The following is a 57,671-nucleotide window of genomic DNA, read 5'->3' on the forward strand; positions in this document are numbered from 1 at the left end:
AGTAGCGGCATCCTTTTATGGAATGCAATGGAATAAAAGATATAGCGAATAGCCCGACCTCACTGTAACGAGAGTGGAAGTGCGGTTACGCCCAGAGTAAATTAACTTAAGTGGTTACTAGCAACAATTAAAAATTAAGCACAAAAAAAGCCTTACAAAATTGCAAGGCTTTAAATTTAAAATAATAATAATTATGGTAATAAAACAGTATCAATAACGTGAACGATACCATTGCTACATTGAATATCTGGAATAACCATTTTTGCAGGAGTTGGGATTCCGTTACTTTTTACAGTGAAAGTTCCGTTTAAGAAAGCACTGTATGTCAATGTTCCTCCACCAGCTGTTACAGCAGTAGTACTTGTTTGCTCAGATGTGAATTTACCTCCTACAATAGCGTGGTTTAATAAAACAGCTTGTAAAGTAGCTTGTGGTGCATTTTTAACATCATCAAGAGTTGCAAATCCTGCTGCTTTAAAGGCAGCATCTGTAGGTGCATAAATAGTGAAATTATTATCTGGATCAGCTAAAACTGATGCCAAACCTGAAGATATAACTGCTTGAACTAAAAAAGTAAGTTCTGGCGCTTTAAAAACTTTAGCGTCTTTTAATAATATTGCTGACTCTACAATGTTAACCCCTGTAGCGATCATTACTTTGTCTATTGCATGAACGGTTCCATTGCTTGCGTTAACGTCAGTCAAGATAATTTTGGAGCCATTGATGTATAAATCATTTCCTCTGCTAATGAAGCGTCTGTCAACACCTAAAGCTGATGTAGATGTACCTCCATTCATGATTTTACTTGCAAGTAAATCACCGTTAGAAACGTGGTATAATAAAGTGTTAGTCAAAAAGTCATTTTGCAAACCTCCTAAAGTTCCCGCGTCTACTAATCCCAATCTTGCAAATGCATCATTTGTAGGTGCAAAAACAGTATAATGTCCTGATGGATCGTTAGGGTTACTATTGCTTAAAACGCCTACAACACCACCTTGAACCGCAGCTCCTTCAAGTGTACTAAAATTTGGATTAGCAACTGCAATACCTGCAATACTTGGCGTTTCTTCTTTATAATCAGAATCACAAGAAACAATTGTTCCTATTAGTGTTAGTGCTAGTAGCGCACTTTTTATATTTATATTTTTCATCTTGTTTGTTTTTTTGTAATTAAAATTTGTAAACTAATCCACCGTAAAAACCAGTCGATTTACCTATGTTTCTACCAGCTACTAATGTGCTTGCTCCTGCAGAAACTCCAATTTCTTTGTAAATAGGAGTGTATAAATCGATACCTATTTTAGTGTAATTAACTTTTGTGATTGGAAAATATCCTGCGAATCCTTCACCAAAGATGTCAACACCACCTGTAGATTTTTGGTTAGCAATGTAAACGTCACCGTAAAATAATCTTGCAGCATAACCTACTTTAAGTTCGGTTGCATACGAGTTTGGTACGTCATTAGAGGCATAGTTTCCTGCTAATTGTGCTGAAGCAAAAATTCCAGAATCCATTCTGAACATTGCCATTCCTGTTGTACTAACAGTTGTACTTCTATTTCCAATAGCAATAATAGATTGAAAACCTTCTTCAACTTTATAATTGCTAAGAGGTGTTTTTAATCCTAATGCACCAATAAGTCGTAATGATGAAGTGCCAAAATCAAAATTAAACGGACTGTATTTTACAAAAACCGATACATCTTGAAAGCCTTTTCTTTCGTTTTCTAAACCTAAGTTTGTCAATACTTCTTCGGTAGCACTACCTTTAGCAGTTACGTATGGCAATACTAATACTACATCAACTTGGTCGGTAATACCGTAAGTTGCATAAATAGATGTGCTTGAAATTTTTGTTTCGTTAAAAACAGGAACCCCGTCTACTTTTTCTGGAATGAAATATACTTCATCGTATTTTTCTGAACTATAAGAAATAGAAATATTTCCTTTACCTTTTCCTTGCATAAATCCACTAATAGGACTTTGAGAATGAGCTGTGTTAATATATCCAAATGTTGTTACAGCCAAAATGAATAGTAATTGCTTTTTAATCATAATATTATATTGTTAGTTTACTGTTGCGGTTATTTACGTAAGAAGGTTGGTTGTGGTTTTATAAAAACATAAAATAATTATAAAAAAAGTTTAAAAACAATTGAAACTAATTGATTTTCAATTGTTTGTTAGTAAAAAAAAAGAGATAAAAATTAATTTCAATTGTTTTTTTAAGATCATTAAACAGTCAAATACATTTAAAGTCAATTATTTAATTCCGTTAATACTTTTTTTTTGATTTCAATTGATTACAAACAAATAACTATAATTGAATTGTAATGCTGTTTTAAGATTTAGGATTCCTAGTTGTAATTTTTTTTGTGTTTCTAAAAAAGCATATCTTTAACCAAACCAAACCAAACCAAACCAAACCAAACCAAACCACATTTTATGGAAGACAATAACGAAGACGATTTTAAAAGAGAACTAGGATTACTAGACGGAACGATGCTTGTTGTGGGATCGATGATAGGTTCTGGAATATTTATAGTAAGTTCAGATATGGTACGACAGTTAGGGTCTGCTGGATGGCTCATTGCTATGTGGGTACTTACAGGTACTATTACTGTGATCGCCGCTGTGAGTTATGGCGAGCTAAGTGCGTTGTTTCCTAAAGCAGGCGGTCAGTATGTTTATATTAAAGAAGCTTACGGTAAATTAATAGGTTTCCTATACGGTTGGAGTTTTTTTGCAGTAATACAAACCGGAACGATTGCTGCTGTAGGTGTTGCTTTTTCGAAGTTTACGGCTTATATTTTTCCTTCTTTTAGTGATAAGAATATCTTGTATGAAATAAGCGGTTTTCAACTTAACGCTGCCCAAATTGTATCCATTGTTACTATTGTTTTGCTGAGTTACTTGAATAGTCGCGGTGTTAAAAATTCTAAGATTTTACAAACAGTATTAACGGTAATTAAAATTTTGTCTTTAGCTGGATTGATCCTTTTTGGATTTTTTGCTGCTAAAGCTGAGGTCTGGGATGCTAACTGGGCTAATGCTTGGACATCGCAATCACTGGATGTCGCAACCGGCTCGTGGTTGCCTATTAGTGGGACAGCTTTGATCTCAGGAATTTCAGCAGCATTAGTTGGGGCTATGTTCTCGAGTGTGGCTTGGGAAGGCGTCACTTTTATTGCTGCCGAGATTAAAAATCCAAAAAGAAATGTAGGACTGAGTTTGTTTCTAGGGACTTTGATTGTAAGTGTGATTTACATTCTAGCTAATTTAATGTATCTAGCAGTTGTACCTTTACAAGAAATTGCTACGGCAGAGTCTGATAGGGTAGCTGTAGTAGCATCACAATATATTTTTGGACCTATTGGAACCTTAATTATTGCAGTAATGATTATGATCTCAACTTTTGCTTGCAATAACGGACTCATTATGGCTGGTGCGCGTGTGTATTACACTATGGCTCAAGATGGTGTTTTCTTTAAAAAAGCAGCCCAATTAAACGAGGCAAAAGTTCCTGCTTGGTCAATATGGGCACAGTGTTCATGGGCTTCGGCTTTGTGCTTGACTGGTAAATACGGAGATTTACTAGACTTTGTAGTAATTATTGTATTGATATTTTATATCCTAACAATTTACGGGATATTTATATTACGTAAAAAAATGCCAGATGCTGAGCGTACTTATAAAGCCTTTGGGTACCCTTTTCTTCCTGCTTTATATATTATTATAGCTTCTGCAATTTGTGTTGCTTTGCTGTATACTAAAACAAGTACTTGTGGTTGGGGAGTATTGATTATGCTAATTGGGATTCCGGTATATTATTTGACAAAAGCTAAAAAGTAATTCAGTTCTTGAAAGAGTAAAGAGAATTGAATAAAAGGAATGATATGAGAGGATAGCGTAAAGCTTGATGATCTGATTTCGTTTTCATTAAAATAAAAAATCCGTTTCGTGTATTACGAAACGGATTTTTTATGAGATACAGGCTGGAGGTTATAAACTTTAATCTAAAACTTGAACTAAAAACTAAAAACTAAAAATAATTGTAACCAATTCCAACCTGTAAGCGGTAGGCTAGTAGTAAGTAAAACGTCTTACTTTAGCGATATATTTTGCCAAGCGTATTACTTGGTGACTGTAACCATATTCATTATCGTACCAGATGTACAATACTATGTTTTTTCCGTCATTAGAAACAATTGTAGCGTTGCTATCGTAGATAGATGGTGCTGATGTTCCTACAATGTCAGATGAAACTAATTCATTATTGGTAGAATATTTAATTTGCTCTACAAGCTCTCCTTCAAGAGCATATTTCTTCATGATAGCGTTGATTTCTTCCACTGAAGTTTCTTTAGATACCTCAAGATTTAAAACCACTAATGAACCGTTAGGTACAGGAACACGAATTGCGTTTGAAGTTAGTTTTCCTGATAATGAAGGTAAGGCTTTTGCAACAGCAGTACCCGCTCCAGTTTCTGTAATAACCATATTCAAAGCTGCAGCTCTACCACGACGGTATTTTTTGTGCATGTTATCAACCAAGTTTTGGTCGTTAGTATATGAATGAATCGTTTCAAGATGGCCTTTTACTACTCCTAAAGTGTCTTCAACAGCTTTAAGGATAGGAGTAATTGCATTTGTAGTACATGAAGCTGCCGAGAAAATATTGATTTCGTCAGGATTGTACTCATTTTGGTTAACACCATGTACAATATTAGGAACTCCTTTTCCTGGTGCAGTCAACAATACTTTATGCGCACCTTTTGAAACTAAGTGTCTGCTTAACGCTTCTTCTGTAGTAAAAGCACCTGTATTATCAATAATTAAGGCATGATCAATATCAAAAGCGGTATAATCAATTTCTTCAGGAGCATTAGCTGTGATGATATGTACAGTTGTTCCGTTGATAATCAAAGCATTGTTTTCTGGGTCAGCTACAACCGAACCTTGAAAATCACCGTGAATTGAATCATAGCGCAATAATGAAGCTCTTTTTTCAAGACTTGCTGCATCATTTTTGTCTCTGGTTACAATAGCTCTCAATCGCAGTTGATTTCCTTTTCCAGTTTTAGACATTAATTCTCTAGCTAATAAACGACCAATTCTTCCAAAACCATAAAGAACAACATCTTTAGGTTGGATTTCCTCTGATGTTTTAGCGTCTTTTAATTTGTCTAAAACAAAATGTCTTGCGTCTGGATATTTTTCATCTTCTAAAAGATACTCGTAAGTTAGTTTACCAATATCTAATTTTGATGGTGGTAAGTCTAATTCTAAAACGACTCTAGCAATTTCTACCGAATCAAAAATAGTAATGGGCTTGCCTACAAATTCACCAGCATATTGATGTAAGTTGATAATGTCACTTACGTTTTTGTCTAATAATTGGTTCTTGAACAAAACCATCTCGATGGATTTGTCATACCATAAATCACTTATGATTTTGATTAATTCGACTCCAGCGCGACGTCTGTCGACTTGAAAGGAAACTTCTTTTTGGTACAGAGCTGTGTTTTTCATGAATGAAAATTTGTAAAAATTGAGTAGTTATTTTTTTAAATTTGGTGCAAAAATACCTATTTCAATCGATTTCGTAACTTATTTTTTGATTTTTTTCAAATAAAAAAAGTCAGCTCGATTTTTCAAACTGACTTTTATTTTAAAATTAGAAAGTCTTAGATGATAATTCGAATAACTTCTCCGTTTTTATTTATCATTTCAAGACGCATACTTTGATTCTCTTCTTTATCATTTAAAAGTTTAGAAACCGTTTCAATGTCTTTTGCTTTTACATTATCAATACTCAAAATGATATTACCACGCAATTCCTTATCGTATTGCATTAGGTTTTCATTAGTAATCGATCTTATTTTTACGCCATAATCAATTCTGAATTTCTTTTTATCTGCAGCATCAATGTTTTCTAACTCGATTCCTTTAAACTCTGTGGTAAAGAATTCGTTTTTACTTAAAACTACAGGTACGGTTTTGGTTTCTCCGTTTCTAGTAATCATTACCTGAACTTTGTCACTAGGTCTTTTAGTATTGATATACCCTGATAGATCAGCAAAAGTTGATACATTTTGGTTGTCAAGTTTGATGATGATATCTCCTTTTTTAAGTCCTGATTTCTCGGCGCCTGAGTTTTTAGTGACTTTGTTAATATAAAAACCTTCTGTTTGCGTCACGCCTAATTCCTTTGATGCCATCGCATTCAATTCACCACCTTCAACACCTAGTATTCCGCGTTGCACATTACCATACTCCATAATATCCTCAATTATTTTTCGAGCAATATTTGAGGGTACTGCAAACGAATAGCCTACATAAGAACCAGTCGTTGATGAAATCATCGTATTGATTCCTATTAAATCACCTCTGGTGTTGACCAAGGCACCTCCACTATTTCCTGGATTAACGGCTGCATCTGTTTGAATAAAGGATTGAATTCCGTTAGTTCCTAAATTTCTGGCTTTCGCCGAAACAATACCAGCAGTAACCGTTGAGGTCAAGTTGTACGGGTTACCTACAGCAAGAACCCATTCGCCTACTTTAACTGAATCCGAGTTCCCAAAAGTAGTGTAAGGTAATTTTTCATCAGCATCAATTTTTAATAAAGCAATGTCCATTTTAGAGTCGGTTCCTATTAATTTTGCCTTGTATGATTTTTTATTATTCAAGGTGATTTCAATTTCCGAAGCATCTTTTATTACATGATTATTCGTAACAATATAACCATCTGCTGATATAATCACACCAGATCCTGTTCCTACTTGCTCTTGTGATTGTCCACCTTTGTACCCGTAAAAATATTCTAACATGGGGTTAGAAACAGTTTTATAGGACACGTTTTTTACGTGAACCACTGTATGTACAGTGTTTTCTGCTGCTACAGTAAAATCTAAAATATCTGAGGATAATCCTACTTTTCGTTCATATGATTCATTTGCCACAGTGGTAATTGGACTGTTGTGAGTCGAAAAATAACCATTATTATCGAATAATAATTTATAAGCCCCTAGCGTGGTGGCTCCACTTAATAGCGATACCAAAAATAGCTTTGAAAATTGTTTCATAATAAAGTTCGTTTTTACGTTATTTGTAGGGTAAATTTAACGCTAAATTCAATTGTTAAAATACAGTTTAACGCTCTTTAACAGTGATTAACATTTCATTAATATTCGTACTTTTGTACCATACAACACATAAATAATGCAAATAAAATTTTATAAATACCAAGGCACCGGAAACGATTTTGTAATGATTGATAATCGTTTAGAAACTTTTCCTAAAAAAAACATTCAACTTATCGCGCATTTATGCGACAGGCGTTTTGGAATAGGTGGCGACGGACTTATTTTATTAGAAAACGATCCTGAGACTAATTTTAAGATGGTTTATTACAACTCAGATGGTAATCAAAGTACCATGTGTGGTAACGGAGGAAGGTGTTTAGTGGCTTTCGCCAAAAAGCTTCAGGTGATCGATAACAATGCTACTTTTAATGCTATTGATGGGTTGCATCACGCTTCGGTGGCTGAAAACGGAATAGTTTCTTTACAAATGATAGATGTAGATACTATTATAGACAAAAGCGAGTATTCATTTTTGAATACGGGTTCACCACATCACGTACAATTAGTTGACGACTTGGTTCATTATAATGTAAAAGATAATGGAGCTGCCATACGTTATGGTGATTTATATGGGAAAGAAGGTAGCAATATCAATTTTGTAAAAAAAATTAATGCCAATACATTTGCCTTACGTACTTATGAAAGAGGTGTAGAAGACGAAACTTTAGCATGCGGAACGGGAGCAACAGCTGTAGCAATAGCAATGCATGCAAATGGACAAACAAATGCAACAGCAATAAATATAAATGTTGAAGGCGGAAAACTAGCTGTTTCTTTTGATAAAAAAGGGAATCAATTTATAAATGTATTCTTGATAGGACCAGCTGAATTTGTTTTTGAAGGTACTATTGAAGTATAGTTTAAAATTGCATCTCTAATTTCTTAAATCTATTTTTAATTATGATAACCCTTAAAGGAGATACTATATATATTCGAGCACTTGAACCTAATGATTTAGAGTTTATCTATGCTATAGAAAATGATCAAACTATTTGGGATATAAGCAATACGCAAACTCCTTACAGCCGTTTTTTAGTAAAGCAATATTTAGAAAATGCACATCAAGATATTTATGAAGCCAAACAATTGCGTTTAGCAATTTGTCAAGATAAAGACTTTCCAGCCTTAGGATTAATTGATTTATTTGATTTTGATCCAAAAAATAACAGAGCAGGTGTGGGGATTGTCATCCAGAAAAATGATAAAAGAAATCAACGCATAGGTTCTGAGGCACTTGGCTTATTAATTGAGTATTCTTTTTACCATTTGAACCTAAACCAACTTTATGCAAATATTGATACCGAAAATGAAGCAAGTATTGCTCTTTTTACTAAATTTGGTTTTCAATGCATCGGAATAAAAAAACAATGGAACCTAGTTCACGGAGTCTACAAAGATGAAGGAATGTACCAGTTAATTAATCAACAATTTTAAATTTTAAACTTTGAACTTAAAGAAAATTATATCAATAGCAGCCGTTGTTCTTGTTACAGGACTAATTGTTTATGGCTTTGTATTAGTAAGACAAATTTTTTCAGTAAACACTAAATTTGCTGATAAAGAAGTTTTTGTACACATTCCTACAAATGCTACGTATGAGCAAGCTAAGGAAATTATTGCGCCTTATGTAGATAACATGGAACGATTTGAAATGGTTGCTACCAAAAGAAATTATCCAGAGTCAGTTAAACCAGGTCGCTTTTTATTCACAAAAGGAATGAATAGTTATGAATTGGTTAAAAGTTTAAGAACAAATGTTCCGGTTAAATTAGCGTTCAATAATCAAGAACGTTTAGAAAATCTTGCAGGTAGAGTAGGTTCACAAATTGAAGCAGATAGTGTTTCTTTATTGGCGAGTTTTAAAGATTCTATTTTCCTTCAAGAAAATGGTTTCAATGAAGACAACGTTTTTGTAATGTTTATTCCTAATACTTATGAGTTTTATTGGAATACACCTGCTGAAAAGTTTAGAGATAAGATGATCAAAGAATACCGAAATTTCTGGAATAAAGAGCGTGTTGCTAAAGCAGAAAAACAAGGATTAAGTCCTGTTGAAGCAACAATTTTAGCCTCTATAGTTCATAAGGAGTCGGTTAAAAAAGATGAAAGACCTAGAATTGCAGGAGTCTACTTAAATCGTTTGCGATTAGGAATGCCACTTCAAGCAGATCCTACAGTTATATTTGCCATTAAAAAGAGAGATAACGATTTTGACCAAATCATTAAGAGAGTTTTTTATAACGATTTAACTATGTCGTCTCCATATAATACCTATGTAAACATTGGGCTTCCTCCGGGACCTATTGCTATGCCTGATATTACTGCACTTGAGGCAGTTTTAAATCCAGAGAAAAACGATTACATTTTTTTCTGTGCAAGTGTAGAGCGTTTTGGTTACCATGAGTTTGCTGCAACTTTGGCAGAACATAATGTTAACGCAAAGAAATACTCGGAGTGGATTAATAGTCAAGGAGTAAAAAGATAGTTTTGAATTTAAAAGACAACCTGCTTTTTACATTTTTAATTTTATTTGTTTTCCAATTTTCCTCTGGACAAAACGGATTGAATAGCTTTTTAACACCTGCTGACACCCTCAACCTGAAAAGGCAGAATAGAGTAGTGGTAGCCGAAGAGTTATTGGCTTCAGCCGCTTTAGTAGGATTGAACCAACTTTGGTATGCCGATTATGCTAGTTCTAAATTTCATTTTTTTAATGACAATGAGGAGTGGTTACAAATGGACAAAGCAGGTCATGCTTATTCCTCTTATCAAATGGGACGTTTTAGCGCCGAAGCTTTAAAATGGAGTGGAGCTAGTCATAAAAAGCAATTGTACGGCGCTGGAGCAGGATTTGTTTTTTTAACAGCTGTTGAGGTAATGGACGGATTTTCCTCTGAATGGGGTTTCTCTGTTGGTGATGTTATTGCTAATGCTTCAGGAACTGCTTTATATGTTTCACAAGAATTATTGTGGAAAGAACAACGTATCCAACCTAAATTCTCATTTCATAGAACACAATTTGCAAAATACCGACCTAATGTTTTAGGAAGTTCTTTTTCAGAAGAAATTTTGAAAGATTATAATGGACAAACTTATTGGCTTTCGGTTAATTTACATTCTTTTGCTAAAGATTCAAGAATACCCAAATGGTTGAATCTTGCAGTAGGATATGGAGCTGATGGAATGATAACCGGAAACGGTGAAAATTCTGACTTATTATTGCTCCCGAAAAGCGAAAAATACAGACAGTTTTACCTCAGTTTTGACCTAGACTTGACGAAAATCCCTACCAAATCCCATTTTTTGAAGACTTTTTTCTCTGTTTTTAATAGTTTAAAAATTCCAGCGCCTACCCTAGAATACTCGGGTAATGAGGGATTTAGAGCGCACATTTTCTATTTTTAGACAAGTTTAACAAGTTGATTTTCAGTATTATAAAAATTGTTGTATCTTTGCCCGCAGAAATTTCATAACGGGACAGCGTTTTGAAGAAAAACAATTTATGGTAAAGAAGTGGTATTTTTATGCAAGTTTAACTATTATTATAGCCTTTTTAAGTTCCGGTTTTAAGCCGCTTAAGTTAGACACAAATAAATGGTTTCTAGTAAAAAACACAGATGGAAAACAATACTTATATCCATCTTTAAAACAAGAAGATTATACCAATTTGAATTTCCCTTTTACTGGAAATTTATTTATTGGTTTTAAAGAAGCTTTAGGTTTCAAAGAGTCACAAGGGAGATATAGAATGATTAATTCTCTTGGTTATTTAGGTAAATACCAGTTTGGAGTAGAAACTCTTAAAGCGGTTGGAATACGAGATAGCCTTATGTTCTTAAGAAGTCCTAAAATTCAAGAAAGGGCATTTGTAGCACTTTTGTCGAAAAACAAAGCAATACTACAAGATGTTATAGAAAGATACAATGGTACTGTTGTTAATGGAATTTTAGTTACAGAGTCTGGAATTTTAGCAGCAGCTCACTTAGGTGGCGCTGGATCTGTCAAAAAATATTTCAAGAATAACGGTAAAAAGTACATTAAGGATGCTTACGGAACTTCTATTAGGAGTTATATGAAAGCTTTTGGAGGGTATGATACTTCTTTTATCACTGCAAACATAAATGCAATGGTTAGTTTGAAGTAATTAATAAACAATAACAATAAAAAAGCGGTTCAAATTAAATTTGGACCGCTTTTTTTATGCTTAAAAAGTATAGAAACTATTTTCTAGTCAATTAAGATTTCTAAAATTTTGATAGCTGCTTCGCTAATTTTAGTTCCTGGACCAAATACGGCTACTGCTCCAGCATCAAATAGATATTGGTAATCTTGTGCAGGTATAACACCACCTACAACCACCATAATGTCTTCACGACCGTATTTTTTTAATTCTTCAATAACTTGAGGAACTAACGTTTTATGTCCCGCAGCAAGTGAGGATACACCTAGAATGTGTACGTCGTTTTCTACTGCTTGTTTAGCAGCTTCGGCAGGAGTTTGAAACAATGGGCCTATATCTACATCAAATCCTACATCAGCATAACCAGTTGCTACTACTTTTGCACCACGATCGTGACCGTCTTGACCCATTTTTGCAATCATGATTCTAGGACGGCGCCCTTCCTGCTTTGCAAATTTATCTGCTAATTTTTTTGCTTCTTCAAAACTTTTATCGTCTTTTATTTCTTTACTATACACACCGCTAAAAGATTTAATTTGTGCTTTATACCTACCAAAAACAGTTTCTAAAGCGTCACTGATCTCTCCAAGAGTTGTTCTATAACGAGCAGCTTCTACGGCAAGCTCCAGTAAATTACCTTCTCCTGTTTTAGCACAAAGAATTAATTTTTGTAACGACTCTTGTACTTTTGCGTTGTCTCGAGTTGCTTTTATATGGTCTAATTGCTCCAATTGTTGTTTACGAACCATTTGGTTGTCCACATCTAATATTTGCAAAGGATCTTCTTTTTCTAAACGATATTGATTTACACCTACAATAATATCTTGTCCGCTATCAATACGTGCTTGTTTTCTAGCCGCGGCTTCTTCAATTCTTAATTTTGGAATTCCAGCCTCAATAGCTTTGGTCATTCCGCCTAGTTCTTCTACTTCTTCAATTAATTTGAAAGCACTTTCAGCAATTTCATTAGTCAAGGTTTCAACATAATAACTTCCAGCCCAAGGATCTACAGTTTTAGTGATTTTAGTTTCTTCTTGAAGAAATATTTGTGTGTTTCTAGCAATTCGAGCCGAAAAATCAGTTGGAAGGGCAATTGCTTCATCTAATGCATTGGTATGCAAAGATTGTGTTCCACCAAAAGCTGCCGCAGTAGCTTCAATACAAGTACGTGCTACGTTGTTAAAAGGGTCTTGTTCGGTTAAACTCCAACCACTTGTTTGACAATGTGTTCTTAAGGCTAATGATTTTTCGTCTTTAGGATTAAATTGTTTAACTAATTTTGCCCAGATCATTCTTCCCGCACGCATTTTAGCAATTTCCATAAAATGATTCATTCCGATGGCCCAGAAAAAAGAAAGGCGTGGAGCAAAATCATCAATTCCCATTCCAGTTGCTAAACCAGTTTTTATGTATTCTAGTCCGTCAGCTAATGTGTAGGCTAATTCAATATCTGCTGTAGCACCTGCTTCTTGCATGTGGTAGCCAGAAATAGAAATGGAATTGAACTTTGGCATTTTTTTACTGGTATATTCAAAAATATCAGCAATTATTTTCATCGAAGGCGTAGGAGGATAGATATAGGTGTTGCGCACCATAAACTCTTTCAAAATGTCATTTTGAATTGTTCCTGAAAGTAATTCGGCTTTTACGCCTTGTTCCTCTGCAGCTACAATATAGAAAGCCATGATAGGTAATACTGCACCATTCATAGTCATAGAAACCGACATTTGATCTAACGGAATCTGGTCAAAAAGCACTTTCATATCTTCAACAGAGTCGATTGCTACTCCTGCTTTTCCAACATCGCCTACTACACGTTCGTGATCAGAATCATATCCGCGGTGGGTAGGTAAATCAAACGCAATTGACAATCCTTTTTGTCCAGCAGCTAAGTTTCGTCTGTAAAAAGCATTGCTTTCTTCGGCAGTTGAGAAACCAGCATATTGACGTATTGTCCATGGTCTGCGAACATACATTGTCGTGTAAGGACCACGTAAATTAGGTGCAAAACCAGCGCCAAAATCAAGATGCGTTAAGTTTTCGATATCCTTTTCAGAATAAGTTTCTTTAAGTTCAATGTTTTCAGCAGTAAAGAATTCTTCGGTCTTTTCTATTCCGCTTTCAGAAGCCGTTTTGCTACTTTCTAATTGAATATGTTTGAGGTCATTTCGTATCATTTGAGATCTTAATTTGCACTGTTTGTAATCGCTATTTGCTTTTTAGGACTGCTAATTTATTCTGCTGCTAATCGTTCCTGCTCTAATTTTTGGGCTAATCTTTTTTCGATTATCGGAGTAATTAAAGTTTTTCTAGGATTTATTTTGACAAAAGGGAAAAGCTCTAGATCTTGTTTCATTCGGTCGTCTTTATTAGGATATTTGTTGGTTCCTAGTAAAACTTCTTTTCCAGAATCAAAGAGTTCTTGTTCCTTGTCTGCGCTTTCTTGAATTTTTCTTTTGATAATTCCTTCGTTCAGTTGCTTTAAGAAACCACCATTTGCTTCGATATCCTTAAATAAAGCCAAGGCTTTTTCTGCTAATTGATTGGTAAGCGTTTCTATGTAGTAGCTTCCATCAGCAGGATTGTTTACTTTGTCAAAATAACTTTCTTTTTTTAGAATCAATAATTGATTTCGTGCTATACGATCACCAAATTCATTGTCTTTATGATACAAAGAATCATAAGGTAGATTAGCAATGGTATCAGCGCCACCAAGTATTGCCGACATACATTCGGTAGTGGTGCGTAACATGTTTACATTATAATCATACAATGTTTTGTTGCGTTTTGTAGGGATTACGAGTAAATGACAATCTAAATCATGATTGTACTCTTTTGCAATAAGCTTAAACAAAACTCTAATTGCGCGCAATTTTGCGATTTCAAAAAAGTAATTTGTTCCCACAGCTACTTTAAGTACAATTTTTTGATTTATAATAGGGATTCTATTAAAATATTCATTGGTATGTGCGAGTGCGTAGGCAATTTGCTGTACCATGTTTGCACCAGCATTTTGATACAAACTTGCATTGACGCTAATAATAGCATTTTTAGTAACGGTGTTTGCTAATAGGTTTAGGGAATCAAAATTAGTTTTTTCGTTTGTAGTAAACCAGTTTCCATCTTTGGCTAACTGACCTATAGGATCTATATTATAATAAAAGTTTCCTTTTTTTTGTAATGCAACAGCATCAATTCTTTTAACGAAATCGATTGAGAAAAAGCTCATGTTGAAATAAACGGGAACGTTTTCAAGAGGTAGTTTTTCTAGCAATTTTTCTACTGCTAGAGTTGCATCCTCAATAGTAAATCGCAAACTTTCGGCACCACGGTTTAAGGCATCTAAGGCTCTTTCAACTGATTTTTCTATATCGTAAACAAAAATATTTTGACATATTTTAAACGCAGTCGCTCTAGTACCTACTGCTAGTCTTTTTGAAAATTCATCTTTATGATAAAATGGTTTTACCTTGATGTCTTCGGGTGAATTCCATATTAAGGTTTCGTTGTAATCAGCTCCTTTTAATTCAAACTGGATTTTTTGTTTCCATTGTTTGGATGAAACGGCGTCAAAATCTTCGAATTGATTAGTTGTCATTGTCGTTGTTATTTAAGAAATTCTAGATTTACTGGCTATTTTTTTCGATGCTGTCGCTTTCAAACTCTATGATGTAGATGTCTTCGTTTTCTTTTTTCATAAAGTATTTTTCACGCGCATACTTTTCTATTTGTTCAGGGTTTCTAAGCTCTTTTATTTGCTCTTCATCCTTGTAGATTTCTTCTTCGTAATAGGTTTTATTGTCTTCAAGTTCGCTTATTTGATTGTCTAAAAAGCGGTGATCAAAATAGGAGTAGTTGTCTAGAAAAACCATCCAACCTGAAAAAAAAAGCAATACCCAAATGTACTTGTTGCTTATGAATTTAAACCAAGGTTTGTTTTTATACGATTTTTTCATTTGGTTTGTTGTTTTAGCCCTGATGGGAACGGCATCCTTACATACCAGTGTTTGGTATGTAAGATACAGTGTACAGCAGGAAATAGCTCTAAATCAGTATTGTTGTTAATTTTATATCAATAAATTATGCTGTGATAAATTTACAATAAAATTATAGAATTCTTTGATTAATTACTGCACGAACTACGTCAATTGCTACGGTGTTGTACTTGTCATTAGGGATAATGATGTCAGCAAAGGCTTTTGTAGGCTCAATAAATTGCTGGTGCATTGGTTTTAAGGTGTTTTGGTAGCGGTTTAAGACTTCGTCCATATCGCGACCGCGCTCTGCAATGTCTCTTTTTAAACGTCGGATTAATCTTTCGTCTGAGTCAGCGTGAACATAAATTTTCACGTCAAATAAATCTCTTAATTCAGGATTAGCCAAAATTAAAATACCCTCAACAATCATTACTTTTCGTGGGTGTGTAGTGATAGTGTCTTCGGTTCTATTGTGTGTTACAAACGAGTAAACGGGTTGATGAATTGTTTTTTCGGCTTTTAATTCTTTCAAATGCGAAACTAAAAGTTCGAAATCTATGGCGCGAGGATGATCAAAGTTGATTAACGCACGTTCGTCAAAGCTCAAATTATGGTTTTCCTTATAATAAGAATCTTGCGAAATAATACCTACTTCAGCTACTGGTAGTTCATTCATAATTTGATGAACTACAGTTGTTTTTCCACTTCCTGTTCCTCCGGCAATTCCTATAATTAGCATAAAATAATTGAGTTATATTTGTTTTGCTGCAAAAATAACAATTTATCAGTTCAAAATAGGGAATTGCTAAATTAGAATTGCTAATTAATCTATATTTTATAGATCAAGATGTTTTTGTTGAAAATCATTGCTAATTTGTAGTAAAAATAGGCTGTAGTCAATTAAGAAATAGTATTAGAGAAATCTTTTTTTTTGTTTTATATTATTGGAGAATATAGCGTATAAAAAAAGCGTGCTAAAAGTGTAGCACGCTATTTTGTAAAAAGAACTCCAATGGTCTCTATTTATTTTTTTTTGCTTTTATCATCATTTCTAGTTGATCCCAAATTTCTTCAGGAATTGCTTCAAGCATATTAAATTGTCCAGCACCTTTAAGCCATTCGCCACCATCTATTACTACAACTTCTCCATTTACATAAGCAGAAAAATCAGAAACGAGATAGGCTGCTAAATTTGCTAATTCTTGGTGGTCACCTACACGTTGCAAGGGCACTTTTTTGGCCATGTCAAATTTTTCGGCAAGGTCTCCAGGTAGTAATCTATCCCATGCGCCTTTAGTTGGGAAAGGGCCTGGTGCAATTGCGTTTGTACGGATACCGTATTTAGCCCATTCTACTGCTAAACTGCGTGTCATAGCAAGTACTCCCGCTTTTGCAGTAGCGCTGGGAACAACATAAGCTGATCCTGTCCAAGCATACGTTGTTACAATATTTAAAACCGTAGCGGAAGTTTGTTTAGTGTCTATCCAGTGTTTACCAAAAGCCAAAGTACAGTTTTTAGTTCCTTTTAAAACAATATCAATAACGGTATCAAAGGCATTTGCTGATAATCTTTCGGTAGGTGAAATGAAATTTCCAGCAGCATTATTCAATAATACATCTACTTTTCCAAAAGTTTTTAATACCTCTTGCAACATGTTTTCTACTTGATCATAATGACGCACATCACATTGTAATGGTAAGCATTTTCCGCCCGTATCAGTTTCAAGTTCTGCAGCTGTGTTTTTTAATTTCTCTAAATCTCTAGAAGTAATGGCTACGTTTGCACCAAGTTCTAAGAAGTATTGGGTCATTGCTTTGCCTAATCCACTTCCACCGCCTGTAACTACAATTACTTTTCCTTTAAGGGCGTCGTCGCGTAACATTTTATCAGTATAATTCATAGTCTATAGTTTTTTATAGTAAATATAGTGAAATGTTTTAATATGCACGCATAGTAAATATATCCTATTTTGCGTCTATTTTATAGCTTTGTAGGAAGGTTATTGGGATCAGTATTGATGATTTAGGTATAAAAAATCCAATTTATAATAAAGCGATTGCTTTAAAATAAATTGGATAGCTATGTGAAGTAAAAGATACTGTATTTGTTTTAGGTCTATTGTAACTGTTATTCAGAATATGAAATTTTAATCCCTTTTTTGGTTAAACCAAATATAAAAAAAATTACATTTTATGAATTATAAAAATAGTAGGTCGCTTGTGTAAATCAATTGTTTCTTTTTTCCAAGCTGCAATCTTCTTGGTCTTAATGTATTCTGTTGGTAAGGTGATGTCTGTAGCAATGCACAAATGCGTTTCAGGATTTAAGGTTTGCACCAAATCTTCTAGTAATTTATTGTTACGATACGGAGTTTCGATAAATATTTGAGATTGATTTTTCTCGAAAGAGACTCTTTCTAAAGTTTTAAAACTGGCTCTTTTTTCGTCTTTTTCGATGGGTAAATAGCCATGAAAAGTAAAACTTTGTCCGTTCATTCCTGAAGCCATCATGGCAAGTAATATAGATGAAGGTCCAACTAATGGTACGACTTGAATGCCTTTGTCATGCGCTAACTTTACAATTACAGCACCTGGATCAGCAACTCCAGGACATCCCGCTTCACTCATTAGACCTACATTTTTCCCTTCTAACAAGGGTTTAATAAAGTCAAGGTGTTCTTTAACTTCAGTACGTTTATTTAATGTAAAAAGAATTAAATCAGATTGTTTTTTTTCAGGACTAACTTCTTTAATTGATTTACGAGCTGTTTTTTCGTTTTCAACAATATAATGGTCAATGAAATCAATGGTTCTTTTTACGGTTTGTGGTAAAACATCCATTGGGTCACATTCACCCATTGTAGTTGGAATTAAATATAATTTTCCTAGCGTATTGTTGGAATTCATTCTGCTTTTATTTTATCTGTAATTTAAATACAAAGAACGGAATTAATGTGGAAATAAGAAGTAGGAATCTTTTAAAATTGATTATTTGTGTTTTTCAATTAATCTAGAAGCGATAATAGTGCAAGCTTCATCAAGCATGTCGTAAACAATTTCAAAACCATTAGACAAACCAAAATAAGGATCTGGAACATCAACATTTTCATTTGGGAACAACTCATTTAGGATGATTTGTACTTTTTGTTTTTGTTCGGGATTGTCAGCTAATGCAATTACATTGTCATAATTAGATTTGTCCATTACGTAGATATAGTCAAAAGCATCAAAGTCAGTTTTATTAAATTGCCTTCCTTTTTGTTTTGAAATATCTAAATGGTGTGCTTTTGCTGTAGCGATAGAACGCTTATCTGGAGAGCTACCTATGTGCCAAGAACCAGTTCCTGCAGAATCTACAGAAAAATTATTTTTAGGAAGTTTTGCAGCTAATATTCCTTCGGCCAGTGGCGACCTACAAATATTACCTAAACAAACCATAAGAATTTTTACGGCCATGGAATTTTTAAAGCGTTAGTTTTTTATGAATATCGTCTACAAACTTTTTAAATTGTTTGTCAGTTGCAACTAAGTTATCGACAGTTTTGCAAGCGTGTAATACGGTTGCGTGATCGCGATCACCTATTTGTGAACCAATGTTTGCTAAAGAAGCTTTTGTGAATTTCTTTGCAAAAAACATGGCTAACTGTCTTGCTTGAACAACGTGTCTTTTTCTTGTTTTTGATTGTAAAATCTCTAAATCTAATTGGAAATAATCCGAAACAATTTTCTGGATGTAATCAATAGAGATTTCGCGTTTTACATTTTTAACAAATTTTTCAACAACACTTTTAGCAAGATCAATTGTTACTTCTTTTTTATTGAAAGAAGATTGTGCAATTAATGATATGATTGCGCCTTCAAGTTCACGAACATTTGACTTGATGTTGCTGGCTACGTATTCAATAATATCTTCAGGTATTTCAACACCATCACGATATAAAATATTTTTTACGATAGAAATTCTAGTTTCGTAATCTGGTTGGTGTAACTCAGCAGATAATCCCCATTTAAAACGGGATAATAAACGTTGTTCGATATCTTGCATATCTACTGGCGCTTTGTCAGAAGTAAGGATTACTTGTTTTCCGTTTTGATGCAAGTAATTAAATATGTGAAAAAATACATCTTGCGTTCCTGATTTACCTGATAGGAATTGTACGTCGTCAATAATTAAAACATCAATAAGTTGGTAGAAGTGAATAAAGTCATTTCTATTGTTTTTCTTAACGGAGTCAATATATTGTTGCGTGAAAATTTCGGCAGATATATATAAAACCGTTTTTTCAGGATATTTGTCTTTTATTTCAACACCAATAGCGTGTGCTAAATGGGTTTTTCCTAAACCTACACCACCAAAAATAAGTAGCGGGTTAAATGAAGTTCCACCTGGTTTATTGGCAACAGCCATACCTGCAGAACGCGCTAATCTATTGGAATCTCCTTCAAGGAAATTATCAAAGCTATAGTTAGGATTTAATTGAGATTCAATTTTTAAATTTCTGATTCCTGGAATTACAAAAGGATTTTTTAATTCTGGATCTAAATTTTTAAAAGGAGCGTCTACATTTTGTGGTTTCATTGGAGCCCGATTTGCACTTGGTAACTGCTCCGTAAACGGTTGTTTATTACCATAAGTGTTCTCCATCTTGATTTTATAAAGTAACTTTGCGTTTTTACCAAGTTCTTTTGTCAAGGCCACTTTTAACAATTTTACATAGTGCTCTTCTAGCCACTCGTAAAAAAATTTACTAGGAACTTGAATATATAATGCGTTATCGGTAAGTTCAACTGATTTGATTGGTTCAAACCAAGTCTTATAAGCTTGGTCTTGAATGTTGTCTTTGATAAAAGACAAACAGTTTTCCCATACTGATTGAGCAGTTTTGTTCATAAATTCTATTAAATTATTTTATTTAGTAATCGTTGTAATGTTAAAAAAAACGGTTGAAATGTTCTTTTTTTTCGGGGTAACAAATATGTGAACAAAATTCTATAAAAAAAAATTATTAGTGGTTGAATTTGAACTAATAATGTTGTAAGTACAGTAAAAGTATCAAAAAATAATAGTCAAAAATAGTATAAAAATTATGAAAGAACACGAATTAAAAGTGCGAGTGAGGTACTCAGAAACAGACCAAATGGGCGTGGTTTACCATGGTAATTATGCACAGTATTTTGAGATGGGACGCGTGGAATGGCTTAGAAACCTTGGGATTTCTTATAAATGGATGGAGGAAAATGGAATCATGCTTCCTGTAGTTTCTTTAAATATGAATTACAAAAAACCAGCGCGCTATGATGATTTGTTAACGATTAAAACAATATTGAAAAGTCAGACTTCTGTGAAGATAGAATTTGACTACGAGATCTACAATGAACAAATGGAGTTATTAACAATCGCAAGTTCGATTTTGGTTTTTGTAGACATGAAAACGGGTCGGCCAACTGCGCCTCCAGAGTATGTTAAGGAAAAACTATTGCGATTACAATAAGGTATTGCTTAGCGAGCTGATTATTCCTTAATTTGGATATCAATTTCGTACAAAGAATGAAAAATGTCGGCAATTTGTTCGGCATTTTTTTTTCTTATTTTGATCTCAATTATGCCTATTGGGAGTCCGGTTTCTTCTTTTATTTCCATTTCTTGAGTCACAATATCAAGGTTTTTTTCCTTGATTACACGCATCACTTTATTCATGTTTTTGTAATCAAAAGAGATTAAATAATGAATGTCAATCGTTTTTTCGATGATATCGCAACTTTCTAAGGTAATTTGTGCTGATGTTTTATAAGCAGAGATTAATCCTCCTACGCCTAGTTTTGTTCCTCCAAATAAGCGAACCACTATAACGACTGTATTGGTCACGTCAAACGACTGTAATTGTCCATAAATAGGCATTCCTGCACTATTGCTTGGTTCTCCATCGTCATTTGCACGATAAGTTATTGTATCAGTACCTATTTGATATGCATAACAAAAATGGCCCGCATGAGGGTGTTTCTTTTTTAAAGTCTCAATAATGGGCTTTAACTCCTCCTCTGAAGAAATAGGGAAAGCATATCCAAAAAATTTACTATTCTTTTCTTTAAATAAAGTTTCTTCTGATTCGAATGCAATGGTGTTGTAAGTGTCTTTAATTTCCAATAGTTTTTTTAGATTATTTGTTTGCTAAATAAGTCTACAACGTCTTCTTAATACTTGTCTAAATTGATAAATACGTTCCCAAATCATCAATCATGATTGAATATTTTTATAAGTTCATCGTCAAGAATTGCAAATTTTTCTAGATTTTTCCTTGCTATTTCAGGAGCTGTAGTTCCTGTTTTAAAGGATGCGTTTCCTATGAAGATGCGTGCTTCATCCCATAAATTAGCAGTTATAAATGTCTGTAAAGTTTGTCGGCCTCCTTCAATAATCACAGATTGTATTTTGTGTTTGTATAATACTTCGGTAACTTGAGACGCTATATTTTGTTCAAAGTCTATACTTTCAAAGAGGCAGTTTTCTTGTTGTGTTTCCGGTTTAGATTTTGATATAAAAATTGTTTTAACTTGATTGTCAAAAACATGGAGTGAGTTTGGAATTCTATTATTTTGATCTAAAACCACACGCACAGGATTAGCTCCTGTCCAATCTCTAACATCTAGTTTTGGGTTGTCATCAAGAACGGTTTGCGTTCCTACAAGAATGGCTTGCTCTTCACTTCGCCATTTATGTACTAATTGTCTTGAATAAGCATTTGTAATCCAAACCGGTTTTTGTTCGTCTTTACTTTCGGGTGCAATAAATCCATCATTGCTTTCGGCCCATTTTAAAATAATGTAGGGTCTTTTCTTTAAATGAAAGGTAAAAAAACGTTTGTTGAGTTGGTTGCATTCTTTTTCTAAAATACCCACAGTAACTTTTGCACCAGCGGCAACTAATCTCTTAATTCCGTTTCCTGCTACTTGAATGTTTGGGTCAACTGTACCAACCACTACGTAGGGAATCTCATTTTTTATAATCAAATCACAACAAGGAGGTGTTTTTCCAAAATGGCTACAAGGTTCTAAACTAACGTAAATGGTTGCTTTTTTAAGCAGCGATTTATCTTTAACGGAGTTTATTGCGTTTACTTCGGCATGCCCTTCCCCCGATTTTTTATGCCAGCCTTCACCAATTATAGTATCATTATAAACAATAACGCTACCCACCATAGGGTTTGGGTAGGTAGTTCCTAAACCGTTTTTGGCTAAGGCAATGCAACGCTCGATGTATTTTTCATGTATATTCACAATGCAAAAGTAATTATTTTTAGGCTGAAGCCGAAGGATTAACATTAGTTTTGAAACTACAGTAAATTACAACAAACTATTTCTATTTTTGTCCTATTATAATTAAGTAGTAGATAATGGAGAATTGTATTATTAGAAAAATTGAAAAAAAAGACAATCAAGCCGTAGCAGCTTTGATACGTGCTGTTTTTGACGAAATGAATATTCCAAAAGTAGGAACTGCATATGAAGATCCTTATTTGGATTTAATGTTTGAAGAATATAGTAAACCAAAATCTGTTTATTATGTACTTGAAAAAGAGGATAAGATTGTAGGTGTAGCCGGAATTGCACCCTTAGAAAATGAAGCAGAATCCATTTGTGAATTGCAAAAAATGTATTTTCTGCCAGAAACAAGAGGATTAGGTCTTGGTGCTAAAATGATGGATACTTGCTTAAAAAATGCAAAAGAGATGGGGTTTGAAAGCTGTTATCTAGAAACAATGCCTTTTATGCTTGGTGCTCAAAAATTATATAAAAAATCAGGTTTTAAATACATTGATGGTCCAATGGGAAGTACGGGACATACCTCATGCCCAATTTGGATGTTGAAAAAACTATAAGTAAATGAATTATGAATCTTGGATTTATAAAGCAATAGAAATAAAATGAAAATTAAACAGTATCGAGACCAGTTTATTCAAGCACTTTCTCCTATACACGGTGAAGACGAAGCGGAGAGTTTCTTTTATTTAATATTAGAAGATAAAAACCAATTAAAAAGAATTGATTTGGCTCTGCAGCCAGACTTAGTATTTTCTCAAGAAGAATTAGTGGTTTGGAACACGCTTTTAGAACAATTAAAATTAGAAATTCCAGTGCAGTATTTGCTGGGAAACACTAGTTTTTACGGATTAGAATTTGAGGTAAATGAACACGTTTTGATTCCGAGATCAGAAACTGAAGAATTGGTTGAGTGGATTGTAAGCGACTGTTTGAAAAGATCAGAAATAAAGAGTTTGAAAATTCTAGATATTGGTACCGGTAGCGGATGTATTGCTATTGCTTTAGCTAAGAACGTTCCAAATGCTCAAGTTTTTGCAATTGATGTTTCGGAGAATGCTTTGGCTACAGCCAAAATAAATGCCGCAAATAATGATGTTAAAGTCACTTTTTTACTGCAAAATATCCTTGAAACCAAAGATTTAAACCAACAGTTTGATATTATCGTTTCTAATCCTCCTTATGTTCGGAATTTAGAAAAGCAGGAAATTAAAAAGAATGTTTTAGACAATGAACCTCATTTAGCACTTTTTGTAGAAGATGATGATGCTTTGATTTTTTATCGAAAAATAGCCGAGCTTGCCCAGAAAAATCTAGTTCCAAGCGGGCAGTTGTATTTTGAAATTAATCAATATTTAGGTAAAGAAACGGTTGCTTTGCTGGATGAATTGCAATTTAAAAACACCCAGCTGCGAAAAGATATTTATGGAAACGACCGCATGACAAAAAGCAGTTTGTAATAGTTATTGATCTCTATTCGTAGCGCAAAGATTCAATGGGGTCTAGTTTAGACGCTTTTAAAGCAGGGTATAATCCTGAAATAATGGCTACAATAAAACTAGTGATAAATGCAGCAAGCATTGCCATCCACGGAATCACAAACACAAATCCCATTGCAGTTGCAATACCAAAACCAATAAGGACACCAAAAATAATTCCTACAATTCCACCTAATTGGCCTATTATTAAAGTCTCTATGAAAAATTGGTAAGCAATTGTACTTCTTTTTGCTCCAAGTGCTTTTCTTACTCCTATTTCACGAGTCCTATCGGTTACAGATACAAACATGATGTTCATTAATGCTATTGAAGAACCTAATATGGTAATGATACCAATAAACCAAGAGGCGATTCCTAAATATTGTGTGATGCTTAGGATTCGATTTATCAAATCATCGGAACGAACAATACCAAAGTTATTGTCTTTTATAGGACTCAACTTTCTTACCCTACGCATGGTGCTATTGGCATTATCAATGGCTTCTTCAAGAAATTGCTTGTTAGAAACCATGACACTCATCGTGTAGTTAATATTAGGTGCGGTAAATAAAGATCGCGCGACTTGTATAGGAATTAGGACACGTAAATCTTGGCTGTTGCCAAAAGTAGACCCCTTTTCTTTTAAGATTCCTATTACTTTAAAACGAGCACCACGAATCGAAATTATTTTATCAATTGGATTGATATCTTTTAATAATCCTTTTCCAAAATCAGAACCTACAATACAAGAATAGGTATTGTTACTAATATCAAAATTGGTAAAATTACGTCCTAAATCGGTTTCTAATCCAGAATTAGTTAAGAAGAATTCGTCTACACCTAGAACCGATATTTCTGGATCGGTTTTATTGGCTTCATATTTTACCTCGGCAGATGAAGTTGCCGTAAATGAAACTGATGTTTCGGTAAAAGGGTATTTGTATTTATTCTTGAATGCTACTGCTTCAGGATAGGAAATTATAGGATTGATTACTTCTCGCTCATCGCCACCACGTCTACGAGTGGTGTTTTCATATTGCTTTATATTGAAGGTATTGGCACCCATAGAAGCAAAATCGGAAGAAATAGTATTCTCCAATGCCGAAACAACGGTTAGGATACCAACCAAAGCGGTAATTCCTATAGCAATAATAATTACGGTAAGAATAGTTCTTAGCATTTGAGTTCTAATGGAACCTATAGCAATCCGTACATTTTCTTTGAATAAATTTAGCATCATACTAGTTTGACACGAAAATACAATTTTTGTTACAAGTTTGTTTTACAAGAAGTGTTTTTTATTTTATAAATAAGAAATTTACTGTTTAAAAATTGCATATTTGTTTGATTTCTAGAAATTTAATTTACAAATTTAAAAAATGAATAACATCTTTTTTACTCTTTGCTGTCTCGTTTTTATCAGCAGTGTAGGACGCTCACAGGTTTTCAATGTTAACAAATTAATTGTTGATAAAGAGACAAAATTTCCTTTAGAAAATGTTAGCGTTTCTAATGATATTGATAACTCCTCAACAAATCATGAAGGTTTTTTTATTTTTAATTCCAGCAAAAATGAAATTAATTTTAATTTATTAGGTTACAACTCCATTAAAAGTACTTTCGATGCTATAGCAAAAAAGGACACTGTTTTTATGGAATCCAAAGCTTTTATATTAGATGAAGTACTTGTTTCGAATGTTGAGCCTTTTATGAAAAAAGTATATGATAAAATGAGCGATAATTTTATCAAGGAGTATACAGTTAATTTCTTTTTAAGAAGTATATTGAAAAATGAGGATAGTATTATTGTTTTACAAGATATTCAGGGTAAAAGAGGGAGGTATGATAACTCAAAATATCCTTATGACATCGAGGTCTTAAATATGAGAAAGACAAGTTTGTTCGAAAAAAAGAATGCTATCGATTTTACATTGCCTGACTTTAATCAGTTTTTTAGCCCGCCAATACCAATTAGAGAGAAGACGAATTTTACGGAGGTAATTTATAATGATGCTGATTTTCGAAAAATAGTATTTGAAGGAAAGGAGAAAAATGCTTGGGGACAGACGCTCAAAGGCTATTTTATTATCAATAAGAATGACTATGCTATCGTGGAGCATTATATCTCACTTTATGATAATCCTGATCTAATACCCTATGTGAAATTCACATTATCGAGTATGCGCTATAAAACAACAAACTATGAGCGATTTTTTAGTTACAGTAAAAATGAAATTTTAAATAAATATTATTTAAAAAGTTCAAAACTTAATACGCAGTTAGAAGTTTTGAGAAATAAAAAAGATACAAAACCAGCTTATGTTGATTTTGCAATGGACTATTTTATAACCAATGCAGTAACTCGCGATAAGGTGGAATCTAATTTCTCTGTTGATAAAGATATATTCAAGGCTAAGTTTCCTTATTCGGCCGATTTTTGGAACAATCAAAATCAACTACCATTAACAACGGAATTAAAAGTATTTTTGAAAAAAGTATCTCAAAATAAAGATAAAAAGAAGGAATTTGAGATAATAGGGAATTTCTAAAAATGTTTATTTAAAAAATTAGATATTTGCAGTCCTATTTATGAAGTTAAAATAAAAAACAGTGATTTCAATAATCGGTTTTAGTTTGTAATTCATAATATATCATTTAAAATTCATAACTTATTATAATGGCATCAAAACCAAGTATACCAAAAGGGACAAGAGATTTTTCGCCTACTGAAGTAGCAAAGCGTCAATATATCATGCAGATTATTAGAAGTAATTTCGAAAAATTTGGTTTTCAACCCATCGAAACCCCTTCTTTTGAAAACTCCGATACTTTGATGGGGAAATATGGAGAAGAAGGAGATCGTTTGATTTTTAAGATATTAAATTCAGGTGATTATTTGGCGAAAGCCAATGAGGCTCATTTAGAAAGCAGAGACAGTACAAAATTAACATCAAGTATTTCAGAAAAAGCGTTGCGTTATGACTTAACAGTTCCGTTTGCAAGATACGTGGTGCAGCACCAGAATGACATAGAGTTTCCTTTTAAAAGGTATCAAATTCAGCCAGTTTGGCGTGCTGACCGTCCGCAAAAAGGACGTTTTAGAGAATTTTTTCAGTGTGATGCTGATGTGGTTGGATCTACTTCATTATGGCAGGAAGTAGAATTAGTGCAATTGTATGATACTGTTTTTACGGCTTTAGGATTAGATGGTGTTACAATAAAAATCAATAACAGGAAAATATTATCTGGAATTGCTGAGGTAATTGGCGCTTCGGATAAGTTAATTGACTTTACTGTAGCTCTAGATAAACTGGACAAGATAGGCGAGGACGGAGTGAAAAAGGAAATGATTGAAAAAGGAATCACTGCAGATGCAATTGAAAAAGTGCAGCCTTTATTTCATTTTACGGGAACGATTTCTGAAAAAATAACCCAATTATCACAACTTTTAGCGGCTTCAAATGAAGGGATGAAAGGAGTAGAAGAATTGCGTTTTATATGTGATAATGTGTCTAAATTGGGATTAGCTACAGCTATTTTAGATTTAGATGTAACCTTAGCTCGTGGATTAAATTATTATACAGGAGCTATTTTTGAAGTGGCTGCGCCAAAAACTGTTGCTATGGGGTCCATTGGTGGCGGTGGAAGGTATGATGATTTGACGGGTATTTTTGGTTTGAAAAACATGAGTGGTGTTGGAATTTCATTTGGTTTAGACCGAATTTATTTGGTTGTAGAAGAGTTGAATTTATTTCCAGAAACAGTTACAACTGCAACAAAAGCATTGTTTATTAATTACGGAGATAATGAAGCTTTGTATGCAATGCAAGCCATTAAAAAATTAAGAGCTGCAGGAGTTAAAGTAGAGTTGTATCCAGATAGTGCCAAAATGGCTAAACAGTTTCAACATGCCGACAGGAGAAATATACCTTATGCAGTAATCGCTGGAGATAAAGAAATGGAGACCAATAGTTATTCTTTAAAAAACCTAGCTTCAGGAGAACAGCTAGTCGTTGACTTTGAGGCTTTAAAAGCAGCGTTGTTGTAGTGATAACTAAGAATTAGGTTTATATAAAAAAAGCTTTGTTATTGCAACAAAGCTTTTTTTGATATAGGGTAATCACGAATTAATAATTAGGGCAAAACCAATCTTAATTTTTTAGTAGATCATAAAATCTAAATTTGGATTAGAATCTAAAACAAACATATCGAAATTTAGGTTAAACAATCTTAAAATTATATTAAATTTTTATTTATTGCTAAAAAATACGGTTATTAATACGAATAGGGTAAAAGTGACTGTGTTTTAAAAATTATCGTGACAATTTGACATTTTTTAAGATTTGGCAGTACTTTTGCCTTCCAAAGAAAAGTGCAAAAAATGAAGTTTAAGAATATATTTAAAAATACTAGTAATATGGCTACTGAAAATACAGATATCGATCAAAAATTAGAAGATGTAACGATTGAGAACAATGCTAATGAGGAACAAGTTGTTGCAGAAGAATTAACTGTTGAAGAGCAATTAACGAGAGACTTAGCACAAGAGAAAGATAAGTTTTTGAGATTGTTTGCTGAGTTTGAAAATTACAAAAGACGTACTACAAAAGAGCGTATTGAGTTGTTTAAAACGGCAAATCAAGAGGTTTTACTAGCAATGTTGCCTGTTCTTGATGATTTTGATAGAGCAATGATTGAAATTTCTAAATCAGAAGATGAGGTAATGACTAAAGGTGTTGAGCTTATTCATGAGAAATTGAAAAGTACTTTAGTGACTAAAGGATTAGAAGTTGTTGATGTAAAAGCAGGTGATCCATTTGATGCTGATTTTGCTGAAGCAATTACTCAAATTCCAGCACCTACTGATAAAATGAAAGGTAAAATTGTAGACGTTCTTGAAAAAGGATACAAATTAGGTGACAAGATTATTCGTTTCCCTAAAGTAGTAATAGGACAATAGAGACACAATAAGGACATTATTACAGGTCTTTAATAGTATATCTAAAGAATCCTGACATCAGTTTGTGGTTCAACATAATAAAATTAAAATGAAACAAGATTTTTACGAGATATTAGGTATTTCTAAAAATGCAGATGCTGCAGCAATTAAGAAAGCCTACAGAAAAAAAGCATTAGAATACCATCCTGACAAAAACCCTGGAGACAAATCGGCAGAGGATAAGTTTAAAGTTGCTGCAGAAGCCTATGAAGTTTTAAGTGATCCAAGCAAAAAAGCGAAGTACGACCAGTATGGACATCAAGCATTTGATGGTTCTGGTGGTTTTGGCGGAGGCGGAGGTCAAGGCGGCATGAACATGGACGATATCTTTAGCCAGTTTGGTGATATTTTTGGTAGCGCTTTTGGTGGTGGTGGCGGATTTGGTGGCGGAGGCGGTGGTCAACGCAGAACTAAAGGAAGCAACCTACGTATCAAAGTAAAATTAACACTAGAGGAAATTGCTAATGGTGTTGAGAAAAAAGTAAAAGTTAAACGTAAAGTACAAGCACCTGGGGTTTCTTATAAAACTTGTGGTACTTGTAATGGTCAAGGGCAGGTAATGCGCGTGACTAATACAATTTTAGGTAGAATGCAATCAGCTTCTACTTGTCCTACTTGTGGTGGTTCAGGTCAAATTTTGGATAAAAAACCTGCTGAAGCTGATGCTCAAGGAATGATTCTAGAAGATGAAACTGTTTCTATCAAGATTCCTGCTGGAGTTGTTGACGGGATGCAATTAAAAGTTTCTAACAAAGGAAACGATGCTCCAGGAAACAGTGTTCCAGGGGATTTAATTGTAGCTATTGAGGAGTTAGAGCATGAATTCTTGAAACGTGAGGGAGAGAATTTACATTATGACTTATACATTAGTTTTGCTGAAGCTGTTTTAGGTGTTTCTAAAGATATCGAAGCAGTAAATGGTAAAGTGAGAATTAAATTAGAAGACGGAATCCAATCAGGAAAAATCCTTAGATTAAAAGGTAAAGGTATTCCAAGTATTAATGGCTACGGTAACGGGGACTTATTAGTACATGTGAATGTCTGGACTCCTAAAACATTAAATAAAGAACAAAAACAATTTTTTGAGAAAAATCTTGAAGATGATAATTTTGTTCCAAATCCTGAAAAGTCAGATAAATCATTTTTTGAGAAAGTAAAAGATATGTTTTCTTAAATATGAATTTAGTATAGAAAGAATCTTGTATTCGTTTCTTCTAAAATATAATTCCCATCCTTGTGAAAATAAGGATGGGTTTTTTTATGGAGAATCATAAAGATTTCGCTACTAATTATTTACTTTTACACAGCCGCGGGATTTGTTTAATCTCACTGCGGAAATAAATTTAAAATTCAGTATGAGTAACTTACTTGAAGTTAATAAAGTGGTTAAGCAATACGGTGATTACGTAGCGCTTAACGAAGTCTCCTTGACTGTTCCTAAAGGAAGTATTTACGGTCTTTTAGGCCCTAACGGAGCTGGAAAAACGTCCCTAATTAGAATCATAAATCAAATTACTTTGCCTGATAGTGGCGAAATAATTCTTGATGGTGAAAAACTACAGCCCAAACACGTACAATATATAGGGTATCTTCCTGAAGAAAGAGGGTTGTATACCAGTATGAAAGTAGGGGAGCAATGTTTGTATTTGGCTCAAATGAAAGGATTGTCTAAAGCCGAAGCAACAAAGCAGCTACACTATTGGTTTGACCGATTGGGAATTCAAGGATGGTGGAATAAAAAAATTCAAGAACTTTCTAAAGGAATGGCACAAAAGATTCAGTTTGTAGTTTGTGTTTTGCACAAGCCTAAATTGCTAATTTTTGATGAACCTTTCTCTGGTTTTGATCCCGTTAATGCAAATATTATAAAAGATGAAATTCTGGCATTAAGAGAGGAAGGAGCTACGATTATATTCTCTACACATCGTATGGAGAGTGTCGAGGAATTGTGTGACCATATTGCTTTAATTCATAAGTCAAACAAACTGATTGAAGGAAAACTAGATGCCGTAAAAAGAGATTATAGAACAAATAGTTTTGAAGTAGGAATCCTATCAAGTAATGTAGAGCAATTAATGTATGCGCTTACGCAAAAGTTTACTGTTGCTCCTGCAAATTTTAAATCGTTAAATAACGAGTTAAAACTAGAAGTGCAATTAGGAAACGGAATGCCTAATGAGTTATTGAATATTTTGACTCAGCAAGGACAAGTCACTCATTTTGTTGAAAAAATCCCTACAGTAAACGATATTTTTATTCAAGCAGTAAGCGAGAAATAAGCAGTATTATAAATTTCATAATCCATATTCAGTTTGGGTTTTCATATTTGATAATTTAAAATTATGAGCATCATATCATTAATCATAAAAAGAGAGTTTGTTGCAAAAGTGCGCAATAAATCCTTTATTGTAATGACTTTTTTAAGTCCGCTATTATTTGTCGCTATTGCTGCATTTATAGGATATTTAGGTTCTATGAAAGCCGATACAAAACGTATTGCAATTCACGATGAATCGGGATTATTTGTAAAGGAATTTACCAATAAAAATAAAATCGATAAAAGTTATAAGTACCTTGATCTCACTTCGGTTCCTATCAGTGCGCTCAAAGATAGTATTACAAACGAAAGCTTTGAAGGTTTACTAGTCATACCTAAAACAACTTCGATTACAGATTTAGAATCTAAAATTCAATTTGTTTCAAACAGCAGTCCTAGTATTGTGTTCATTGAAAAAGTACAGAATACGGTTGCTAATAAGCTGACTAATATCAATCTTCAAAAAGCAAGTTTGGATACCCTTGCTATTCAAAAAGCACAATCAAAGGTAAGTATCAGTCTTACTAAAGCTTCTGGAGAAGCTAGTTTAAAAGGGCTTAACGAAATTAAAATCGCCATAGGTGGTGGTTTTGGTTATCTTATTATGATGTTTATCATTATCTATGGTAACATGGTAATGCGAAGCGTAATCGAAGAAAAAACGAACCGTATTATCGAAATCATTATTTCCTCGGTTAAGCCATTTCAATTAATGATTGGTAAAATCATTGGAACATCATTAGCTGGGATTTTGCAATTTTTCATTTGGGCAATAATTGGGTTGTCATTAATGTTTGCGGCTTCTATATTTTTTGGAGTCAACGTAGGGCCAACTGCAAAAGTGCCACCCGAAATGCTAAACGAAGCGCAACAACAATTTACAAGTACTGCGCAAATGTATATTATGGAATTGTGGAATCTACCTATCGCAACAATCTTAATTAGTTTTGTCGTTTATTTTATAGGCGGATACTTTTTATACAGCTCATTTTATGCTGCTATTGGCGCTGCGGTAGATAATCAAACCGACTCTCAGCAATTTTTATTACCTATTATAATGCCATTAATGTTAAGTGTTTATGTTGGGTTTTTTAGTGTAATCAATGATCCGCACGGCACAGTAGCGGTTGTGTTTTCAATGATTCCGCTTACTTCTCCCATCGTGATGCTCATGCGTATTCCATTTGGCGTACCTTTGTGGGAAATTGCAATATCAGTAACACTATTATTCGCAACTTTCTTTGGTGTTGTTTGGTTCGCAGCAAAAATATACCGAGTAGGAATATTAATGTACGGAAAAAAACCAAGTTGGAAAGAGCTATACCGTTGGTTGAAATACACGGGATAAAAAGCCGTAGTATTAAGCGCTATTATTATTGATATAAAGCTGAAAATAAAAAGGTTTTGGAGCGAATGGCTTGGTTTTTGTCAGTATACACAGTACCTGCTGTCCCCTTTATCTTTCCATCCCGTCCCGAGTTATCGGGAGCGGGATTACAAGGATACCGGCTCCATCAGGGCTAGATCGCAAGCAATAGGTTTGTTAATTGTGTATTTAGATAAAAATTTAGGAAGCAACAATCAAGCAAAGAATAACCGAATAATATATATAAAACATGCCAAAAATACTAATCATAGAAGACGAAGCAGCGATACGTAGAGTATTAACAAAAATTCTATCAGAAGAAAATGATACCTACGAAGTAGAAGATGCAGAAGATGGTGTTATAGGTTTTGAAAAAATAAAAAACAACGATTACGATCTAGTACTTTGTGATATCAAAATGCCAAAAATGGATGGTGTTGAATTACTAGAAGAAGTAAAGAAAATAAAACCCGAAATTCCAATGGTAATGATCTCAGGTCATGGCGATATGGAAACGGCAATAAATACCATGCGAATGGGAGCTTTTGATTATATCTCAAAACCACCAGATTTAAACCGATTGTTAAATACGGTACGAAACGCATTAGACAAAAAACAACTCGTAGTTGAGAATAAGATTTTAAAGAAAAAAGTCAGCAAAAACTACGAAATGGTAGGGGAGAGTGAAGCAATCAATTTGATCAAAGTGATGATTGATAAAGTAGCTGAAACCGAAGCTAGAGTTTTAATTACAGGTCCTAACGGAACCGGAAAAGAACTAGTTGCGCACCAATTACATGAAAAAAGTGAGCGCGCCGCTTTTCCTTTGATCGAGGTGAATTGTGCTGCGATTCCTAGCGAATTAATAGAAAGTGAATTGTTTGGCCACGTAAAAGGGGCGTTTACTTCTGCCGTGAAAGATCGCGCTGGTAAGTTTGAAGCTGCTGACAAAGGAACTATTTTCTTAGATGAAATTGGTGATATGAGTCTTTCGGCTCAAGCCAAAGTGTTGCGTGCTTTGCAGGAGAGTATGATAACAAGAGTAGGAGCAGACAAAGACATCAAAGTAGACGTACGTGTGGTAGCTGCAACCAATAAAGATTTAAAAGTTGAAATTACCGAAGGACGTTTCCGTGAGGATTTATATCATAGGCTTGCTGTAATATTGATAAAAGTACCGTCTTTAAATGAAAGACGTGATGATATCCCATTGCTTATTACGCATTTCACTAATAAAATTGCTTCAGAGCAAGGTACAGCAGTTAAGAAGTTTTCTAAAGATGCCATTAAGTTATTGCAAGAATACGATTGGACAGGAAATATTAGAGAATTGCGCAATGTTGTAGAACGCTTGATTATCCTTGGCGGAAGCGAAATATCAGAGAATGACGTAAAGCTTTTTGCATCAAAATAAAATAGAAATAAATTAATGATTTAAAATTCCGATTTTAAATCTTTCAATCATAGATAATGAAATTAAAAAAATTAAACGAAGGCTTAAAAGAATCTTTAATCAATAACGGTTTAACCGAAGCTAATATCTTGCAACAAGAAACATTTTCGACTATAAAAAGTGGTGCTGATTGTTTGATATTATCCCCTGCGGGAAGCGGAAGAACAACTACAATTGTAATTAATGTTATTCAGCAATTAGTAAAAGAGGGAGAGCAATCACCGCGTGCACTAATTGTAGTTCAAGACAAAGACAAAGTGCTTGAAATGCTGGCTATGTTTGAAAAATATGGCAAACATACTGATTTAACAGTGTTTGGTGTTCATGAAAAAGGTGACATGGAATATGATAAAAATTTTATTTCAGGAGGTATTGATGTGCTTGTAGGAACGCCAAGTAAATTGAGTGAGATGTTTACCACAGCGGGTTATAATGTCAACCGTCTAAAAATGTTTATCGTTGATGATGCTGATCCTATTTTAAAATTACGTCATGAAACTAGAATAATGCGTATTTCTAATAGTATCGTAAAAACGCAACGCATCATCTTTGCATCAGAACTTACCGATCGTATAGAATCTCTAGCAGATAAAATGCTTGATGAACCTTTTGAATTCGACTTTGATGGTGTTGAAGAAGAGGATGAGGATGAAGAAGAAGAAAGTCAAGAAAAAGAATAGATTCAGTTATTAGATTTTAAAGAAAAAGAATAAGTAATAAACGATAAATAAAAATGCTATGGGATTAATGAAAGTGTTTTCAGGAAGTGAAATTTTGGCTTTAGCCTTAAAAGAAAAAATTGAAGCTGTAAATGTAGATGTCTTGATGAAAGACAATATTCAATCGGGTCGATTGGCTGGTTTTGGTACTTCGGGTTCAGCAGTTGAATTATTTGTTCAAGAGACTGATTTTTCAAAAGTGAATCCTATTATTGAGGAGTTCAGATTAAATATCTAATATAAAAATTAGTATCGTAAAAAACCCTGACCGCATACTAGGCGTATCAGGGTTTTTTACTTTAAAAAATAAAAGATGAAATATAAAATGTTAGTTTTAGATATGGATGATACGCTGTTAACAGATGATCATACTATTTCTAATGAGAATAAAGAGATGTTGGCTTTAGCCAAAGAAAAAGGAGTGTACATTATTTTAGCATCGGGACGTCCAACACCAGCGATGGTTAATTATGCTAGAGAATTAGGTTTGGATAATTCGTATATGATATCTTATAATGGCGCCGTTATTACGGATTTAAAAGAGGATAAAGTGATCTTTGAACAAATGCTAACCAAAGAGCAAATACACGAATTATATGATTACAGTGTAAAAAGCAAAACGGATATTATTACTTATTTGGACGGAAAAGTAGTAAGTGAAACCGACTCAAAATATATTGATATAGAATTAAATATAACTGGTTTGGAACACAATAAAGTGACTAGCTTTAAGGAAACAGTGCAAACTGCTGCGGTAAAATGTATTTTGTTAGAAGAGCCAAGCTATTTAGTAGAAGTTGAAAAAGACTTAAAAAGGGCTATGCCACATTTAAGTGTAAGTATGTCAAAGCCTTTTTTTCTAGAAGTTGCGCAACACGGAATCGATAAAGCGGCAAGTATTAAAATAATAGCTCAGAAGCTTGGTATCCTTCAAAGCGAAATTATAGCTGTAGGAAATGCAGGAAATGACTTGACAATGATTGAATATGCCGGTTTGGGTGTTTGGGTGGCTAACGTGACACCGGAGTTAAAAGATAAGGCAGATGTGATTGTTGCCTCAAATAATGACCACGGTGTTGCTGAAGTAATAAAGCGTTTTATATTAAATTAAAACTGGTATTATTTTTTTGTAACTGATAGGAAATATTTGTTTCCATCACCCATTGATAATTTTACTCTCTCATCACATAAGTCAATTGAGAAATTAGCACTTTCGTAACATGAACAAGTAGTTTTTGAGTCTTTTGCCATTTCAGTTTCGCATTTACCAATTTTGTAATTTGTAAGTTGTGGACTGTAAAAACGAACTAAATCAGTAGATGCTGTAACTAATGAAATGATGCTAGCGGAGTTGTCATTAGCAATTTTATATACTATACGATCAGTATAGTTAATGTCACTAACTTTAGTTTTACGGATATAAGTGAAAGAAGTAGTTGCTCCTGCAGCAATCTTTTCTTCAAATTTAAAACCTAAGTTTCTTATCTCTAAATCAAATTTGGGTTGAGAGTTGTATGCTGCCCAGGTAGTAAGTGTACTTAAAGTAGGAAACGGGTTTGATTCCGTGATATTATTGTTTTGTGCTACTGTTAGTGTAATGCAAGAAAAAATTAAAAGTATTGATGCGTAAAAATTTTTCATAACTATTTTTATTATAATGTTGTGGTATTTATAGGATTTTATAGATAAAATGCTTTATAAGTTCCAAAATTAAGTCTTTTTTTTAAGAGTAAACGTTAGAAAAGACAATATGTTATTATTTCAAGCAATAATTTTAGGTGCGTTTTATGAAAATTACATTTTTTTACTTTTTGTATTAGTTTTTAAATTTTCTTTACGTTTTTCAAACTTAATAAATTTAAAGGATTCATACCAAGTCCTGTAATGTTTTTGCGAGTAAAACGGGCCACTTTGTCATAAAATAAAGGAATCACTGGTGCTTCACTGATTATGATGGCATCCATTTTTTGATATAATAAATAACGTTTTTCATTGTTAGTTTCTTTAAAGGCTAATTCATAAAGGCGATCAAATTCGGTGTTTTTAAAATGGGTGTAATTTGGACCTTCTGGTGAGAAGTTTTTACTATAAAAGAGAGAAAGGTAATTCTCCGCGTCAGGATAATCAGCAATCCAGCTCGCTCTAAAGAAAGTTACTTTTCCAGTAGCTATTGCTTGGCGCAAAGTAGATGGCGGACTAATGTCTACCTGAACATCTAAACCAATCTTTTGCCATTCGCGTTGTAAAAACTCTCCAATGTCAACATAGGAAGCATTTGTACTCAATTGGATTACGGGCTTTTTATCACCAGTTGCTTTTTTGTATTCAAGAATGAGCTGCTTTGCTTTTTCGATGTCATATTTATAGCCCTTTGCATTATTAAAACTAGGCAGTCCCATAGGGATCATTCCGTTCACAGCGGGTGTTCCCATGTTGTTACGCAAATAGGTAATCATTTTTGGACGGTCAAAACCATAATTCATTGCTTGACGAATGCGTTTATCGAGTACTGCTTTATTGGTGCCATCCATTCTAAATCCTAAATACTCTGTGTTGAGGTAAGGTCCTGTAATTAAATTGACATCGTTTTTATACTTAGGTTGCAATTCTCCTACTTGAGTCAAAATCTCATCTTTATAAGAAGGATCTAATCCAGAAGTGAAATCGAGTTTTCCTTGGATAAACTGTAAAAACCCACTTTGTTTATCAGGCAAGAAAGTAATAGCTACGGCTTCTAAGTAGGGTAAATGATTTCCTTTTGCATCTTTCTCAAAGTACAAAGGGTTTTTTCGCAATACTAATTTTACGTTTTCCTCCCATAATTTAAACTGAAAAGGTCCTGTTCCTATTGGGTGTGCACGAAAATCACTGCCGTAAAAAGCAACTACTTCTTTAGGAACTACTGAGGCATATTTCATCGTCATTAATCCTAAAAATGCAGGGAAAGGTTTCATTAGTTTTATCTGGAATACACTATCATTTTGTGATTTGATACTGGCTACATTTTGCAATACCCAGCCACCTGGCGAAGCAATTTTTTCATCTAATAAACGGTTTAGGCTATATTCAAAGTCAGATGCTTTTACAGTTCTTGTACTATCTTTCCCAAAAAGAATGTGTTTTTGAAAATAAATATCATTGCGTAAAGTAAAAGTATAGGTCATTGCATCAGGACTAATTATCCATGATTTAGCAATGTCAGGTTTAATATTTAAGCGGTCATCAAGTTGGACAAGTCCGTTATAAATATGGTTACAAGCCCATATATTAGATTGTACTTTAGAGAAAGCAGGGTCGAGAGAAGTGATGTTTGAACTCTCATTATATCTAAAAACCAGATTATCATTAATTTGCTCGCGTTCTTTTCCGCAAGAAATAAATAATAAGGCAATACAAAATACAGATAGATAGCTGGTTATTGATTTCATTTTAAGGAATATTGTACGTAAATTTGCAAACTCTTTTTACAAAGATGTAAATATAATAAGTTACTACTTAAAACGTAGTTTATCCCTATGGAAAACAGAAAAAAAGTTGCCTTTTATACACTTGGATGCAAACTGAATTTTTCAGAAACATCTACTATTGCTCGAAATTTTCAAGATGAAGGTTTCGACCGTGTTGATTTTGAAGAAGTTGCTGATATGTATGTCATTAATACTTGTTCAGTAACCGAAAATGCTGATAAGCAGTTCAAACAAGTGGTTAAAAAAGCCATGAAATTAAATAATCAAGCCTTTGTTGCTGCCGTAGGTTGCTACGCCCAGTTAAAACCTGAAGAGTTAGCCGCAGTTGATGGTGTTGACTTGGTACTTGGTGCTACCGAGAAATTCAAAATTACCGATTATATCAATGATTTGAGTAAAAATGATATGGGTGAAGTTCATTCATGCGAAATTGCAGATGCCGATTTCTACGTAGGCAGTTATTCTATTGGTGATCGTACCCGTGCTTTTTTGAAAGTGCAAGACGGTTGTGATTATAAATGTACCTACTGTACGATACCATTAGCTAGAGGGATTTCTAGAAGTGACGAACTTGAAAATGTATTGAAAAATGCATCCGATATTTCTAAACAAGATATTAAGGAAATCGTGCTTACGGGTGTTAATATTGGTGATTATGGAAAAGGGGAATTCGGAAATAAAAAACACGAACACACTTTTCTTGAATTAGTACAAGCATTAGATAAAGTAGAAGGGATCGAACGATTACGTATTTCGTCTATTGAGCCTAACTTATTGAAGAATGAAACAATAGAGTTTGTATCTAAAAGTAGAACGTTTGTTCCGCACTTTCATATTCCGTTGCAATCTGGAAGCAATGATATATTAAAATTAATGAAACGTCGTTACCAGCGTGAAGTATATACGGAACGGGTGAATAAAATTAGAGAAGTAATGCCTCATGCTTGTATTGGTGTGGATGTTATTGTTGGTTTTCCTGGTGAAACCGATGAGCATTTCTTAGAAACTTACCATTTTATAAACGATATGGATATTTCCTACCTACACGTTTTTACTTATTCAGAAAGAGACAATACGGAAGCCGCAAATATGAGTGGAGTTGTTCCTGCAAATGTTCGTGCTAAGCGTAGTAAAATGATGCGTAGTCTATCTGTTAAAAAACGACGTGCTTTTTATGAAAGCCAGTTGGGAACAAATAGAACCGTTTTATTCGAAAGCGAAAATAAAGAAGGCTATATTCACGGATTTACAGAAAATTATGTAAAAGTAAAAACACCGTGGAATCCTGAATTAGTCAATACCTTACACCCTATCAATTTAACGAAAATTGATGATGACGGAAGCGTTAGAATGGAATTTATAGCGGTAGAAGCATAACATTTATTACGAAAAAATAAAAATCATTAAGTAATTAAGATAATTAAAGTAAAATTTAATACGCTTAATTATTTAATGGTTTTTTTTATATTATTTGGTTTTTAAAATGAGTTTTGATTACTAAATCACAGCTGTTTCTTTTAAAATTTTGCCTCGTTAATTTAACTTTTTATATGAAGATTATTGACTACCTTTCTTATAATTATGAGGGCTTTCATTACGCTGAAATAAACAATCAATGGCAGTTACTTTTTGATACAGAACGAAACAATAAAATTTAAAATCATGAAAAAATCATTATCAATATTTTTAGGAATATTAGTTTTTTCCTTAGTATGCAATACACGAGTTATGGCTCAAGAAAGTTCTAAACAAGAACAAAGTCAGGAACTAAAGATGGAAAAAGAAAATAAAGCAGCTGAGAAATCTAAAGAAATAGCGCTTAAGAAAGAATTAAAAGAAAATAAAAGAAGTAAGGCTAAAGCTGATAAAGAAGCAAGGGCAACTTTAAAAGCAGAAAAAGAAGCAACTAGATCAGCAGCTAAGTCAGAAAAAGCAGCCAAGTCAGCTGCTAAAGCACAAAAATCTGCTGAGAGAGCGCAAAAACAAGCAGACAGAAGAACTTCAAAAGCCAATAAAGCAGCCAAGTCAGCTGAGAAAGCTAGAAAAAAAGTAGAGAAAGAAGCAGCTAGAGCGAAAGAGGAAATGGTTAAAGAAAATTAACGATCACCTCTAAATTAGAGTAAAAATTATAAAGTAGGCTACTTTCATAACTACAAATAGGAATAACACTAAATAAAAAAGGGACTGTTCTAGTTTTAAGCTAAAACGGTCCCTTTTTTTAGGTGTAATTTATTATGGATTTGTAGACCAGATACCAGCATCTTTGATAAATACACGTCTGTTTAATTTTAATTGGGCTACAATTAATTCAGCAATATCCTCGGGTTGCATTACGTTTTCAGGATTACCATCCGTTAATTTTAAGTCTTTTGCCATTTCGGTAGCAACAGTACTTGGTGTTAAAGCAGTAACACGTATGTTATCTTTTCTAACCTCTTGCATCAATGATTCAGTTAATCCAAGAACAGCAAATTTAGAAGCACTATAGGCACTTGTTAAAGCATTTCCTCTTTGTCCTGCAGTAGATGAAATGTTGATGATATCACCAGTTTTTCTTTCGATCATGTTAGGCAATACCGCACGAGTTGTGTAGTAAGTTCCCATTAAGTTGACTTTAATAATGCGTTCCCATTCTGTAGGTTCTAATTCTAAGAACTTTCCAAAAGCAGCAATTCCGGCATTATTAATTAAAATATCGATAGTTCCAAATTCCCCAAGCGCTTTTGCAACAGCTTGATTAATAGAGTTCATGTCAGATACGTCAGCAGTAACGGCTAATGCTTTTACGCGTAATGAACGCACCTTTGTAGCAACAGTTTCAATTTCATCTGCTGTTCTAGCAACTAAAATTACGTTTACTCCTTCTTTTGCTAAAGCTAAAGCAATGGCTTTTCCAATTCCTTTTCCAGCGCCAGTAATTAAGGCATTTTTATTTTTTAAGTCGTTCATGTTGTTTCTGATTTTTCAATTGTGAATAGCAAAGTTAACGCATTAGATTTTTTTAACAGACATTCAAAAGTGAAAAAAATGATAAATAAGTCAATTTCTATTTTTACTTTTTATCGAAAAAAAAATAGCTGTGTAAGAGTTAGAATTCAGTTCTAAAATTTGGTTTACAGATTAAACAAAATCGTTTTACTTTTTATTATCGAAAGAAATTATCGAAACCTTGAAATTAGACAACTTTTAAGTGAAATTATGTAAAGAAAAATGCAGTCTAAATGTAGAATTTTACGACATAGAAAAACACACTTATGAAAAAATCAATCCTACTATTGAATATGGTTTTAGTTCTTTTTATTACATCATGTAAAAATAGCGAAGCTGAAGCCAATAAAGCAACAACTGCACCATCTGATACAATTGCTGATGAGGTAAAAGCACCAGAGCGTGTAGCGCCCAAAAGTATTTCTTACCAAATGGTGAAAACAAAAGACTGGTTGAAAGAAAAACAATCAGATGGTTTGCAACTCCGTGCTGCCTATGCACTGAATAGAACAGATGCCAAAAATCTAAAAACATTAGATTCTATTGTTGTTACTAATGATGCTACTGGCGATTTGGAATTTTATTTACCATTTCCGTTAGAAGTTACTACTTTGAAAGAAGTAAAAAAAATAATTTTTTTCTCATATCCTACACAAACATTTGCAACCTATGAAAACGGTTATTTAATGCATACGGGACCAACTAATATGGGTAGAAAAAAAGATCAAACTCCTACAGGTTTATTTTTTACAAACTGGAAAGCCGAAGAAACTACCAGTACATTTAATGACGAGTGGGATTTAAAATGGAATTTTAATATCGAAAATAAATTAGGTGTTGGTTTTCACGAATACAGTTTGCCGGGATATCCTGCTTCGCACTCGTGTTTACGTTTGCAAGAAAGTGATGCTAAATATTTATATGAGTTTGCTGATCAATGGGAGCTGGCTGATAAAGAAACGGTAAAGGTAAAAGGAACGCCAGTAGTTGTTTTTGGAGCCTATGATTTTGATGGTCCTAAACCTTGGTTGAAAGTAGTTAAAGATCCTAAAGCATTAGTAATCTCTGAAGCTGATCTAGATAAAGTAGTTACCCCATTTAAGGCTAGTATTTTAAAAGAACAAAAAAACAGAGCAACTTTTGAAAGCGAAAAAAAATAGTTTGAAAGCAAAAAACTCCTTTTGAAAAAAAGGAGTTTTTTATGTTTATACCTATCTAATTTATAGTATATCTCAATTGTCAGTTGGAGCGGTGTCGAGAACTATTATTGTATCTCGATACAACAAAAAATACTTGCAAGGAGTTAAACTGAATTTCGTTTCATTATTAATAGCTATTAAAAATTTGTATTTCATTATCTAATTAACCGCCTCTACTAATCGAATAAATTCGGCTTTATAACCTTCAGGATCTTTTGATAATCCTTGTTTTGCTAGAATTAAAATATCCTTTGATGATTTATTCGAAACCAATTTAGAATCCCTCAATTTTAAACCAAACCAGGCAACTGCAGCACTAAATTTTAAATCATCTGATGCTTGTTGTATGGCAGTTGTTTTATTTGCTATAACTTGTACCAACTCGATACTTTTGTCACCGTCAGGTTTTTTATATCTAAATTTGATAGTTGCTAATTCATCACTGTAAGTACTAGTGTCATTTTTAACTGCTGTATATTTCAATTCAGGTTGGCTAAAGTCACTTTCTACTCCGGTAGGAATGATTTCGTATAAAGCCGTTACGGTATGGCCACTTCCTAGTTCTCCTGCATCAATGGCATCGTTTTTAAAATCTTCAGGACGTAATTTTCTGTTTTCGTAGCCTATCAATCGGTAGGATTGCACGTGTTTTGGATTGAATTCTATTTGGATTTTTACATCTTTGGCGATAGCAAACATAGAACCTTTGAATTCTTTACTTAAAAAACGGTTGGCTTCCTGAATATTATCAATATAAGCATAGTTTCCGTTTCCTTTGTTGGCTAATATTTCCATTTTACTGTCTTTGTAATTTCCCATTCCGTATCCTAAACAGGTTAAAAAGACTCCAGTTTTTCTTTTTTCTTCAATTAAAGTTTGCATGTCAGTATTAGCAGAGCTTCCTACATTAAAATCACCATCAGTAGCTAAGATTACTCTGTTGTTTCCATCTTTTATAAAATTTTCTTGTGCAATTTTATAGGCTAGTTCTATTCCGGCTCCACCAGCGGTACTTCCACCAGCATTAAGATTTTCTAATGCATTAATAATAGTAGTCTTATCATCACCAGAAGTAGGAGGCAAAACTAAACCAGCTGCTCCAGCATAAACTACAATAGCCACTTTATCATCTTTTCTAAGTTCGTTGACTAAAATTTTCATGGATTGTTTTAATAACGGTAATTTGTTGCTATCACCCATAGAACCGGATACATCTATTAAAAAAACCATATTTGATGCAGGTAAATCATCAGTTGGAATAATTTTTCCTTGTAAGCCAATTTTTAATAATTGATGTTTTGCATTCCAAGGACAGTTGCTGTATTCTGTATTAATAGAAAACGGATTTTTGTCTTGAGGCTGTGGGTAATTGTATTTAAAGAAATTCATCATCTCCTCCACACGTACAGCATCTTTAGGAACGGTTTGTCCGTTGTTAATAAAACGTCTAATATTAGTGTAGGAAGCATTGTCAACATCAATAGAAAATGTAGATAGTGGAGCTGTTTTAGGCGTTTCAAACTGATTTTCGATAAAGTTCTCGTAATCTTCTTGATCCACTGCTATTGGTTGCTGTTGCTTTACATCTAATAGTGCTAGTTTTTCTTTAAGTTCTTTTTTTGAAAGATTTTGTTGTACTCCGTTTTGTGTAGTTATGAGTATAGCGCCCCCTTGACCTCTTGAACCATAAAGAGCGGTTGCTGTAGCTTCTTTTTCAACCCTTACGTCTTTAATTGTTTTTGGATCTATTTGATTTATGCTGTCTTTATTTACAGGTACGCCATTCACAATATATAATGGTTCATTATTGTTATTAGTTGATGCCTTGCCACGAATTTTAATGTCTGAAGCCGTATTATTATTAGCCGGACTAATTTGAACTCCTGCAACTCTGCCTTGTAACGCTTGTGTACTTGAACTGTTATATACAATACTGGGACTTTGCATGCTAACAATTTCAGCTTTAGAGGCTTTGTGTTTTTTATTTGCATACGCTACAACCACAATTTCTTCTAATGCCGCTGAATGTTCGTTTAGTATTACATTAATTGTATTTGATTCACCAACTTTAACGGTTTTTGACTCCATCCCAATGTAACTAAAAACGAGCTGATCTCCTTTATTAGCAAGAATTGAGTACTGTCCATCAAAATTAGTTTGAGTTCCTTTTATGGTGCTTTTTACAGTAATACTGACACCTGGTAAAGGGTTAGCAGCTCTATCGGTTACGACTCCTGTGATTGTTTTTTCTTGTCCAAAACTTAGGATAGAAAAAAGCATAGCAATGGCTAATGAAATAAGTTTTTCGCTTTTCATGATAGTAATATTTAAAATGTTAGTAATGTGTTTTTCGGAATTATTTACCTACGGGTTTTCTGTTTTTAGTGGTAATTATGACAACTCCTTTTTTTCCTTTGTCACCATATTTAGTAATGGCTTCATCGTTTTGTAAAATTTCTATTGATTGAATTTCTTGTTTGTTCAAAGGTGCGTAGGGGCTCGTAGGGTTTGCGCCAAATAAATCCTCTTCACTATATTCGACACCATTTATAATGTACAAAGGCTCTTTTAAAATGAGTACGGATTCGATATCGTTATTTTTTAGATTGGAAGCTATTTCAATTCCCGTATTACCCAAGGCTTTACTTTTTTTACTCGACAACGCTTGACCATCAACAACCACTAAAGGAGCTGCGTTAGCTTGTATAGCTTGTGAGCTAACAGCATCTGCTTGTACTACAGTCTCATTATTTCCTGGTGCATGACTAACAAGTATTGCGTCATAAACAGCTCCCTTGTGAAACTGACTCGACTGTTTTTTAAGCGTTTCTTTGTTATATGATTTTTTTTCTATTGATCTCTGAATTGGTTCAGGAATAGCTGTTTCTTCCATGACAATAGCTTCTGTTTTTTGAGGAGCATTTACTTGGTTAGAGACAATGCGTGTACTTTTAAGAACGTTGTTAATTTTTACGGTATCTATAGTAGTATGCGTGATTACTGGGGCATCAGGTTTAGCTATTTTTTTTATGATAGTATCTGCCGTAACAATTTCGTTTTTTATAATTTGAATTTCATTTGTAGGTTTAATTACTTGGTATGCTACAGAGATTAATAATAAAACAGATGCAGCAATTGCTATTTTTTTCCAAAGTTTGTTTTTAGTTTTTAGTGCTTTTTTATCTAGTTTTTCATCTACTCTTGCCCAGACTTTTTCAATTCCAGGAAAATCTCTGGTCTCCGCCTTTTGGGAAGCAGTTCTAATTTTATCGAATATTTTATCTTGATTGTCCATGACTAGTTCAATTTTTGGTAATACAAATTATTTACTAATTCCTTCAGCTTTGTTTTCGCGGCATTCAATTGTGATTTTGAAGTGCCTTCAGAAATGTTAAGCATGAGGGCTATTTCCTTATGAGCGTACCCTTCTATTACAAAAAGGTTGAAAATAGTTTTACATCCCTCAGGAATACGGTTTAGTAAATTAAGTAAGTCTTCTTCTTCTAAATCGGTTGCTTCATCATTAAATGGTAAAGCAATCGATTTGACATCATCAAGGTACATGTTGAAATTGGTATTCTTTTTTATGCTTGCCAAACAATGATTAACAGTAATCTTTCTGGCCCAAGCTTCAAAAGCGCCTAATTCTTTTAATTGATCAAGTTTAGTAAAAATAGTATAGAATGCATCGGCTAGAGCTTCTTCTATTTCTTCTTCTTTCTTTAAATACCGTTTGCAAGTACGATACAATTTGGGTGCCATATTTTCGTACACTTGACGCTGGGCGTCTCGGTGCATTTTTTTGCAGGCAATTAATAGGTTTTCGTTTATCACAATGATGTCTTTAATAGTAAAGAGAGTATAAAAGAGAAAAAGGTTGGGAGCGAATTGATTTTTTTTATTTTAATTCTAAAGTGAGCTTAAAAATAGTACTTTCTTGCGCATCAGTGTCATTGTCTTCGCAGAGTAAAAAAGTTATTTGGTTCTTATCTTTTTTATATAAAGTTAAGCCTTCAAATTTATTAGCAGCACTAATGGTTTTAGTAAAGTCTATTTTCATCGATTCAAGATCAATGCGTCCTATAATGCTTCCAAGGATTTCACCATCATCATAGGTTGACTTTGTATCTTCGGCTGCAGCCAAAAAATAAATTTTATTGTCGACAAGAATAGCATCTGTGAAACTGGTACGAACGCCTTTTATTTTGGGTAGTTTATAATCATTAGAGAGCAATGAGAATTCTTGATCTAGTTTTTTAGCTTTGAGCGTAAAAAGCGTATTTTTATTAGTCTTGCTATTGCCACGATTAAAAAAATACCAAAAATCCCCATCATAAATAGCGCCTTCTAGATTAAAGTCTTCGGGATTGATGTTTCCAAAGCTTTGCATTATGGCATAGATGTCAGTTAGATTGTTAGTTCTGACTTTTGTTTTTTGCGGAATACTGAATTCTATCATTTTATTGCGATTAGCAGTAGAACCAGATCCAAAGATATAGAGTGTGTCTTGATAATGCGTTATGGATTCAAAATCAGGTTTGCTGTTTTTGGGAATATTATTTGCGGGATCTTTTAATAATGGATATTTATTTAAGGAGGCATCGAGCATGTTGTATTCATATAAGTAACTACTGTTGTCGCCTATGAGATATAAGATGTCGTTTTGATAAAATAATCCTGAAGCTGAACCGATACCAATGATGTGGAAAACTATATCGAGTGTGAATTTTTTCATTATAATGAGGTTTTAGATACAAAATGCCTAGCCCAGATTGCAGTGAAAATAGATTGAAAAGAAATTGCATTTTTTTCTGGAAGCCGCAGAGCGATTAAAATGAGCTCCTGCGGTGCCCTAAGAAAAAAGCAATTTATTGAAAATGTATTGCAACGTAAAGCTGGATATTGCTGCTCAAAAATACTATATTTACTTTAATTATAATTTATATGCTATGAAATCAATTGATCCTAAAAATTTTAAGGTGGTTGCACCAATACGTTTGGCTGATATTGCCACAAACTTGAATAATGATGCCAGTGATGATGATAAGGAAGATAAATTAGACGGCGTACGTGAAAAACTGAGTGAGTTGCAGGATGTCATGTATGCGCACAACCGTTATGGGGTTTTGATTTGCATGCAGGGAATGGATACTTCTGGAAAAGACAGTTTGATTAGAGAGGTTTTTAAAGAATTTAATCCGCGTGGAGTAGAGGTGAGTAGTTTTAAAACGCCCAATTCAACTGAGCTGGAGCATGATTATTTATGGAGACATTACCTGGCTTTGCCAGAGAAAGGGAAGTTTGCGATTTTTAACAGAACGCATTATGAAAATGTTTTGGTGACGCGTGTGCACCCAGAATATATTATGAATGAAAATTTACCTGGAATTGAAAAAGTAGCAGATATTACGCCTCAATTTTGGGAAGATAGAATGGAACAAATCAATAATTTTGAGAAACACATTTCGCAAAACGGAACGATTGTCATGAAGTTCTATTTTCATATGAGTAAAGAGGAGCAACGTAAACGCTTGTTGCGCCGTTTAGAAAATGAAGAGCATCACTGGAAATTTTCACCTGGGGATTTAAAGGAGAGAGAACGCTGGGATGATTATATGAACTATTATGAGGAAGCGATTAATAAAACGGCTAAAGAAAACGCACCATGGTACATCATTCCATCAGACGATAAAGATATGGCTCGCTATATTGTAGCGGAAATTATCTGGCAAGAAATGCAAAAATACACAGATATTAAAGAACCTGCACTTGATGAGGAGGTAAAAAAGAATTTTGCGATCTACAAAGCGGCGTTGTCAAAAGAGTAATTTTAGGGTGTGTTAAGGGATTGTTTTTAATTGTTAAATTAAGATTGAAATCTTTAAGTTTTAGTAATGTTTAGTTGATTTCCTATTAAAATATGGGGTGTTTCTTTGCTTCAAACAAAAAAACACCCAGATGAAAAAAATTATTCTTCCAGTACTATTACTAACTTCTTTATTTTCGTGTAATAATGATGATAATGCAACTAAAACCGATGTTGTTCTAGCAACACAATCTACAACTCCAGTGCTATTGAAAAAGCAAGCAGGATTTGAAAATTTAGAATTATTCTCTTTAATTAGTTCTGATGATGTTTTGCCTTCCAGTCCTAATTTTGTTTTTGGAGGATCAGCAGATGGATCGGGATTATTAAAAAATACTGATGGCACTTTTACTTTCTTGGTAAATAATGAGGATAATTTTTCGGTATCAAGAATCACTTTAGACAAAACATTCAAGCCTGTAAAAGGAGAATATTTATTGAATTCAGATGGAGGAACATGGAGGCTGTGTGGCGCTACGATGGCAACTCCTGCTGAACACGGTTTTGGTCCTTTGTATTTAACTTGTGGAGAGTCAGGACAAGAATCACGCACCCACGGATTAGATCCTTATGCAGATGCAGGAACAAATAGTGTTTCAAGAGAATTACCAGGTTTAGGACGCTTAAGCGCTGAGAATGCATTACCATTAAAAGCTACTGCGTTTGCAGGTAAAACAGTGATTGTTATAGGTGATGATGACTCTGGAACTTATGGTGGTCAATTGTTTATGTACGTTGCTGATAAAGTAGGAGATCTTGCTAATGGGTCGCTGTACATGATGAAAAGAAATGACGACAACCAGAGAGAGAAAGATATGGTTGCTAATCAAAACTACGACGTTTCTTTTGTGAAAATAGTAGATCATACTACGCTTACGGGAGCACAAATTAACGCCTCGGTAAATACGTTAAAAGCAATTAAATTTGGTCGTGTAGAGGATTTAGATTATCGCAAAGGTGGTAAAGATGCTGATCGCGAAATCTATTTTAATGTAACCGGTCAAAATACTACTGGGAATAATGCAGATGCTTCTAGAACAAAGTATGGTAGAGTGTACAAATTGAATTTGAATGCTACTGATCCTCTTAAAGGTACGTTACAAGTTTTACTAGACGGAGATGACCGTACTGGTATTGCGGGTAAATTCCAGAATCCTGATAATATATGTGTGACTAAAAACTACGTGTATGTGCAAGAAGATGCTAACGGTTACGGTGATGAAACACACGATGGGTATATTTATCAATACAACATTGCTACAAAACAATTGAAAGTAGTAGTTGAATTAGACCACCGTCGTACTGCTGAAGATGCTGCAAAATATAATGTGGGTGGTACATCAGGTTTTGGAGAATGGGAATATGGTGCTTTAATTGATGTGTCAGAACAATTAGGTATTGATGATACCTTCTTATTGAGTGTGCAGCCACACACCTGGACAGGTGACAAATACAAAGGAGTTGATGGAGGATCTGGACGTCCTAACGAAAACCAAGCAAGTCAAATTGTTTTAATCAAAGGACTAGCGAGATAAACATTTTTATACTATAAACTAAAGCCTGCGGTTTCTTAATTGAAACCGGGGCTTTTGGTTTATATAAAATTTTCTAGTTGTACTATTTATTATGAAAAAAATTATCCCATTCCTGCTGTTTCTGGTTTTAATTGGCTGTCAGAAAAAAGAAAAGTCGGTACAAGTAAATGACTTGTTTAAGGCTGATGTTGCGTTAGTCTTTAAAGAAGTTTCGCTATTGCAAAAGGGAATCGAGTCCAATCAAGACCAACAAAAATTACAACAGCAATTTTTGAAGACGCACGAGCAGTACAAAAAGATTGAAATGTTAAGTGAGTATTATTTTCCATCAGTGACAAAAGCAGTAAACGGACCTGCAATTCCTGAGTACGAAGAAAACGATGGAAAAGTAATTGCTCCCGAAGGTTTTCAAGTCATAGAAGAATTGTTGTTTCCAGAGTATGATGTACAGTCAAAAGAAGTACTTCTAAAACAAATAGGAATCGTGACGGCAAATTTGAAACGTATTGCTTCGTTAGCGAAGACCAATACGCTGACAGATTCCCATGTTTTTGACGCCATGCGGTTAGAAGTTTTTAGAATTATTACACTAGGGATCACTGGATTTGATTCACCTGTGGCTAAAAATTCAATTCCAGAGGTCGTCCCAGCGCTACAGACACTACAGCGGTACTTAGCTGTTTATGATAGTGAAAGTGAAGAGGCTAAAAATTTAGTACAACTAATCAAAGAAGGAATAAAACAAACGTCAGCTAAAATACCCTTTGATAAATTCGATCGTGCCGCTTTTATCTTGAACGTAGGAAACCCTTTGAGTCGCGCTTTGTATGAGTCGCAATTAAGATTGGGTATTCCTGTTTTTGATGAGGTACGTGGTTTAAAGACTAATGCTGCTACCTTATTCGATAAAAATGTCTTTGATGCGGAAGCATTTTCGGGCTTTCCAGATTATAAAACAACTGCTGATAAAATCGCTTTAGGGAAAATGTTATTCAACGATCCTGTATTATCTGGAGACAACAGCAGGTCGTGTGCTTCATGCCATCATGAGGATAAAGCCTTCACTGACGGACTCGAAAAAGCAACATCCTTTAACGGAAAAACTTATGTAAAAAGAAATACACCAACATTGAGCAATATTGCTTTTCAAAGAGCCTTTTTTAGTGATTCTAGAGTGAATTATCTCGAAGACCAAGCGGTTGCGGTCATTACAAACAAAGAAGAAATGCATGGTGACATGGATGCAGCCACAATCGAAATCAAGAAAAACAAAGAGTATGTAGCTCAATTTAAAAGAGCGTTTCCTGAGAAAGAGATCAGTGCTTTTGAGATTAAAAATGCATTGGCTTCTTACATACGATCACTAAGTAATTATGATGCTAAGTTTGATCGCTACATGCGCGCCGAAACCACTTTTACAGCGGATGAGAAAGCAGGTTTTAATCTTTTTGCAGGTAAAGCTAAATGTGCCAGCTGTCATTTTATTCCTTTGACAAACGGTACGGCACCACCACATTATGACCGTTCTGAAAGTGAAGTATTAGGGGTTCCGGATAAAAGTGGTAAACTAGATGGCGATTTAGGGAAATATTTAATTTCGAATGCGCCACTTCATAAAACCTCTTTTAAAACACCCACCATTAGAAACATCACTTTAACCGCGCCTTACATGCATAACGGTGTGTACAAAACACTGGAAGAAGTTGTTGATTTTTATGAAGAAGGAGGAGGAGCAGGTTTGGGATTCAATCTCGATAATCAAACATTACCCACAGACAAACTAAATTTAAGTGATTTAGAAAAAAAGCAGTTGGTTGCTTTCATGAAAACACTCACTGATATAAAATAAGTATTTTTTGTTCAAATAAAAAAGGCTCTGAAATTTTCAGAGCCTTTATAGTTTTTAAGATTATGCTTTTGGTTCGCGTTCCCAAAAACGGTGTTGTGCAAGTGCTTTACTATATTCTTGAGCATTGCTATTATCCTCTTTACTGATGATAATTCCGTTGTCTTTATTTTTCTTATCCTCTAATGGAATCATAGTGTCCTTGATAAAGTCTTTGATGTTTTCTCCAAAACCAATTACCTTACAATGTTTGTATGCTTCATTGATAAATTCGATTACATCGGGCGTATTGTCTTTAAAATCAAATTTGGCATTAGCCGGAATGTAAACACTGTCAAACAATACCGAAGCGGCGATTAACAAACTTTGATCAACAGCGATCTCCGTTCCTTTGTCTGTTTTGATGGTTCCTAGATGAGTTGCTATAATTTTTACCATAGCGCCTTTGTCTTCAAGTGCTTTTTTCATGCTATTTAATGATGCCTCATTTACACCATCTGTACAAATAAATGCAACTTGTCTTGTTTCAATCGTATCGTTATTTTCTTTGCTTTTTAACATGCTTAAAGCATCAGACGTTGCTACGCTTGGTTTTTTAATAATACTTTCTTGATCTGGATTTGGATCTGCGCCTACGCCTTGGTTCAAGGGTTTTTGAAGTGTTTTTGGTACTTCCATTCCCAAACCTTCTGCTACTTTTTTAGCCAAAGTCTCATCAACAATAGATAAAAACCCTAACATACGTACACGTATTTCTTCCGTTTCAACTTTTCCTAACTCAAAACGGAATGCTTTGATGATGTGATTTTGTTCTACAGTAGTCATACTATTAAAGAAAAGTGTTGCTTGACTAAAGTGATCAGAGAAACTTTTACTTCTTTCTCTCACTTTGTGTGCATCAATTCGTTCGTTAAAACTTTCAAAGCCACCTTGATCAACCTTTGCTTGAAACGGGCAACCGCCTCCTAGAGAGTTGGGATGATAGCTCACACGACCAGGATTAATTTGCTGGCGCATGTGACCGTCACGCTGGTTGTTGTGGATTTCGTTAATCGATCTATTAATTGGTATTTCGTGAAAATTAGGGCTTTCTAATCTTGACAGCTGTGTATCAGTGTAGGAGAATAAACGGCCTTGTAACAATGGGTCGTTTGTAAAATCGATTCCGGGAACAATGTGTCCTGGATGAAAAGCCACTTGTTCTGTTTCGGCAAAAAAGTTGTCTGGGTTTCTATTGAGAACCATACGACCAATTTTCATCACCGGAACTAATTCTTCAGGAACTAATTTTGTAGGATCTAGTAAATCAAAATCAAAATCAAATTTATGCTCGTCAGCCTCTGGGATTAATTGTACACCTAATTCCCATTCAGGAAAGTTCCCATTGTCAATAGCTTCCCATAAATCTTGACGGTGAAAGTCAGAGTTTTTACCTGATATTTTTTGTGCTTCGTCCCATAAGACTCCGTGGATTCCTAATTTAGGTTTCCAATGAAATTTTACAAAGTGTGATTCATTTTTCGCATTAATAAAACGAAACGTGTGCACTCCAAAACCTTCCATCATACGCAAACTTCTAGGAATAGCACGATCAGACATGGTCCACATAACTTGATGCATAGACTCTGGCATCAAGGAAATAAAATCCCAAAAAGTATCGTGTGCTGAAGCAGCTTGCGGAATTTCGTTATGCGGTTCTGGTTTTACTGCGTGGATAAGATCGGGGAATTTAATCGCATCTTGGATAAAGAAAACAGGCATGTTGTTTCCTACTAAATCGTAATTACCTTCTTTAGTATAAAACTTCACTGAGAAACCACGAACATCTCGCGCCAAATCAGTCGAACCTCTAGATCCTGCTACCGTAGAGAAACGAGTAAAAACCGGCGTTTTAATCTTTGGATCTTGTAAGAAACCTGCTTTTGTGTATTTCTCCATAGATTCGTACACTTCAAAGTAACCATGTGCAGCAGAACCTCTAGCATGAACAATTCGTTCTGGAATGCGTTCATGATCAAAGTGCGTAATCTTTTCTCTTAAAATAAAATCTTCTAATAATGACGGGCCTCTGCTTCCTGATTTAAGGGAATTTGTGTCGTCATTGATCAGTAAACCTTGGTCAGTGTTCATCAATTGATCAGTAGACTCGGTGGTGTTTCTTTTTAAATCTTCTAATTTGGCATTAGTCGATTCTTGTGGTTTGTTTGCTTTGTCTTTCATGATAGTTTGTTTTATTGTTTTGTTCTAGTGGGTATTATTGTGTAATGTTCAGTTTCTATCGTCAACAAGATGCTGCATCATTTGTGCATTCACAATTCCTGCTTCACTGGCTGTGTTATTAAAATAGATAAAGGCCTTTTTCTTGTTTTCGTGGAGCTCTAGTTGGTATTTTATAAAATCAATATCCTTTTGAGTATATTTCGAATAAAATAATTGCTTGTTTCCGTGAAGACGTAAGTATTGAATGGGCGATTGTGTTACAATATGCTGGGGTAGCGTAGGGTGGCTCACGCTGCAAAACGAAATATTTCTGCTTGTTAATTTGTGAATCACCTCGTCGTTCCACCAACTTTCATGACGAAATTCAACTACGTTGTCAAAACTACTGTCGAGATTTCGAAGTACACTGTATAGATTTTCAGCGGTAAAAGTATAACTAGGAGGAAATTGAAATAAGATACACCCTAGTTTCTCTTTTAATCCTTCTTTGCAAATTGTATAAAATTCACTAATGCGTTCCTCACAATCTTTTAATTTTTTAAGGTGAGTAATCTCTTTGGGTGCTTTTAATGAGTATATAAAATGGCTCGGACTCCTATTGTACCAGTTTTCCATGACCTTGCTGGTAGGAAATTTATAAAATGTGGCGTTGATTTCAAAGGTGTCAAAATGTTCACTATAGTATTTGAACCATTCTTTTGATGGCAGTTCTTCGGGATAAAAAGCAGGAACCCATTTTTTATTGTAGAAACTCGAACAGCCTATTTTAAATATTTTTTCCATTACTATAGATTGGTGTGCTATGTTTTATATCGAGGCAAGAATTATTTACTGTTGAACTAGTAGCTACAACCTTGTGTTAGATTACAATACAGAAGGTTGTTTAATAGAATGAAATTGATCTGAAAACCTTCATATTCAATGAAATTTTCTGCTTGCTCTGCGTAAAATTAGCAAGATAACGACGAAATAGTTTACAGAATTATTGTAATATGTTTCGGTTTAATGATCTGTTTGTTAACGAAGTACGGTTGTAGTAGTGGTGTATGAATAAGCGTGCTGTTAATATTTTTAAACAAAAAAAAGCAGTATTAAGATTGCTCTTAATACTGCCATTTAAATAGTAGATAAAATCAATTACCTAGAATATGTTTTATAGTTTGAAACCGTATGCTAAACGTACACCTACTTGACCAAATCCTTTACCATAAGTTCCGTTATTATTAATTTTGTCAAAGTCTGAATAGTGCTCGTAGTGTAAAGATACGTCAATGTATTTTGTAGCATATCCAATACTTGGAGATAATAATAGTGAAGTTTCGTTATTTCCATTAGATACTGCAAATGCAGCTCCAGCTTCACCCATTACATAAAATTGATCATCCCAAATAAATGCTTTGAAACCTGCTTTTGCTGGTATGAATCCTACATCATTTCCGTCAGCTTTGCTTACAAATAAATTGGTGTATCCTGTAGTTAAGGTTAGTGAATATCTTTTAGACAAATCATACTGTAATCTAACGTCACCACCTAATGCCAATTTGTAAGGATCCTGTGTTGCATACCCTACATTAGCTCCTACTCCTAAACGGAAACCTTGATCGTAGTTTGATGCAGCTGTGTCTTGTGCAGAAGAGGTATTAGAGAAAAATGCTGAGATTGCTAATACTAATAATGTTTTGATTTTTGTTGTAGTTTTCATAAATGTGGAATTTGTTTTTTAATAAATTATACAGTCACTTTTTTTTCATTTTCTTTGTTTGTGACTGGTACAAATGTAGTGGCGCAATTGTCTTGAAATGTTATAAAATTATTCGATTTTGTTACAGAATATTATAATCACACTTTTAAATCATAATTTATATTAGGTTGAAGGGTATATAATAGTCTTTTCAAAAGCTTCTAATTATATTTGCACTCTTAAAAAAACATCAAATTGAATTTAGCCACATACACAAAAGAGTTTTCGTATAATTTGCGTTTAGCCTATCCTATAATATTAGGAATGCTAGGACATACCATCGTGGGTATTGTCGACAATATTATGGTAGGTAAATTAGGGCCTACTGAGTTAGCGGCAGTCTCTCTAGGAAATAGCTTTGTATTTATTGCAATGTCATTAGGGATAGGTTTTTCAACCGCTATCACACCACTAGCAGCTCAGGCTGATGGTCGAAAAAGTATAGCCGATGGTCGTAGTGCTTTTCATCATGGTTTGTATTTGTGTACTATATTAGGAGCGGTTTTATTCGCAGTTATATTTCTATCTAAACCTGTGATTAGTTTTATGGGCCAACCTGAGAATGTTGTTGACTTAGCAAAGCCGTACCTAGATATTGTAGCGTTCTCGCTTATTCCTTTAATAATCTTTCAGGGTTATAAGCAGTTTGCTGACGGTATGAGTGAAACTAAAATTTCTATGTGGGCTACCATCTTAGGGAATGTAGTCAACGTGTTTTTAAATTACTTATTTATATACGGTATCTGGATTTTTCCTGAATTAGGAATCGTAGGAGCTGCTATAGGAACCATTGTTTCTCGTTTTGTAATGCTTGGATACATGCATTTCCAAATGAAAAAAATGACCAAATTTCATCCTTTCTTTGAAGGTTTTTCGATAAAAAAGATAAAGAAAGAGGTAAATCTTAAAATTATAAGTTTAGGAGCGCCATCTGCAATGCAAATGTTTTTTGAAGTAGGATTGTTTACAGCCGCAGTATGGTTGTCTGGAAGGTTGGGAATAACCAATCAGGCAGCGAACCAAATTGCGTTGAGCTTGGCTTCGTTCACCTTCATGTTTGCGATGGGATTGAGTGTTGCAGCGACCATTAGAGTAGGGAACCAAAAAGGATTAGGAGATTATAAGCAGTTACGCGTAGTCGCTATTTCGGTTTTTCTTGTCGCTATTTTGCTTGAGACACTGTTTGCGCTTATCTTTATACTATTCCATAAACAATTACCAGCTCTATTTATAGATATGAATAATGTTAAAGATTTAGCAGCTAATACTGAGGTGGTAGCGATTGCAGCGCAGTTACTAGTAGTTGCGGCAGTTTTCCAAATTTCAGATGGAATTCAAGTGGTATTCCTGGGTGCATTGCGTGGTTTACAAGACGTGAAAATCCCTATGTACATTACCTTCATTGCGTACTGGGTAGTTGGATTTCCTACTTCGATTTATCTAGGCATTTATACCACTCTAGGAGCAACAGGTATCTGGATTGGTTTGCTAGCGGGCTTGACAACTGCAGCAGTGTTTTTATATATTCGATTTAATAAATTAACAAAGAGATTAATTATCGAAAATCCAGCACCGCAAACGCTAGCAGATGAGTACGTGCTTTAAATTCGTACAAAAGCTGACACTAAAATTATAAAGGCAATTATTCGAATGTAGAAATAGATTTTTTAAAACTTTATTCGGTTCTTTGTTTTTATTTGACTTTCGAATAAAAAACAAAAATAGAAGACATCAATTTATAAATATTACAAAATGGAATTACCTAAATTTTTACTTGGAGATAACACTGATTTTCCAGATGATATCTTCATCATTCACCTCGATTATCCTAGATTTATCATCAACTTAAAAGATG

Annotated in this window: 52 protein-coding genes (1 of these 52 running past the window's edge); 27 read left to right on the plus strand and 25 right to left on the minus strand. The window is 34.0% G+C overall.

Going from position 1 to position 57,671, the window contains the following annotated elements; genetic code table 11:
- Window positions 1-191 precede the first annotated feature (191 nt).
- Entirely contained in the window at window positions 192-1,151 is a 960-nt protein-coding gene (locus tag HNP99_RS16015; protein WP_173854458.1) for a fasciclin domain-containing protein, read from the minus strand.
- 19 nt (window positions 1,152-1,170) lie between these two features.
- Window positions 1,171-2,055, minus strand: coding sequence for a hypothetical protein (locus HNP99_RS16020; RefSeq protein ID WP_173854459.1), 885 nt, complete (start codon window positions 2,053-2,055; stop codon window positions 1,171-1,173).
- A 390-nt stretch (window positions 2,056-2,445) separates the two neighbouring features.
- Here HNP99_RS16020 and HNP99_RS16025 point away from each other — a divergent pair, with 390 nt between their 5' ends.
- Entirely contained in the window at window positions 2,446-3,852 is a 1,407-nt protein-coding gene (locus HNP99_RS16025; protein WP_173854460.1) for an APC family permease, read from the plus strand.
- A gap of 231 nt (window positions 3,853-4,083) precedes the next feature.
- On the opposite strand, the gene HNP99_RS16030 is transcribed toward HNP99_RS16025, so the two are convergent.
- Window positions 4,084-5,532 carry a glyceraldehyde-3-phosphate dehydrogenase gene (locus HNP99_RS16030; protein WP_173854461.1) on the minus strand — a complete coding sequence of 483 codons (1,449 nt, stop codon included), beginning with the start codon at window positions 5,530-5,532 and terminating at the stop codon, window positions 4,084-4,086.
- 155 nt (window positions 5,533-5,687) lie between these two features.
- Complete coding sequence (locus tag HNP99_RS16035) at window positions 5,688-7,088, minus strand: trypsin-like peptidase domain-containing protein (protein ID WP_173854462.1); 1,401 nt, start codon at window positions 7,086-7,088, stop codon at window positions 5,688-5,690.
- Between the two features lie 136 nt (window positions 7,089-7,224).
- Between HNP99_RS16035 and dapF the strand changes: the two genes are divergently transcribed.
- From dapF to HNP99_RS16060, 5 genes are all read left to right on the plus strand, one after another.
- Window positions 7,225-8,007, plus strand: coding sequence for a diaminopimelate epimerase (gene dapF, locus HNP99_RS16040; protein WP_173854463.1), 783 nt, complete (start codon window positions 7,225-7,227; stop codon window positions 8,005-8,007).
- Between the two features lie 41 nt (window positions 8,008-8,048).
- A complete protein-coding gene (locus HNP99_RS16045) occupies window positions 8,049-8,582 on the plus strand; it encodes a GNAT family N-acetyltransferase (RefSeq protein WP_173854464.1) in 534 nt (177 codons plus the stop codon).
- Between the two features lie 10 nt (window positions 8,583-8,592).
- Window positions 8,593-9,633: an endolytic transglycosylase MltG gene (gene mltG / locus HNP99_RS16050; protein ID WP_173854465.1), complete on the plus strand. Its 1,041-nt coding sequence runs from the start codon at window positions 8,593-8,595 to the stop codon at window positions 9,631-9,633.
- A gap of 2 nt (window positions 9,634-9,635) precedes the next feature.
- A complete protein-coding gene (locus tag HNP99_RS16055) occupies window positions 9,636-10,553 on the plus strand; it encodes a DUF2279 domain-containing protein (protein ID WP_173854466.1) in 918 nt (305 codons plus the stop codon).
- 97 nt (window positions 10,554-10,650) lie between these two features.
- Window positions 10,651-11,292 carry a peptidoglycan-binding protein LysM gene (locus HNP99_RS16060; RefSeq protein WP_173854467.1) on the plus strand — a complete coding sequence of 214 codons (642 nt, stop codon included), beginning with the start codon at window positions 10,651-10,653 and terminating at the stop codon, window positions 11,290-11,292.
- 83 nt (window positions 11,293-11,375) lie between these two features.
- Here HNP99_RS16060 and scpA read toward each other — a convergent pair whose 3' ends face one another.
- From scpA to dnaA, 8 genes are all read right to left on the minus strand, one after another.
- Window positions 11,376-13,505, minus strand: coding sequence for a methylmalonyl-CoA mutase (gene scpA, locus HNP99_RS16065; protein ID WP_173854468.1), 2,130 nt, complete (start codon window positions 13,503-13,505; stop codon window positions 11,376-11,378).
- A gap of 56 nt (window positions 13,506-13,561) precedes the next feature.
- Complete coding sequence (locus tag HNP99_RS16070) at window positions 13,562-14,926, minus strand: methylmalonyl-CoA mutase subunit beta (RefSeq protein WP_173854469.1); 1,365 nt, start codon at window positions 14,924-14,926, stop codon at window positions 13,562-13,564.
- Between the two features lie 28 nt (window positions 14,927-14,954).
- Window positions 14,955-15,284, minus strand: coding sequence for an FtsB family cell division protein (locus tag HNP99_RS16075; RefSeq protein WP_173854470.1), 330 nt, complete (start codon window positions 15,282-15,284; stop codon window positions 14,955-14,957).
- 151 nt (window positions 15,285-15,435) lie between these two features.
- The gene (gene udk, locus HNP99_RS16080; protein WP_173854471.1) at window positions 15,436-16,044 is read right to left on the minus strand and encodes a uridine kinase; all 609 of its coding nucleotides are present in this window, start codon (window positions 16,042-16,044) and stop codon (window positions 15,436-15,438) included.
- Between the two features lie 280 nt (window positions 16,045-16,324).
- On the minus strand, window positions 16,325-17,206 hold the full coding sequence (locus HNP99_RS16085; RefSeq protein WP_173854472.1) for an SDR family oxidoreductase: 882 nt from the start codon (window positions 17,204-17,206) through the stop codon (window positions 16,325-16,327).
- A 283-nt stretch (window positions 17,207-17,489) separates the two neighbouring features.
- Window positions 17,490-18,212 (minus strand): SAM-dependent methyltransferase, encoded by a 723-nt coding sequence (locus tag HNP99_RS16090; protein WP_173854473.1) that lies wholly within the window; start codon window positions 18,210-18,212, stop codon window positions 17,490-17,492.
- Window positions 18,213-18,293: 81 nt separating this feature from the next.
- Entirely contained in the window at window positions 18,294-18,761 is a 468-nt protein-coding gene (locus HNP99_RS16095) for a low molecular weight protein-tyrosine-phosphatase (protein ID WP_173854474.1), read from the minus strand.
- A gap of 7 nt (window positions 18,762-18,768) precedes the next feature.
- Window positions 18,769-20,196 (minus strand): chromosomal replication initiator protein DnaA, encoded by a 1,428-nt coding sequence (gene dnaA / locus HNP99_RS16100; RefSeq protein WP_173854475.1) that lies wholly within the window; start codon window positions 20,194-20,196, stop codon window positions 18,769-18,771.
- Between the two features lie 196 nt (window positions 20,197-20,392).
- Between dnaA and HNP99_RS16105 the strand changes: the two genes are divergently transcribed.
- Window positions 20,393-20,797 (plus strand): acyl-CoA thioesterase, encoded by a 405-nt coding sequence (locus HNP99_RS16105; RefSeq protein WP_173854476.1) that lies wholly within the window; start codon window positions 20,393-20,395, stop codon window positions 20,795-20,797.
- Window positions 20,798-20,817: 20 nt separating this feature from the next.
- On the opposite strand, the gene HNP99_RS16110 is transcribed toward HNP99_RS16105, so the two are convergent.
- Both HNP99_RS16110 and ribD read right to left on the minus strand, forming a co-directional pair.
- The gene (locus HNP99_RS16110; RefSeq protein WP_173854477.1) at window positions 20,818-21,450 is read right to left on the minus strand and encodes an IMPACT family protein; all 633 of its coding nucleotides are present in this window, start codon (window positions 21,448-21,450) and stop codon (window positions 20,818-20,820) included.
- A gap of 86 nt (window positions 21,451-21,536) precedes the next feature.
- A complete protein-coding gene (ribD, locus tag HNP99_RS16115) occupies window positions 21,537-22,580 on the minus strand; it encodes a bifunctional diaminohydroxyphosphoribosylaminopyrimidine deaminase/5-amino-6-(5-phosphoribosylamino)uracil reductase RibD (protein ID WP_173854478.1) in 1,044 nt (347 codons plus the stop codon).
- A 116-nt stretch (window positions 22,581-22,696) separates the two neighbouring features.
- Between ribD and HNP99_RS16120 the strand changes: the two genes are divergently transcribed.
- Together HNP99_RS16120 and prmC are read left to right on the plus strand one after the other, a co-directional pair.
- A complete protein-coding gene (locus tag HNP99_RS16120; protein WP_173854479.1) occupies window positions 22,697-23,182 on the plus strand; it encodes a GNAT family N-acetyltransferase in 486 nt (161 codons plus the stop codon).
- A gap of 45 nt (window positions 23,183-23,227) precedes the next feature.
- Window positions 23,228-24,082: a peptide chain release factor N(5)-glutamine methyltransferase gene (gene prmC, locus HNP99_RS16125; RefSeq protein ID WP_173854480.1), complete on the plus strand. Its 855-nt coding sequence runs from the start codon at window positions 23,228-23,230 to the stop codon at window positions 24,080-24,082.
- A 13-nt stretch (window positions 24,083-24,095) separates the two neighbouring features.
- Here prmC and HNP99_RS16130 read toward each other — a convergent pair whose 3' ends face one another.
- A complete protein-coding gene (locus HNP99_RS16130; protein ID WP_173854481.1) occupies window positions 24,096-25,340 on the minus strand; it encodes an ABC transporter permease in 1,245 nt (414 codons plus the stop codon).
- Window positions 25,341-25,479: 139 nt separating this feature from the next.
- Here HNP99_RS16130 and HNP99_RS16135 point away from each other — a divergent pair, with 139 nt between their 5' ends.
- The 10 genes from HNP99_RS16135 to HNP99_RS16180 all read left to right on the plus strand — a co-directional run bounded on the left by HNP99_RS16135 (window position 25,480) and on the right by HNP99_RS16180 (window position 36,065).
- Window positions 25,480-26,649, plus strand: a complete 1,170-nt coding sequence (locus HNP99_RS16135) for a hypothetical protein (protein WP_173854482.1) — start codon at window positions 25,480-25,482, stop codon at window positions 26,647-26,649.
- A gap of 128 nt (window positions 26,650-26,777) precedes the next feature.
- On the plus strand, window positions 26,778-28,148 hold the full coding sequence (gene hisS / locus HNP99_RS16140; protein WP_173854483.1) for a histidine--tRNA ligase: 1,371 nt from the start codon (window positions 26,778-26,780) through the stop codon (window positions 28,146-28,148).
- Between the two features lie 333 nt (window positions 28,149-28,481).
- A complete protein-coding gene (locus HNP99_RS16145) occupies window positions 28,482-29,060 on the plus strand; it encodes a nucleotide exchange factor GrpE (RefSeq protein WP_173854484.1) in 579 nt (192 codons plus the stop codon).
- Between the two features lie 88 nt (window positions 29,061-29,148).
- On the plus strand, window positions 29,149-30,273 hold the full coding sequence (gene dnaJ, locus HNP99_RS16150) for a molecular chaperone DnaJ (RefSeq protein ID WP_173854485.1): 1,125 nt from the start codon (window positions 29,149-29,151) through the stop codon (window positions 30,271-30,273).
- Window positions 30,274-30,454: 181 nt separating this feature from the next.
- Window positions 30,455-31,378 (plus strand): ABC transporter ATP-binding protein, encoded by a 924-nt coding sequence (locus HNP99_RS16155; RefSeq protein ID WP_173854486.1) that lies wholly within the window; start codon window positions 30,455-30,457, stop codon window positions 31,376-31,378.
- A gap of 63 nt (window positions 31,379-31,441) precedes the next feature.
- Entirely contained in the window at window positions 31,442-32,764 is a 1,323-nt protein-coding gene (locus tag HNP99_RS16160; RefSeq protein ID WP_173854487.1) for an ABC transporter permease, read from the plus strand.
- Window positions 32,765-33,032: 268 nt separating this feature from the next.
- Window positions 33,033-34,196, plus strand: a complete 1,164-nt coding sequence (locus HNP99_RS16165; protein ID WP_173854488.1) for a sigma-54-dependent transcriptional regulator — start codon at window positions 33,033-33,035, stop codon at window positions 34,194-34,196.
- Between the two features lie 56 nt (window positions 34,197-34,252).
- A complete protein-coding gene (locus HNP99_RS16170; protein WP_173854489.1) occupies window positions 34,253-34,915 on the plus strand; it encodes a DEAD/DEAH box helicase in 663 nt (220 codons plus the stop codon).
- A gap of 58 nt (window positions 34,916-34,973) precedes the next feature.
- On the plus strand, window positions 34,974-35,192 hold the full coding sequence (locus HNP99_RS16175; protein WP_173854490.1) for a DUF2007 domain-containing protein: 219 nt from the start codon (window positions 34,974-34,976) through the stop codon (window positions 35,190-35,192).
- A gap of 75 nt (window positions 35,193-35,267) precedes the next feature.
- On the plus strand, window positions 35,268-36,065 hold the full coding sequence (locus HNP99_RS16180) for a Cof-type HAD-IIB family hydrolase (protein WP_173854491.1): 798 nt from the start codon (window positions 35,268-35,270) through the stop codon (window positions 36,063-36,065).
- A gap of 8 nt (window positions 36,066-36,073) precedes the next feature.
- Here HNP99_RS16180 and HNP99_RS16185 read toward each other — a convergent pair whose 3' ends face one another.
- The gene (locus tag HNP99_RS16185; protein ID WP_173854492.1) at window positions 36,074-36,595 is read right to left on the minus strand and encodes a hypothetical protein; all 522 of its coding nucleotides are present in this window, start codon (window positions 36,593-36,595) and stop codon (window positions 36,074-36,076) included.
- Between the two features lie 182 nt (window positions 36,596-36,777).
- On the minus strand, window positions 36,778-38,382 hold the full coding sequence (locus HNP99_RS16190; RefSeq protein ID WP_173854493.1) for an ABC transporter substrate-binding protein: 1,605 nt from the start codon (window positions 38,380-38,382) through the stop codon (window positions 36,778-36,780).
- 87 nt (window positions 38,383-38,469) lie between these two features.
- Here HNP99_RS16190 and mtaB point away from each other — a divergent pair, with 87 nt between their 5' ends.
- Both mtaB and HNP99_RS16200 read left to right on the plus strand, forming a co-directional pair.
- Window positions 38,470-39,798 carry a tRNA (N(6)-L-threonylcarbamoyladenosine(37)-C(2))-methylthiotransferase MtaB gene (gene mtaB / locus HNP99_RS16195; RefSeq protein ID WP_173854494.1) on the plus strand — a complete coding sequence of 443 codons (1,329 nt, stop codon included), beginning with the start codon at window positions 38,470-38,472 and terminating at the stop codon, window positions 39,796-39,798.
- A 285-nt stretch (window positions 39,799-40,083) separates the two neighbouring features.
- A complete protein-coding gene (locus HNP99_RS16200; RefSeq protein WP_173854495.1) occupies window positions 40,084-40,521 on the plus strand; it encodes a cell envelope integrity TolA family protein in 438 nt (145 codons plus the stop codon).
- Window positions 40,522-40,653: 132 nt separating this feature from the next.
- Here HNP99_RS16200 and HNP99_RS16205 read toward each other — a convergent pair whose 3' ends face one another.
- Window positions 40,654-41,370, minus strand: a complete 717-nt coding sequence (locus HNP99_RS16205) for a 3-ketoacyl-ACP reductase (protein WP_173854496.1) — start codon at window positions 41,368-41,370, stop codon at window positions 40,654-40,656.
- Between the two features lie 305 nt (window positions 41,371-41,675).
- On the opposite strand from HNP99_RS16205, the gene HNP99_RS16210 reads away from it, so the two are divergent.
- Window positions 41,676-42,569, plus strand: a complete 894-nt coding sequence (locus HNP99_RS16210) for a L,D-transpeptidase (RefSeq protein WP_173854497.1) — start codon at window positions 41,676-41,678, stop codon at window positions 42,567-42,569.
- A gap of 198 nt (window positions 42,570-42,767) precedes the next feature.
- Here HNP99_RS16210 and HNP99_RS16215 read toward each other — a convergent pair whose 3' ends face one another.
- From HNP99_RS16215 to HNP99_RS16230, 4 genes are all read right to left on the minus strand, one after another.
- The gene (locus HNP99_RS16215) at window positions 42,768-44,924 is read right to left on the minus strand and encodes a VWA domain-containing protein (RefSeq protein ID WP_173854498.1); all 2,157 of its coding nucleotides are present in this window, start codon (window positions 44,922-44,924) and stop codon (window positions 42,768-42,770) included.
- 40 nt (window positions 44,925-44,964) lie between these two features.
- On the minus strand, window positions 44,965-45,903 hold the full coding sequence (locus HNP99_RS16220; protein WP_173854499.1) for a hypothetical protein: 939 nt from the start codon (window positions 45,901-45,903) through the stop codon (window positions 44,965-44,967).
- Between the two features lie 2 nt (window positions 45,904-45,905).
- The gene (locus HNP99_RS16225; RefSeq protein ID WP_173854500.1) at window positions 45,906-46,406 is read right to left on the minus strand and encodes an RNA polymerase sigma factor; all 501 of its coding nucleotides are present in this window, start codon (window positions 46,404-46,406) and stop codon (window positions 45,906-45,908) included.
- Between the two features lie 100 nt (window positions 46,407-46,506).
- Complete coding sequence (locus tag HNP99_RS16230) at window positions 46,507-47,343, minus strand: DUF6929 family protein (RefSeq protein ID WP_173854501.1); 837 nt, start codon at window positions 47,341-47,343, stop codon at window positions 46,507-46,509.
- A 214-nt stretch (window positions 47,344-47,557) separates the two neighbouring features.
- Here HNP99_RS16230 and HNP99_RS16235 point away from each other — a divergent pair, with 214 nt between their 5' ends.
- The 3 genes from HNP99_RS16235 to HNP99_RS16245 all read left to right on the plus strand — a co-directional run bounded on the left by HNP99_RS16235 (window position 47,558) and on the right by HNP99_RS16245 (window position 51,858).
- Window positions 47,558-48,436 (plus strand): PPK2 family polyphosphate kinase, encoded by an 879-nt coding sequence (locus HNP99_RS16235; protein WP_173854511.1) that lies wholly within the window; start codon window positions 47,558-47,560, stop codon window positions 48,434-48,436.
- A gap of 130 nt (window positions 48,437-48,566) precedes the next feature.
- Entirely contained in the window at window positions 48,567-50,009 is a 1,443-nt protein-coding gene (locus HNP99_RS16240; protein WP_173854502.1) for a PhoX family protein, read from the plus strand.
- 91 nt (window positions 50,010-50,100) lie between these two features.
- A complete protein-coding gene (locus HNP99_RS16245) occupies window positions 50,101-51,858 on the plus strand; it encodes a cytochrome-c peroxidase (RefSeq protein WP_173854503.1) in 1,758 nt (585 codons plus the stop codon).
- A gap of 60 nt (window positions 51,859-51,918) precedes the next feature.
- On the opposite strand, the gene HNP99_RS16250 is transcribed toward HNP99_RS16245, so the two are convergent.
- The 3 genes from HNP99_RS16250 to HNP99_RS16260 form a co-directional block, all read right to left on the minus strand.
- Window positions 51,919-54,075, minus strand: coding sequence for a catalase (locus tag HNP99_RS16250; protein ID WP_173854504.1), 2,157 nt, complete (start codon window positions 54,073-54,075; stop codon window positions 51,919-51,921).
- 48 nt (window positions 54,076-54,123) lie between these two features.
- Complete coding sequence (locus HNP99_RS16255) at window positions 54,124-54,858, minus strand: DUF72 domain-containing protein (protein ID WP_173854505.1); 735 nt, start codon at window positions 54,856-54,858, stop codon at window positions 54,124-54,126.
- Between the two features lie 370 nt (window positions 54,859-55,228).
- A complete protein-coding gene (locus HNP99_RS16260) occupies window positions 55,229-55,777 on the minus strand; it encodes a hypothetical protein (protein ID WP_173854506.1) in 549 nt (182 codons plus the stop codon).
- Between the two features lie 234 nt (window positions 55,778-56,011).
- Here HNP99_RS16260 and HNP99_RS16265 point away from each other — a divergent pair, with 234 nt between their 5' ends.
- A complete protein-coding gene (locus HNP99_RS16265; RefSeq protein WP_173854507.1) occupies window positions 56,012-57,421 on the plus strand; it encodes an MATE family efflux transporter in 1,410 nt (469 codons plus the stop codon).
- A gap of 147 nt (window positions 57,422-57,568) precedes the next feature.
- A protein-coding gene (locus HNP99_RS16270) for a hypothetical protein (protein ID WP_173837156.1) crosses the window boundary here: on the plus strand, window positions 57,569-57,671 show its beginning. The gene runs 128 nt beyond the window's last position; the window shows 103 of its 231 coding nt (coding positions 1-103); it begins with the start codon at window positions 57,569-57,571; its stop codon lies beyond the right edge, outside the window.

It is taken from the genome of Flavobacterium gelidicaeli, assembly GCF_013294005.1.
GTDB lineage: Bacteria > Bacteroidota > Bacteroidia > Flavobacteriales > Flavobacteriaceae > Flavobacterium.

Bases quoted from the DNA above. Each gene is read 5' to 3' on its own strand.
- HNP99_RS16260 (WP_173854506.1), bottom strand. From the start codon at position 55,777: ATGAAAACTACAACAAAAATCAAAACATTATTAGTATTAGCAATCTCA.
- HNP99_RS16025 (WP_173854460.1), top strand. From the start codon at position 2,446: ATGGAAGACAATAACGAAGACGATTTTAAAAGAGAACTAGGATTACTA.
- HNP99_RS16255 (WP_173854505.1), bottom strand. From the start codon at position 54,858: ATGGAAAAAATATTTAAAATAGGCTGTTCGAGTTTCTACAATAAAAAA.
- HNP99_RS16230 (WP_173854501.1), bottom strand. From the start codon at position 47,343: ATGAAAAAATTCACACTCGATATAGTTTTCCACATCATTGGTATCGGT.
- HNP99_RS16240 (WP_173854502.1), top strand. From the start codon at position 48,567: ATGAAAAAAATTATTCTTCCAGTACTATTACTAACTTCTTTATTTTCG.
- hisS (WP_173854483.1), top strand. From the start codon at position 26,778: ATGGCATCAAAACCAAGTATACCAAAAGGGACAAGAGATTTTTCGCCT.
- mtaB (WP_173854494.1), top strand. From the start codon at position 38,470: ATGGAAAACAGAAAAAAAGTTGCCTTTTATACACTTGGATGCAAACTG.
- HNP99_RS16210 (WP_173854497.1), top strand. From the start codon at position 41,676: ATGAAAAAATCAATCCTACTATTGAATATGGTTTTAGTTCTTTTTATT.
- dnaA (WP_173854475.1), bottom strand. From the start codon at position 20,196: ATGAACAAAACTGCTCAATCAGTATGGGAAAACTGTTTGTCTTTTATC.
- HNP99_RS16160 (WP_173854487.1), top strand. From the start codon at position 31,442: ATGAGCATCATATCATTAATCATAAAAAGAGAGTTTGTTGCAAAAGTG.
- HNP99_RS16070 (WP_173854469.1), bottom strand. From the start codon at position 14,926: ATGACAACTAATCAATTCGAAGATTTTGACGCCGTTTCATCCAAACAA.
- HNP99_RS16190 (WP_173854493.1), bottom strand. From the start codon at position 38,382: ATGAAATCAATAACCAGCTATCTATCTGTATTTTGTATTGCCTTATTA.
- HNP99_RS16120 (WP_173854479.1), top strand. From the start codon at position 22,697: ATGGAGAATTGTATTATTAGAAAAATTGAAAAAAAAGACAATCAAGCC.
- HNP99_RS16245 (WP_173854503.1), top strand. From the start codon at position 50,101: ATGAAAAAAATTATCCCATTCCTGCTGTTTCTGGTTTTAATTGGCTGT.
- HNP99_RS16250 (WP_173854504.1), bottom strand. From the start codon at position 54,075: ATGAAAGACAAAGCAAACAAACCACAAGAATCGACTAATGCCAAATTA.
- HNP99_RS16030 (WP_173854461.1), bottom strand. From the start codon at position 5,532: ATGAAAAACACAGCTCTGTACCAAAAAGAAGTTTCCTTTCAAGTCGAC.
- HNP99_RS16185 (WP_173854492.1), bottom strand. From the start codon at position 36,595: ATGAAAAATTTTTACGCATCAATACTTTTAATTTTTTCTTGCATTACA.
- HNP99_RS16155 (WP_173854486.1), top strand. From the start codon at position 30,455: ATGAGTAACTTACTTGAAGTTAATAAAGTGGTTAAGCAATACGGTGAT.
- HNP99_RS16180 (WP_173854491.1), top strand. From the start codon at position 35,268: ATGAAATATAAAATGTTAGTTTTAGATATGGATGATACGCTGTTAACA.
- HNP99_RS16020 (WP_173854459.1), bottom strand. From the start codon at position 2,055: ATGATTAAAAAGCAATTACTATTCATTTTGGCTGTAACAACATTTGGA.
- HNP99_RS16170 (WP_173854489.1), top strand. From the start codon at position 34,253: ATGAAATTAAAAAAATTAAACGAAGGCTTAAAAGAATCTTTAATCAAT.
- udk (WP_173854471.1), bottom strand. From the start codon at position 16,044: ATGCTAATTATAGGAATTGCCGGAGGAACAGGAAGTGGAAAAACAACT.
- HNP99_RS16060 (WP_173854467.1), top strand. From the start codon at position 10,651: ATGGTAAAGAAGTGGTATTTTTATGCAAGTTTAACTATTATTATAGCC.
- HNP99_RS16215 (WP_173854498.1), bottom strand. From the start codon at position 44,924: ATGAAAAGCGAAAAACTTATTTCATTAGCCATTGCTATGCTTTTTTCT.
- HNP99_RS16235 (WP_173854511.1), top strand. From the start codon at position 47,558: ATGAAATCAATTGATCCTAAAAATTTTAAGGTGGTTGCACCAATACGT.
- HNP99_RS16225 (WP_173854500.1), bottom strand. From the start codon at position 46,406: ATGCACCGAGACGCCCAGCGTCAAGTGTACGAAAATATGGCACCCAAA.
- HNP99_RS16090 (WP_173854473.1), bottom strand. From the start codon at position 18,212: ATGAATTCCAACAATACGCTAGGAAAATTATATTTAATTCCAACTACA.
- HNP99_RS16085 (WP_173854472.1), bottom strand. From the start codon at position 17,206: ATGAATTATACTGATAAAATGTTACGCGACGACGCCCTTAAAGGAAAA.
- prmC (WP_173854480.1), top strand. From the start codon at position 23,228: ATGAAAATTAAACAGTATCGAGACCAGTTTATTCAAGCACTTTCTCCT.
- HNP99_RS16035 (WP_173854462.1), bottom strand. From the start codon at position 7,088: ATGAAACAATTTTCAAAGCTATTTTTGGTATCGCTATTAAGTGGAGCC.
- HNP99_RS16145 (WP_173854484.1), top strand. From the start codon at position 28,482: ATGAAGTTTAAGAATATATTTAAAAATACTAGTAATATGGCTACTGAA.
- HNP99_RS16205 (WP_173854496.1), bottom strand. From the start codon at position 41,370: ATGAACGACTTAAAAAATAAAAATGCCTTAATTACTGGCGCTGGAAAA.
- HNP99_RS16045 (WP_173854464.1), top strand. From the start codon at position 8,049: ATGATAACCCTTAAAGGAGATACTATATATATTCGAGCACTTGAACCT.
- scpA (WP_173854468.1), bottom strand. From the start codon at position 13,505: ATGATACGAAATGACCTCAAACATATTCAATTAGAAAGTAGCAAAACG.
- HNP99_RS16095 (WP_173854474.1), bottom strand. From the start codon at position 18,761: ATGGCCGTAAAAATTCTTATGGTTTGTTTAGGTAATATTTGTAGGTCG.
- HNP99_RS16135 (WP_173854482.1), top strand. From the start codon at position 25,480: ATGAATAACATCTTTTTTACTCTTTGCTGTCTCGTTTTTATCAGCAGT.
- HNP99_RS16015 (WP_173854458.1), bottom strand. From the start codon at position 1,151: ATGAAAAATATAAATATAAAAAGTGCGCTACTAGCACTAACACTAATA.
- dapF (WP_173854463.1), top strand. From the start codon at position 7,225: ATGCAAATAAAATTTTATAAATACCAAGGCACCGGAAACGATTTTGTA.
- HNP99_RS16075 (WP_173854470.1), bottom strand. From the start codon at position 15,284: ATGAAAAAATCGTATAAAAACAAACCTTGGTTTAAATTCATAAGCAAC.
- HNP99_RS16105 (WP_173854476.1), top strand. From the start codon at position 20,393: ATGAAAGAACACGAATTAAAAGTGCGAGTGAGGTACTCAGAAACAGAC.
- HNP99_RS16220 (WP_173854499.1), bottom strand. From the start codon at position 45,903: ATGGACAATCAAGATAAAATATTCGATAAAATTAGAACTGCTTCCCAA.
- HNP99_RS16165 (WP_173854488.1), top strand. From the start codon at position 33,033: ATGCCAAAAATACTAATCATAGAAGACGAAGCAGCGATACGTAGAGTA.
- HNP99_RS16200 (WP_173854495.1), top strand. From the start codon at position 40,084: ATGAAAAAATCATTATCAATATTTTTAGGAATATTAGTTTTTTCCTTA.
- HNP99_RS16175 (WP_173854490.1), top strand. From the start codon at position 34,974: ATGGGATTAATGAAAGTGTTTTCAGGAAGTGAAATTTTGGCTTTAGCC.
- HNP99_RS16130 (WP_173854481.1), bottom strand. From the start codon at position 25,340: ATGATGCTAAATTTATTCAAAGAAAATGTACGGATTGCTATAGGTTCC.
- dnaJ (WP_173854485.1), top strand. From the start codon at position 29,149: ATGAAACAAGATTTTTACGAGATATTAGGTATTTCTAAAAATGCAGAT.